This is a genomic window from Stenotrophomonas sp. CC22-02, from assembly GCF_004365115.1.
Taxonomy (GTDB): Bacteria; Pseudomonadota; Gammaproteobacteria; order Xanthomonadales; family Xanthomonadaceae; genus Stenotrophomonas; species Stenotrophomonas forensis.
In genome coordinates, this window is the sequence record NZ_SOCO01000002.1 from 56484 (window position 1) to 111613 (window position 55130).

General features: G+C 67.4%; 54 protein-coding genes, 1 tRNA gene and 1 riboswitch (2 of these 56 cut by a window edge). Of the genes, 22 read left to right on the top strand and 33 right to left on the bottom strand.

The features are described from left to right. Window positions 1-169, bottom strand: the beginning of a protein-coding gene (gene yedA / locus N440_RS18155) for a drug/metabolite exporter YedA (RefSeq protein ID WP_133936093.1). Its footprint begins 737 nt before the window's first position; 169 of the gene's 906 nt are visible here — the first part of the coding sequence; it begins with the start codon at window positions 167-169; its stop codon lies beyond the left edge, outside the window. Window positions 170-392: 223 nt separating this feature from the next. On the opposite strand from yedA, the gene N440_RS18160 reads away from it, so the two are divergent. Both N440_RS18160 and N440_RS18165 read left to right on the top strand, forming a co-directional pair. Further along, entirely contained in the window at window positions 393-1727 is a 1335-nt protein-coding gene (locus N440_RS18160; protein WP_008265793.1) for an MFS transporter, read from the top strand. A 31-nt stretch (window positions 1728-1758) separates the two neighbouring features. Next, window positions 1759-2094 (top strand): hypothetical protein, encoded by a 336-nt coding sequence (locus N440_RS18165; protein WP_243831387.1) that lies wholly within the window; start codon window positions 1759-1761, stop codon window positions 2092-2094. A gap of 74 nt (window positions 2095-2168) precedes the next feature. Here N440_RS18165 and N440_RS18170 read toward each other — a convergent pair whose 3' ends face one another. From N440_RS18170 to N440_RS18185, 4 genes are all read right to left on the bottom strand, one after another. Continuing rightward, entirely contained in the window at window positions 2169-3821 is a 1653-nt protein-coding gene (locus N440_RS18170; RefSeq protein WP_133936365.1) for a M28 family metallopeptidase, read from the bottom strand. Between the two features lie 105 nt (window positions 3822-3926). Next, entirely contained in the window at window positions 3927-4859 is a 933-nt protein-coding gene (locus tag N440_RS18175) for an MBL fold metallo-hydrolase (RefSeq protein WP_133936094.1), read from the bottom strand. 159 nt (window positions 4860-5018) lie between these two features. Next, a complete protein-coding gene (locus N440_RS18180; protein ID WP_133936095.1) occupies window positions 5019-5315 on the bottom strand; it encodes a hypothetical protein in 297 nt (98 codons plus the stop codon). Between the two features lie 126 nt (window positions 5316-5441). Beyond that, complete coding sequence (locus tag N440_RS18185) at window positions 5442-6734, bottom strand: tryptophan--tRNA ligase (RefSeq protein WP_133936096.1); 1293 nt, start codon at window positions 6732-6734, stop codon at window positions 5442-5444. Between the two features lie 108 nt (window positions 6735-6842). On the opposite strand from N440_RS18185, the gene N440_RS18190 reads away from it, so the two are divergent. Continuing rightward, window positions 6843-7637, top strand: a complete 795-nt coding sequence (locus N440_RS18190; RefSeq protein WP_133936097.1) for a hypothetical protein — start codon at window positions 6843-6845, stop codon at window positions 7635-7637. Window positions 7638-7723: 86 nt separating this feature from the next. On the opposite strand, the gene N440_RS18195 is transcribed toward N440_RS18190, so the two are convergent. The 4 genes from N440_RS18195 to N440_RS18210 all read right to left on the bottom strand — a co-directional run bounded on the left by N440_RS18195 (window position 7724) and on the right by N440_RS18210 (window position 10422). Next, window positions 7724-7945 carry a CsbD family protein gene (locus N440_RS18195; protein ID WP_004153772.1) on the bottom strand — a complete coding sequence of 74 codons (222 nt, stop codon included), beginning with the start codon at window positions 7943-7945 and terminating at the stop codon, window positions 7724-7726. 207 nt (window positions 7946-8152) lie between these two features. Continuing rightward, complete coding sequence (locus tag N440_RS18200) at window positions 8153-8290, bottom strand: entericidin A/B family lipoprotein (protein WP_008266021.1); 138 nt, start codon at window positions 8288-8290, stop codon at window positions 8153-8155. Window positions 8291-8452: 162 nt separating this feature from the next. After that, window positions 8453-9373, bottom strand: coding sequence for an arginase (gene rocF, locus N440_RS18205; RefSeq protein WP_004153767.1), 921 nt, complete (start codon window positions 9371-9373; stop codon window positions 8453-8455). Between the two features lie 104 nt (window positions 9374-9477). Further along, a complete protein-coding gene (locus tag N440_RS18210) occupies window positions 9478-10422 on the bottom strand; it encodes an ankyrin repeat domain-containing protein (RefSeq protein ID WP_133936098.1) in 945 nt (314 codons plus the stop codon). A 563-nt stretch (window positions 10423-10985) separates the two neighbouring features. Here N440_RS18210 and N440_RS18215 point away from each other — a divergent pair. The 3 genes from N440_RS18215 to N440_RS18225 all read left to right on the top strand — a co-directional run bounded on the left by N440_RS18215 (window position 10986) and on the right by N440_RS18225 (window position 13374). Continuing rightward, window positions 10986-11387 (top strand): hypothetical protein, encoded by a 402-nt coding sequence (locus N440_RS18215; RefSeq protein WP_049456591.1) that lies wholly within the window; start codon window positions 10986-10988, stop codon window positions 11385-11387. Window positions 11388-11622: 235 nt separating this feature from the next. Then, a complete protein-coding gene (locus N440_RS18220) occupies window positions 11623-12222 on the top strand; it encodes a hypothetical protein (protein ID WP_133936099.1) in 600 nt (199 codons plus the stop codon). 27 nt (window positions 12223-12249) lie between these two features. Further along, the gene (locus N440_RS18225; protein ID WP_133936100.1) at window positions 12250-13374 is read left to right on the top strand and encodes an XVIPCD domain-containing protein; all 1125 of its coding nucleotides are present in this window, start codon (window positions 12250-12252) and stop codon (window positions 13372-13374) included. 84 nt (window positions 13375-13458) lie between these two features. On the opposite strand, the gene N440_RS18230 is transcribed toward N440_RS18225, so the two are convergent. From N440_RS18230 to birA, 4 genes are all read right to left on the bottom strand, one after another. Further along, a tRNA-Thr gene (locus tag N440_RS18230) sits at window positions 13459-13534 on the bottom strand. 40 nt (window positions 13535-13574) lie between these two features. Further along, window positions 13575-14429, bottom strand: a complete 855-nt coding sequence (locus N440_RS18235) for an SPOR domain-containing protein (protein ID WP_133936101.1) — start codon at window positions 14427-14429, stop codon at window positions 13575-13577. Window positions 14430-14438: 9 nt separating this feature from the next. Then, complete coding sequence (locus N440_RS18240; RefSeq protein ID WP_004153755.1) at window positions 14439-15170, bottom strand: type III pantothenate kinase; 732 nt, start codon at window positions 15168-15170, stop codon at window positions 14439-14441. After that, window positions 15167-16135: a bifunctional biotin--[acetyl-CoA-carboxylase] ligase/biotin operon repressor BirA gene (birA, locus tag N440_RS18245; protein ID WP_133936102.1), complete on the bottom strand. Its 969-nt coding sequence runs from the start codon at window positions 16133-16135 to the stop codon at window positions 15167-15169. Before birA ends, N440_RS18240 begins: the two co-directional genes overlap by 4 nt. A 144-nt stretch (window positions 16136-16279) precedes the next feature. On the opposite strand from birA, the gene N440_RS18250 reads away from it, so the two are divergent. Both N440_RS18250 and N440_RS18255 read left to right on the top strand, forming a co-directional pair. Continuing rightward, window positions 16280-16558 (top strand): hypothetical protein, encoded by a 279-nt coding sequence (locus N440_RS18250; RefSeq protein ID WP_133936103.1) that lies wholly within the window; start codon window positions 16280-16282, stop codon window positions 16556-16558. After that, window positions 16525-17316: a M90 family metallopeptidase gene (locus N440_RS18255; protein ID WP_166671582.1), complete on the top strand. Its 792-nt coding sequence runs from the start codon at window positions 16525-16527 to the stop codon at window positions 17314-17316. The genes N440_RS18250 and N440_RS18255 overlap by 34 nt, the downstream gene beginning before the upstream one ends. A gap of 127 nt (window positions 17317-17443) precedes the next feature. Here the strand turns inward: N440_RS18255 and N440_RS18260 are convergent, their stop codons facing one another. The 4 genes from N440_RS18260 to dusA form a co-directional block, all read right to left on the bottom strand. After that, window positions 17444-18871, bottom strand: a complete 1428-nt coding sequence (locus tag N440_RS18260; RefSeq protein WP_133936104.1) for a sensor histidine kinase — start codon at window positions 18869-18871, stop codon at window positions 17444-17446. Between the two features lie 25 nt (window positions 18872-18896). Then, entirely contained in the window at window positions 18897-19580 is a 684-nt protein-coding gene (locus N440_RS18265; RefSeq protein WP_004136763.1) for a response regulator transcription factor, read from the bottom strand. 73 nt (window positions 19581-19653) lie between these two features. Then, complete coding sequence (locus tag N440_RS18270) at window positions 19654-20028, bottom strand: hypothetical protein (RefSeq protein WP_008265425.1); 375 nt, start codon at window positions 20026-20028, stop codon at window positions 19654-19656. Between the two features lie 213 nt (window positions 20029-20241). Further along, the gene (gene dusA / locus N440_RS18275) at window positions 20242-21273 is read right to left on the bottom strand and encodes a tRNA dihydrouridine(20/20a) synthase DusA (protein WP_166671583.1); all 1032 of its coding nucleotides are present in this window, start codon (window positions 21271-21273) and stop codon (window positions 20242-20244) included. Window positions 21274-21488: 215 nt separating this feature from the next. Between dusA and N440_RS18280 the strand changes: the two genes are divergently transcribed. Then, window positions 21489-21908 carry a lysozyme inhibitor LprI family protein gene (locus N440_RS18280; RefSeq protein ID WP_243831384.1) on the top strand — a complete coding sequence of 140 codons (420 nt, stop codon included), beginning with the start codon at window positions 21489-21491 and terminating at the stop codon, window positions 21906-21908. Window positions 21909-21951: 43 nt separating this feature from the next. Then, complete coding sequence (locus N440_RS18285) at window positions 21952-23733, top strand: peptidoglycan-binding protein (RefSeq protein WP_133936107.1); 1782 nt, start codon at window positions 21952-21954, stop codon at window positions 23731-23733. A gap of 92 nt (window positions 23734-23825) precedes the next feature. On the opposite strand, the gene N440_RS18290 is transcribed toward N440_RS18285, so the two are convergent. Beyond that, the gene (locus N440_RS18290) at window positions 23826-25280 is read right to left on the bottom strand and encodes a SulP family inorganic anion transporter (protein ID WP_133936108.1); all 1455 of its coding nucleotides are present in this window, start codon (window positions 25278-25280) and stop codon (window positions 23826-23828) included. Between the two features lie 207 nt (window positions 25281-25487). Here N440_RS18290 and N440_RS18295 point away from each other — a divergent pair, with 207 nt between their 5' ends. Both N440_RS18295 and N440_RS18300 read left to right on the top strand, forming a co-directional pair. Then, window positions 25488-26468 carry a cation transporter gene (locus tag N440_RS18295; RefSeq protein ID WP_053509285.1) on the top strand — a complete coding sequence of 327 codons (981 nt, stop codon included), beginning with the start codon at window positions 25488-25490 and terminating at the stop codon, window positions 26466-26468. A gap of 111 nt (window positions 26469-26579) precedes the next feature. Beyond that, entirely contained in the window at window positions 26580-27005 is a 426-nt protein-coding gene (locus N440_RS18300; protein ID WP_005411948.1) for an organic hydroperoxide resistance protein, read from the top strand. Window positions 27006-27235: 230 nt separating this feature from the next. Here the strand turns inward: N440_RS18300 and mmsB are convergent, their stop codons facing one another. The 5 genes from mmsB to N440_RS18325 are packed head-to-tail and all read right to left on the bottom strand — an operon-like array spanning window position 27236 to window position 32775. After that, window positions 27236-28126: a 3-hydroxyisobutyrate dehydrogenase gene (gene mmsB / locus N440_RS18305; protein WP_133936109.1), complete on the bottom strand. Its 891-nt coding sequence runs from the start codon at window positions 28124-28126 to the stop codon at window positions 27236-27238. Then, window positions 28123-29298, bottom strand: coding sequence for an enoyl-CoA hydratase/isomerase family protein (locus tag N440_RS18310; RefSeq protein WP_133936110.1), 1176 nt, complete (start codon window positions 29296-29298; stop codon window positions 28123-28125). Before N440_RS18310 ends, mmsB begins: the two co-directional genes overlap by 4 nt. Next, the gene (locus N440_RS18315) at window positions 29295-30092 is read right to left on the bottom strand and encodes an enoyl-CoA hydratase (RefSeq protein ID WP_008266557.1); all 798 of its coding nucleotides are present in this window, start codon (window positions 30090-30092) and stop codon (window positions 29295-29297) included. The genes N440_RS18310 and N440_RS18315 overlap by 4 nt, the downstream gene beginning before the upstream one ends. Continuing rightward, entirely contained in the window at window positions 30089-31255 is a 1167-nt protein-coding gene (locus tag N440_RS18320) for an acyl-CoA dehydrogenase family protein (RefSeq protein WP_008267675.1), read from the bottom strand. The genes N440_RS18315 and N440_RS18320 overlap by 4 nt, the downstream gene beginning before the upstream one ends. A gap of 14 nt (window positions 31256-31269) precedes the next feature. Further along, on the bottom strand, window positions 31270-32775 hold the full coding sequence (locus N440_RS18325; protein WP_133936111.1) for a CoA-acylating methylmalonate-semialdehyde dehydrogenase: 1506 nt from the start codon (window positions 32773-32775) through the stop codon (window positions 31270-31272). Window positions 32776-32890: 115 nt separating this feature from the next. Here N440_RS18325 and N440_RS18330 point away from each other — a divergent pair, with 115 nt between their 5' ends. Together N440_RS18330 and N440_RS18340 are read left to right on the top strand one after the other, a co-directional pair. Further along, entirely contained in the window at window positions 32891-34258 is a 1368-nt protein-coding gene (locus tag N440_RS18330) for a short-chain fatty acyl-CoA regulator family protein (protein ID WP_133936112.1), read from the top strand. Between the two features lie 340 nt (window positions 34259-34598). Continuing rightward, complete coding sequence (locus N440_RS18340; RefSeq protein ID WP_133936113.1) at window positions 34599-35552, top strand: DUF1028 domain-containing protein; 954 nt, start codon at window positions 34599-34601, stop codon at window positions 35550-35552. 73 nt (window positions 35553-35625) lie between these two features. Here N440_RS18340 and N440_RS18345 read toward each other — a convergent pair whose 3' ends face one another. Then, a complete protein-coding gene (locus N440_RS18345) occupies window positions 35626-37500 on the bottom strand; it encodes a patatin-like phospholipase family protein (protein WP_133936114.1) in 1875 nt (624 codons plus the stop codon). 128 nt (window positions 37501-37628) lie between these two features. Continuing rightward, a riboswitch (cobalamin riboswitch) is annotated at window positions 37629-37844 on the top strand. A 174-nt stretch (window positions 37845-38018) separates the two neighbouring features. On the opposite strand from N440_RS18345, the gene N440_RS18350 reads away from it, so the two are divergent. From N440_RS18350 to N440_RS18360, 3 genes are all read left to right on the top strand, one after another. Continuing rightward, on the top strand, window positions 38019-38690 hold the full coding sequence (locus N440_RS18350; protein ID WP_008264648.1) for an epoxyqueuosine reductase QueH: 672 nt from the start codon (window positions 38019-38021) through the stop codon (window positions 38688-38690). A 55-nt stretch (window positions 38691-38745) separates the two neighbouring features. Next, complete coding sequence (pncA, locus tag N440_RS18355) at window positions 38746-39372, top strand: bifunctional nicotinamidase/pyrazinamidase (protein ID WP_133936115.1); 627 nt, start codon at window positions 38746-38748, stop codon at window positions 39370-39372. 218 nt (window positions 39373-39590) lie between these two features. Further along, window positions 39591-40304 (top strand): NYN domain-containing protein, encoded by a 714-nt coding sequence (locus N440_RS18360; RefSeq protein ID WP_133936116.1) that lies wholly within the window; start codon window positions 39591-39593, stop codon window positions 40302-40304. Here the strand turns inward: N440_RS18360 and purU are convergent. Further along, entirely contained in the window at window positions 40301-41152 is an 852-nt protein-coding gene (gene purU, locus N440_RS18365; RefSeq protein ID WP_133936117.1) for a formyltetrahydrofolate deformylase, read from the bottom strand. The genes N440_RS18360 and purU overlap by 4 nt on opposite strands. A 114-nt stretch (window positions 41153-41266) precedes the next feature. On the opposite strand from purU, the gene N440_RS18370 reads away from it, so the two are divergent. Continuing rightward, complete coding sequence (locus N440_RS18370) at window positions 41267-42178, top strand: LysR family transcriptional regulator (protein ID WP_133936118.1); 912 nt, start codon at window positions 41267-41269, stop codon at window positions 42176-42178. A gap of 3 nt (window positions 42179-42181) precedes the next feature. Here the strand turns inward: N440_RS18370 and N440_RS18375 are convergent, their stop codons facing one another. The 3 genes from N440_RS18375 to N440_RS18385 all read right to left on the bottom strand — a co-directional run bounded on the left by N440_RS18375 (window position 42182) and on the right by N440_RS18385 (window position 44664). Continuing rightward, the gene (locus N440_RS18375) at window positions 42182-43282 is read right to left on the bottom strand and encodes an NADH:flavin oxidoreductase/NADH oxidase (RefSeq protein WP_133936119.1); all 1101 of its coding nucleotides are present in this window, start codon (window positions 43280-43282) and stop codon (window positions 42182-42184) included. Between the two features lie 118 nt (window positions 43283-43400). Then, window positions 43401-44207 carry an NAD-dependent protein deacetylase gene (locus N440_RS18380; protein WP_133936120.1) on the bottom strand — a complete coding sequence of 269 codons (807 nt, stop codon included), beginning with the start codon at window positions 44205-44207 and terminating at the stop codon, window positions 43401-43403. 55 nt (window positions 44208-44262) lie between these two features. Next, window positions 44263-44664 (bottom strand): acyl-CoA thioesterase, encoded by a 402-nt coding sequence (locus N440_RS18385; protein WP_004153688.1) that lies wholly within the window; start codon window positions 44662-44664, stop codon window positions 44263-44265. A 91-nt stretch (window positions 44665-44755) separates the two neighbouring features. Here N440_RS18385 and N440_RS18390 point away from each other — a divergent pair, with 91 nt between their 5' ends. Further along, window positions 44756-45391: a LysE family translocator gene (locus tag N440_RS18390; RefSeq protein ID WP_053448509.1), complete on the top strand. Its 636-nt coding sequence runs from the start codon at window positions 44756-44758 to the stop codon at window positions 45389-45391. A gap of 160 nt (window positions 45392-45551) precedes the next feature. Here N440_RS18390 and N440_RS18395 read toward each other — a convergent pair whose 3' ends face one another. Then, a complete protein-coding gene (locus N440_RS18395; protein ID WP_004153683.1) occupies window positions 45552-46571 on the bottom strand; it encodes a ribonucleotide-diphosphate reductase subunit beta in 1020 nt (339 codons plus the stop codon). A 141-nt stretch (window positions 46572-46712) separates the two neighbouring features. Then, window positions 46713-49115 (bottom strand): ribonucleoside-diphosphate reductase subunit alpha, encoded by a 2403-nt coding sequence (locus N440_RS18400; protein ID WP_004153680.1) that lies wholly within the window; start codon window positions 49113-49115, stop codon window positions 46713-46715. A 529-nt stretch (window positions 49116-49644) separates the two neighbouring features. On the opposite strand from N440_RS18400, the gene N440_RS18405 reads away from it, so the two are divergent. Next, window positions 49645-50481 carry a DUF2884 family protein gene (locus N440_RS18405; RefSeq protein WP_133936121.1) on the top strand — a complete coding sequence of 279 codons (837 nt, stop codon included), beginning with the start codon at window positions 49645-49647 and terminating at the stop codon, window positions 50479-50481. Window positions 50482-50539: 58 nt separating this feature from the next. Here the strand turns inward: N440_RS18405 and zapE are convergent, their stop codons facing one another. Further along, a complete protein-coding gene (zapE, locus tag N440_RS18410; RefSeq protein ID WP_133936122.1) occupies window positions 50540-51640 on the bottom strand; it encodes a cell division protein ZapE in 1101 nt (366 codons plus the stop codon). Then, the gene (locus N440_RS18415) at window positions 51637-52308 is read right to left on the bottom strand and encodes a CocE/NonD family hydrolase (protein ID WP_133936123.1); all 672 of its coding nucleotides are present in this window, start codon (window positions 52306-52308) and stop codon (window positions 51637-51639) included. Before N440_RS18415 ends, zapE begins: the two co-directional genes overlap by 4 nt. A gap of 43 nt (window positions 52309-52351) precedes the next feature. Between N440_RS18415 and N440_RS18420 the strand changes: the two genes are divergently transcribed. Next, a complete protein-coding gene (locus N440_RS18420; protein ID WP_133936124.1) occupies window positions 52352-53209 on the top strand; it encodes an EamA family transporter in 858 nt (285 codons plus the stop codon). 411 nt (window positions 53210-53620) lie between these two features. Beyond that, complete coding sequence (locus N440_RS20525; protein ID WP_243831385.1) at window positions 53621-53824, top strand: hypothetical protein; 204 nt, start codon at window positions 53621-53623, stop codon at window positions 53822-53824. Window positions 53825-54012: 188 nt separating this feature from the next. On the opposite strand, the gene N440_RS18430 is transcribed toward N440_RS20525, so the two are convergent. Next, window positions 54013-55130, bottom strand: the 3' portion of a protein-coding gene (locus N440_RS18430) for an ExeM/NucH family extracellular endonuclease (RefSeq protein WP_133936126.1). The gene runs 328 nt beyond the window's last position; only the last 1118 of its 1446 coding nucleotides appear in the window; its start codon lies beyond the right edge, outside the window; its stop codon occupies window positions 54013-54015.

Sequence of the window (55130 nt, forward strand, 5' to 3'; positions counted from 1 at the left end):
CAATGATGAAGCGGCTGCCGGAAACCATCGTCAGCGGCAGCGCGCCGCCGTGCAGGGCCTTGGCGATGCCCAGGTAGGTCGAGCCCCAGACCACGTAGACCAGCAGCAGTGCCAGCGCGACAAGGCCACCCCGGGGGGCAGCCGCAGACGGAGAGGGGGGAGCCGACATGACGCACCAGGAATCCGGGAGAAGGCGGATTCTAGGACGTTTTGAGTATGGTCCGTGCGCCCGTACGGTGGCACGCTGTCATCCATCCATGCACCCTGCTCTGGTCTGCTACCCCGTGTTGACGGTCGATGCAGTACCAAGAGGGCTGCCCGGCCGCGCCGCCCCAAGGCCGGGCGCCGTTTTCCCTGCGCACGGACGCGCCGCATCGAGGATTCCCACCCAGATGAGCACCACGTCCCAACCTGCTGTCCCCGCAAACGACCGCGCCGCCCTGCGGCGGTCGATCTCCAACACCCTCAAAGGCTCTGCCGGCAACCTGGTGGAGTGGTACGACGTCTACGTGTACTCGGTGTTCGCCGTGTACTTCGAATCGCAGTTCTTCTCGCCGGACGACAAGAACTCCACCATGTACGTCTGGGCGATCTTCGCCGCCACGTTCCTGATGCGCCCGATCGGCGCCTGGTTCTTCGGCCGCTTCGCCGACCGCCACGGCCGCCGCCTGGCGTTGACCGTATCGGTCACCCTGATGGCCGTCTGTTCCTTCCTCATCGCGATCACGCCCACCGCGGCCAGCATCGGCATCTGGGCGGCGGTCATCCTGCTGTTCGCGCGCCTGCTGCAGGGCTTCGCTACCGGCGGTGAGTACGGCGCCAGTGCCACCTACATGTCCGAGGCCGCCATTCCCGGCCGCCGCGGTTTCCTGTCCTCGTTCCACTACGTCACCCTGGTCGGTGGCCATGTGCTGGCCCAGCTGACCCTGCTGCTGATGCTGACCTTCTGGGGCAAGCCGGAAATCTCCGAATGGGGCTGGCGCATCGCCTTCGGCATCGGCGGTATCGCCGCGGTGGTGGTGTTCTGGCTGCGCCGGGGCATGGACGAGTCGCTGTCGGAGTCGTCCATCGAGGCCGCGCGCGAAGGCAAGGCACAGAAGTCCGGCTCGATGTACGAACTGTTCGTGCACCAGTGGCGGCCGCTGCTGCTGTGCTTCCTGATCACCGCCGGTGGCACCGTGGCCTTCTACACCTACTCGGTGAACGGCCCGAAGATGATCCAGAGCGCCTTCGCCGGCAACGACCCGATGACCGGCACCCTGATCAACCTGGGCGTGCTGACGTTCCTGATGGTGCTGCAGCCGGTCGGTGGCTGGCTGTCGGACATCATCGGCCGCAAGACCCTGCTGGTGTTCTTCGGCGTCGGCGGCGTGCTGTACAGCTGGTACCTGATCACCCAGCTGCCGCACCAGCATGACGCCACCCTGGCCTTCCTGACCCTGGCCATGGCCTTCGTCATCCTCACCGGCTACACCTCGATCAACGCGGTGGTGAAGGCCGAACTGTTCCCCACCCACGTGCGTGCACTGGGCGTGGGCCTGGGCTATGCACTGGCCAACTCGCTGTTCGGCGGCACCGCCCCGCTGCTGTACCAGGGTGCGCTGAAGACCGGCCACGTCGACTGGTTCGCCATCTATGTCACCGCGACGATCGCGGTATCGTTGGTGGTCTATGTGTTCTTCCTCACCAACAAGGGCCCGAACTGGCTCGACGGCACCCGCAAGTAAGGGCGCTGTAGTGATCGCGGCCACCGGTGCAATGCCGGTGGCCGCTGCGTCTGCCGCCTCGCCACTGATGTGGATCGCGGCGGCGCTGGCGGCCGCCACGGCACTGGCCTGGCTGCTGCGCCGTCCCGGCGCGCAGGCATCGTGGCCGCGCATCGGCTTCGGGATCGCCCTGCTGGTGTTCTGCGCCGCGCTGGCGCTGCAGCTGGCGGTGGACCTGGGCAGCGGCCACAGCTCGCTGCAGCTGCGCCTGCATCGCGGCATCAACGCCGGGTCGCAGGTTGGCCTGCGCACGATGGTGGCGTGTTATCTGGCCGCGCTCGCCGTCAGTGGCTGGGGCGCATGGAAGCTGCTGCGCCAGCGACGGTAGTGCAGGCCGCTGGCTGGCAACCACGCCGTCTTTCCGAAGGTTCATGAGGTTGCCGGCCAGCGGCCGGCACGACCTCAGCGGCGAGCGGCTTCGCTCTTGTCGCGCGCGCCGCGGAACTCCGATTCCTTTTCCCAGGTCGGCCAACGGCGGCTGTTGGCCAGCTCCGCGCCCAGGTCGTAGACCAGCAGGGTATCGGCGGCGTGGCCGCCCGGGTCCCAGCTCGGGGTCCAGGCATCGCAGGCCTGGTGGTAGCAGTCGGCGAAGTACTTCTCGCGCAGCGCGCGGCCGGCTTCCACGCCACCATCCAGCTTGTCCAGGCCCGGGCCGATGGTGATCGCCGGCACGCCCAGGCGGGCGAAGGCGAAGTGGTCGGCGCGGTAGAAGAAGCCCGCCTCCAGGTTCGGGTCCGGGCTGTAGCTGCGGCCGCGGGCCTTGGCCACGCGTTCCAGGTCGCCTTCCAGCGACACCCGGCCCTTGCCCCACGACGCGATGTCGCGGGTCGGGCCGTCCGGGCTGAACATCTCGATGTTCAGCACCGCGGCGGTCTTATCCAGCGGCGCCAGCGGATGCGCGGCGTAGTAGCTGGCACCCAGCAGGCCCTTCTCTTCGGCGGTCAGCGCCACGAAGTACAGCGTGCGCTGCGGCTGCGGGCCGGCGGCAAACACGCGGCCCAGCTCCAGCACGGTGGCCACGCCGGTGGCGTTGTCGATCGCGCCGCGGCGGATGCGGTCACCCTTGGCGTCGGGCTGGCCGATGCCGAAGGCATCCCAGTGCGCAGAGAAGATCACCGCCTCGTCGCCATGCTCGCCGCCGGGCAGCTTGGCCACCACGTTGCGGGTCACCACCTGCTCGCGCTTGAGCGCGAAATCCACGCTCAGCTTGGCGTTGTCCAGCGCCACCGGACGGAAGTCGGCGCGCATCGCCTTGCGCTTCTCGGCATCGAAATCGAGACCGGCGTCGGCGAAGATCGCCTCGGCCAGTTCGCGCTGCATCCAGCCACGCAGCGGCGTGTGCTGGGCCATCGCCTCGGCCTGGCCGCGCTCGATGTCGAACAGCGGCGAGGTCCCCGAGCTCTTCACCGTGGCCCAGCCGTAGGCGGCCGGCGCGGTCTCGTGCACGATCAGCACGCCTTCGGCGCCACGGCGCGCGGCTTCCTCGAACTTGTAGGTCCAGCGGCCGTAGTAGGTCACCGCCTTGCCATCGAACGCGCCCGGCGCATCGGCCTCGAAATCGGCATCGTTGATCAGCACCACGGCGATCTTGCCGTGCAGGTCCACGTCCTTGTAGTCGTTCCAGTGGCGTTCCGGCGCGTCGATGCCGTAGCCGACGAACACCAGCGGCGCATCCTTGATCTGCACGCGCTTGCGCGGCTGCAGGCTCTGCAGGGTCACGTCCTCGCCGTTCACCAGTGCACGCTTGCCACCCTTCAGCGACAGGCTGGCCTTGGCAGCGCCGCCCAGCTGCGCACGCACCAGCGGCACCGGCTGTACCCAGCTGCCGTCCACGCCGCCCGGCTGCAGGCCGTAACTGCGGAACTGCTCGATCAGGTACTGCACCGTGCGCTCTTCGCCTTCGGTGGCCGGCGCGCGGCCCTCGAATTCATCCGATGCCAGCACGCGCACATGGCGCGACAGTGCCTGCGGATCGATGCCGCCGCCGGGCAGGTCATTGGCCGCCTGAGCCAGGCCACCCACGAACAGGCAGGACGACAGCAGCAACACGCGCATCGGATTCACGGCAATACCACGGCAGGCTTGGAAGTCACCAGAGTGTAACGTGGTCATGACGTCGCGGTGCAGCGTTGGCTCGCCTCATCCACGCATGGCGTGGATCTACCTGCGGACGCGGTCCAGCCAGCAGGCCAGGCCCTGTGCGTTGAGTTCGATGTCCATCGCCAGCACCGCAGTCACGGCAGCCTCATCCAGCGCGCAACCATGCTGCTGCGCGCGTTCCAGGTACAGCGCCTGCAGCGCGGCCAGCAGGCAGCGATGGCGGTCGGGCCGGCCATCGCACTGGCGGCCGATGGTGGCCATCGCATCGATCTGTTCGAACAGATCGTCGGCCAGCTTCTGCACCTGCTCGACGCGACCATAGTGGGTCAGGTACATCGCCTGCGGCGTGTAGCCCAGCATGCGCCGGATCGAGGCCTTCATCGCCTCCGGATCGAACTGCACCGGCGACGAGGTGGGGAAGATGAAAGCGCCCTGCGCGCTGTCCAGCTCGCGGTAGGAGATGCCGAACGTATCGCCGGTGAACCAGCTGCGGCTGCGCGCGTCCCACACGCAGTAGTGGTGCAGCGCATGCCCGGGCGTATGCAACAGCAGCAGCTCGCGGCCGGCCAGATCGATGCGGTGGCCGTCTTCGGCCACCACCACGCGCGTCTCCGGAATCGCCTCGATGCGGCCGTAGCTGCGCGCGATTTCCTCGGCACCGTACACCGCCGTGGCACCGGCAATCAGCCGGGTCGGGTCGATCATGTGCGGCGCACCACGCGGGTGCAGGACCGCCCTGGCATTCGGCAGCTGCTGCATCAGCAGGCCGGCGCCGCCGGCGTGGTCCAGGTGCACATGGGTGAGCAGCAGCCAGTCCACCGCCTCCACGCCCAGGCCGGCGTCCGCCAGCGCCTGCAGCATCGCCGGCACCGACAGGCCGGTGCCGCAGTCAACGAACGCGGCGCGGCCGTTTTCAACGATCAGATAGGCCGCATCGAAATCCGGACGCTGGAAGCCGGTATCGATGGTGTGGATGCTGGGGTCGGCGGTCATCGGCACGCACCTGGCAGGAACGGGAACAGACCCTCATGGTAGGCGCGCAGGCGGCCCGGGTTCGATGCGGCTTTGGTCGGAGGCGCACTTCGGTAGAGTCGAGCTTGCTCGACTGCGGTACACATCCAGTCGAGCAAGCTCGACTCTACAAAGGCGCGGTTATCGGACCAGCCAGCGCGGCCGCAGCAGCAGGGCCATTACCAGCACTGCCAGGAACGCACCGTAGGCGTACAGCACCGCCAGCACCTGCGGCCAGATCGGGCCGGCACCGGGCTGTGCCATGCCAATGCGATAGCCCCACAGCATCGACAGGATGCTCAGCGCGAAGGCCAGCAGCAGGGTGATGCCATCGAACAGACGCCGCCGCGGGGTGCGCGGCTGGCGCGGGAACAGCCAGTACAGGCCGCCCAGCAGCAGGAACCAGGGCAGGAACAGCAGCAGCGACAACCAGGCCATCGCAGACTCCATGTCATCGCGCCGGAGGCGCGTGGACATCATGCCACGCGCGATGTACCACGGTAGTGCCGGCCGCTGGCCGGCATCCGCCCTTCAACGGCGCCGACCAAGGTCGGCATCTACCGATCAGTCGGCTCGCAGCACGGCCAGCGCAGCCAGCACGGCGTCCACCTCGGCTTCCAGCTTGAACAGCTCGCTCTGCAGCTGGTCGCCCTGCTCGGCCTGCTTGATCACCGCGATCAGCTGGCCGGCATCGCGCGGCGAATCGAAGCCTTCGCTCTGGATCAGCAGCGTGCCGTCACCGGCGGTCAGCTTGAAGTAGAAGCGGCCGTCCTTCTCGCGGTACTGCTTGAACAGCGGCGGTGCCACGCGGGCCCCGCCGGCGTCCTCGCTGGCGATGTCGCCCGCAGTGGACAGGTCGCGCAGGCCCACCGCATGGCGCAGCTCTTCCAGCAGCGGTGCCGCCAGCTGCTCGCGCAGCTGCTGGCCACGGCGCTTGAGCAGCGCTTCAATCTTTTCCGGCTCGGCCATCAGCGCGTTGTAGCGCTCGCGCAGCGGCGAAAGCTCGATGTCGATGCGCTCGAACAGCTGCTGCTTGGCATCGCCCCAGCTGATGCCGGCGGCGAACGCCTTGGCGAATTCGGCGGTCTGTTCGGGGGTGGCGAACGCCTGGTACATCTGGAACAGCGCAGAGCCCTCGGTGTCCTTCGGCTCGCCCGGTGCGCGCGAGTCGGTCAGGATCGAGAACACCAGCTTCTTCAGCTCCTCGCGCGGCACGAACAGCGGAATGGTGTTGTGGTAGCTCTTGCTCATCTTGCGGCCGTCGAGGCCGGCCAGCGTTGCCACCTGCTCGTCGATCACCACGTCCGGCAGCGGGAAGTACTCCTTGCCGTACACGTGGTTGAAGCGCTGGGCGAAGTCGCGCGCCATTTCGATGTGCTGGATCTGGTCGCGGCCCACCGGCACCTTGTTGGCCTTGAAGATCAGGATGTCGGCGGCCATCAGCACCGGGTACATGAACAGGCCGGCGCTGACGCCTGCATCCTCGTCCACGCCTTCCTCGCGGTTCTTGTCCACCGCCGCCTTGTAGGCGTGTGCGCGGTTGAGGATGCCCTTGCTGGCGATGGCGGTCAGGAACCACATCAGCTCGGTGGTCTCGCGGATGTCGCTCTGGCGGTAGAACCACACGTGTTCCGGGTCCAGGCCGCAGGCCAGCCAGCTGGCCGCGATCTCCAGGGTCGCGCGCTGGGTGCGCTGCGGGTCCTGCGACTTGATCAGGCTGTGCAGGTCGGCCAGGAAGAAGAAGCTCTCGATCCCCGGGGCGCGGCTGGCGGCGATTGCCGGACGGATGGCGCCAACGTAGTTGCCCAGGTGGGGCGTGCCGGAGGGGGTGATGCCGGTAAGGACTCGGGTGGTCATGACTGCGTGGGGTAACCTTCGATGAACGGGGCCAGTTTACCTTGCACGCCACCAACCCCGTCAGGGCCCGCGGCGCGTTCATTCACGCAACCCCGCTGGAGACGCCCGATGAAACGCCTGCTGCCCCTGCTGCTGATCCTGCCCCTGGCCGGCTTCCGCCCGGCCCCGCCTCCGCCGTCGGCCTACCAGGGCGGCCCGGTGCGCATGGCCCTGGTTGACCGCGACCGCGGCACCGAACTGCGCAGCTACCCCGCCGAAGGCCAGCGCTGGGTGGCCGGCGAGCGTGGCCATCGCTACGCCGTGCGCCTGTACAACGACAGCCCGCGCCGGGTGCTGGTGGTGCTGTCGGTGGACGGCATCAACGCCATTTCCGGCGAGGACGCCGATCCCTCGCAGACCGGTTACGTGCTCAACCCCGGCCAGCGCGCCGATATCACCGGCTGGCGCAAGAGCCAGGACGAAGTGGCGCAGTTCGTGTTCAGCAGCCCCAGCGGCAGTTATGCCAGCCGCACCGGCCGCCCGGACAACATCGGCGTGGTCGGCGTGGCGGTGTTCGAGGAAGCGCGTCGCTGGCGCCCCGAGCCGATCCTGCGCCGCAGCCTGCCCGCTCCGGCCCCGGCGGCCGAAGCCGCGGCCGATGCCAGCGCCAGCCGCGTCGAGGGTTATGCCAGCAAGTCGCAGGCGCCGGCACTGGGCACCGGCCACGGCGCACGCGAACAGTCGTCGGTGCGCGACACCGACTTCGAACGCGCCAGCCGCAGCCCGGCGCAGGTGCTGCAGCTGCGCTACGACAGCGCGCGCAACCTGCGTGCACGCGGCATCCTGGTGGATTCGCCATCGCGCCTGCCGCGCGAACCGCAGGCCTTCCCCAACCGATACGTGCCGGACCCGCCGGCACGCTGATCGCCCCGTCCAGACAGCACAACGCCCGCAACCTCACGGTGCGGGCGTCGTGTTGTGGGGGAAACGTGTGGGGGAAACCGTGGTGCTTACTTGTAGTCCGGATAGTCCTTGCTCACCGCATCCTGGAACTCACGGACTTCCTTCTCAGCGCGGTCCTTGGCCCAGCCATAACGTTCCTGCAGGCGACCCGCCAGGTATTCGGCATTGCCCTCGGCCACATCGAAATCGTCGTTGGTCAGATCGCCCCACTTGGCCTGGGCCTTGCCCTTCAGCTGCGACCACTTGCCGGAAATGATGTCTTTGTTCATTGCTGGGAGTCCTTGGTTGCAACGGCGTTCTTACCGTGGCTCCAGCTTCGCGCAGTGGCTGTTGAATGCCGGTCAACCCGCCATGAAATGCACGCTCACCTGCTTGAATGGTTCACTCCGCTTGCACAGCCCTGCAGCGAAAAAGCACGCACAAAAAAAAGGCCGGGGAAACCCCGGCCTTTTTTCTCTTTCCGTTCCGTGCAGGGCTCAACGGCCCTTCGCGGTGTCCTCGACCTTCTCGCCCGCCTTCTGCACGTCCTTGCCGGCACCGGCAATGGTGTTGCAACCGGCCAGCAGGGCCACCGAGAACATCGACAACAGCATCAGGGCAACTACGCGCTTCATGGGCTTCTCCTTGGGTTTGCCGCTACACCGCTCAATTCGCGGATGGGATTCTTTCGCTCGGCGGAAGAAGGCCAATGCCCACCGCCGCCGCGTGAAGTGCAATCTGGCGGCAGACGCGTGGAGCGCGTGTGAACGGATCAAAGATCCGTTCAGGCCAAAGGCTCAGTCGCGCATCAGGGTGGACTTGCCGAACAGGCTTTCGACCAGGTCCACGGCCAGTTCGGCGGTGGCATTCTGCTTGTCCAACAAGGGGTTAAGCTCGACGATGTCCAGCGAGCCCATGCGCCCGGTGTCGGCGATCATCTCCATCACCAACTGCGCCTCGCGATAGTTCACCCCACCCGGCACGGTGGTGCCCACGCCCGGCGCGATGCTGGGGTCGAGGAAGTCCACATCGAAGCTGACATGCAGGTGGGTGTTCTCGTCGATGCCGGCCAGCGCCGCTTCCACCGCGCGCTTCATGCCGTTCTCGTCGATGTAGCGCATGTCGTAGACATCGACCTTGTGGGTCTTGATCAGGCGCTTTTCTTCCGGGTCCACCGAGCGGATGCCGATCTGGTGCATCTGCGCCGGGGTGATCGCGGGTGACGTGCCGCCCAGCCGGGTCAGCGCATCCGGGCCAAGGCCGCACAGGCAGGCCACCGGCATGCCGTGGATGTTGCCCGACGGGGTGACATCGCTGGTGTTGAAGTCCGAATGCGCATCCAGCCACAGCACGCGCAGGGTCTTGCCCTGCTCGCGGCACCAGCGCGCCACGGCGGTGATCGAACCGATGCCCAGGCAATGGTCGCCGCCGAGCATGATCGGCATGCGGCCGGCCTGCAGTTCGGCATAGCTGGCTTCCATCAAGGCGTGGTTCCACGCCACCACTTCATCCAGGTGGCGGTAGCCTTCCACCGGCGCGGTCCACGGGTTGCGCGGGCCGTCCAGGTTGCCCAGGTCGCGCACGTCCACGCCGCGCGCCTCCAGCGCCTCCGGCAGGCCCGCCACGCGCAGCGCTTCCGGCCCCAGCCGTGCACCGCGATGGCCCGCGCCCACATCGGTGGGAACGCCAATCAGCGATACGGAGATGGGATGGGCCATGGGTGCCTCCTGCGGGGGAAAAAGAAGCACAGTCTAGCCAGAGCTGTGTGACACCACTCGCGGCGGTGCAGCAGGCAGATTCCCTCCTGCAGCCGTTGCAGCGCTCAGAGAATCGCCGACGACCACGCCTCGGTGCGGAACAGGCGCTTCTTCAGCACGTCGATCCGCCACTGCCCCGCCACGCGCTTGAGCACGAACAGGCGCTCGTAACGCAGCGCACGGGATTTCTGCGCATGATCGCGCACCAGCACGTCAGCCTTCGACGCGGTCGGCTGGCTGGTGGCCGCCAGCAGATCCTCCGGCACGTGCACCGGCGGGTTGCCCACCGCCATGCCGGTGGAATACACCCGCTTCCGATCGGTGCACCAGGCCGCGAGGATATCCGCGCGCTCCTGTTGGAACGCCGCACTGCCCAGCAGGTTTCCACCGGCCTTGGCATCACGGTAGCCACGCGTTTCCCAGGCGTGGCAGGCCAGCATATAGCCGCGCACCACTGCAGCCGGTTCACCGTCTGCCGCCGGTTCGGGCCAGGCCAGCGGCGGCGTCTCTTCCAATGCCGGCGGCCTCTGCGCGCCCGCGGCCTGCAGACGTTGCACGACAGCCGCATGCCCGCGCGCTTCAGCCAGTGCCAGCGCAGTGCGTCCTTCGAAATCCACGCGTGCAACATCAGCGCCGCTGTCCAGCAGCAGCTCGACCAGCGGCAGATGACCGCCCTGCGCCGCCACCATCAGCGGCGTGCGCAGCAGTTCCGGCGAGGCGACGTCCAGCGAGGCGCCACGCGCAATCAGCAGACGCCCGATATCCACATCGTTGCGCTCGGCCGCCCACCCCAGTGCGGTGAAGCCCAACGCCGTGCAGGCGTGCTCGATGTTGGCACCGCGGTCCAGCAGCCGCGCCACCGACGCCGCCTTTCCAGCAATCACCGCCGACAGCAGCGGCGTGCGGCCGGTGCCCTTGTGCCGCCATGCAATGTCCGCGCCGGCATCCAGCAGCGCGTCGATGCGGTCGAGATCCTGTTGTTCGGCCGCCCTGGCCAGCAGGTGGGACATGGGGTCTTCCATGGAAATGCACAGGCCCCGCAGCTTAGTGCCATCGCCCGCACCGGGCCACTTTTTGCGCCCTGGCCGCTTATGATGATGGGGTAATCATTTCAGGCCGGAAGTTAAGCTGGCTTTACACGCCGTTTCGCCCTGCGCGCAGGCGCCAGCGTATCTGCGCGCCATTTCCAAGCGAATTCGCGCGGTGCGCGATCTGTCGTTTTTGACATGGAAATGCGCGAAACAGGCCAATCGCGATAATTCATTTTTCCTTTCAGATCACCCGATGCCATCGAAACAAACGACTGGCAGGCGGGGATTTCGCATGCGCATGATGAATCGCCCCCTGTAAAGGTGGCCGGGACTTCCAAGCCCGTTTAATCGAAGCTGTATACGCTTGCCAGCCGGCGCCGTCTTCCCAAGAGCGGCGTCGGCTGGCAATCCGTTAGCCGATCGACGGCGGGCGGTGCGTGGGGGCCCCGTGCCCACCGGCTCATCGATTACCGGTCTTGGAAGCCACGCATCGCCTGCCACCCTCTTCGGGTGGCACCTCTGTTCCTGACGAGGATGCCCGCATGTCCAAGACCCTCTACCCGTATCTGACCGCCACGCTGGGCGACGCCGCCCTGCATCTGCCGCTTGAACTGGCGCAGCCCCTGGAAGCCGCCTTCGCCGCTGCGAACGATGCGCCCACGCCCATCAACCTTCCCGTCTGCCTGCGGCAGATCCAGGCCGGCGATGCCGCCGACGGACAGCCGTGGCAGGGGCCGGCCAGCACGCCCGGGCAAGCGGTGGACGCCGCACGCAGGGATCGCGCCGCCGCCGGTCTGGTATCGGTGCTGGAGCTGTACCACGCCGCCGAGCGCGTGCGCGTGGATGGGGAAGAGAAAGACGATATCGGCGATGGCACGCGCGAAGGGTTGATGCTGGCCTGCCGCGGGCTGGCGGAGTATGTGGCGTTGCAGGTACGTAGCTGAGGCTGCGTTGGCAGCGTCAGCTGCGTTGATCGAAGGATCTTCCCACGCCATGCATTGAGCTGACTCACCGGGTTGGGACGAGAAAACCGCCGAAAGGCGGTTCTTTATCGCGGGCCTTCCTGGAACGTAAAACCGGGCGCGGTTTCAGCAGATCATTATTCACGCGGACCCGATCCGCACCCACAAAATGCTGTGCTAGATTCAAGAATGTGACATTGACGCGCGAGGATCTTTCATGAATGCATGGGTCAAGAAATGCGCATCTTCATCACACGATGGACTTCGGCAACGTCTCTGGGCAGCAGCGCATGGCCGCCTCGCAATCGCTGTTCCAGCGCTTGTACTGGCAGCATGTTCGAGTGCCGCGCCGCTGACCCCATCAGATCATCTGAATCAAAGACAGCCCGTCGAATCAGGGAGTGAAACTGGTATGGAGCGATTCAAGAACGACATCGAGCGTTTGACCAAGGTGCGTTTTGATGATGTCGACGCATTGAATGAACAGCTCCACACACACTTGGGAGAGCCGACTCGACAAGGCTTGAGGGACGAGCGGACCGCAGAACGCGGCATGCTGGGCGGACTTGAGATCCAGAACATCACGCTGAGAAGTCCTGCCGACGATCCTACGCACGCGACCTTGGTCTTTGAGGTCGCCCCACCGAGCATCGCGCTCGGGGAAATCATCTGGGAGGAATCCGCCATGTATCCACCCCATCCGGATGCGCCTGATTCCCGCCCTTACTGGTCTGCTCAGGTGAACAGTGCCAAGGTTGTACTCGGGCTCTCCCTTGACCACAAGACGCTGACCTACGTATCGATCAGTCAGCGCTGATCCCTGTCATTGCGAAGGAGCCGCACCATGGAGCGTGCTGAAGAATTTGCACTGTCACAGCCGCAGGAGAGTGGCCGACCAGGGGCCACACGTCGTCCGGCTTCGCCTTTGGTTGATCCTTCGCTGGTACCGCTTCTGACCAAATCCCCAACACTTCGAGCGGGTCTTGCACAGGCTGATCACGACAACCTGGGTGTCGAATGGGGGCCAGCCGGTGGCGGCACCTATCTTGTTCCCGGTGTGAAGATCGTCATTGACGAGAACGCCGTTGGGCAAGGCTCCAGAATCGCACGTTCTCTTTCTCATGAAGTTGGGCATCATCTCTTCACCGAACGTCCCGATCCGACGTCCAAACACTCCTATGTAAACACCTTGCTACGAGGAGAAGCGGCTGCGACGCTCAGTAATGTCCAGGTCCAGCGTGAACTCATCGCAGCGGGTGGACCGGACATTGGCGTGTCGGGTACGGGTAATCGGCCACAACAGTATGGAGCCATTGCCGTTGAACTCCAGGCCGGGCGGATCAATCGAAACCAGGCGCTTGGACAGATCGCTGAGGTGTTCAGAACGGAGGCTCCGTCTGTCGGCCCTCATGCGACATACGAGCTTTACTATGGCGCGCACTATGATCAGCACATAGCACCCTCGCAGCGTCGACGTAGGCCGGAGCCAGAGTTTGACGCCGAGCGCTCTGCGGTTGCGGAAAGAGTCGCCGCGGTCGCCGACGACTCACCCTCAATGCAGCGAACAGCTCCCTCAGTTGCCGCACTCAGCGATGCTGACCGTTCTCTCTATAGGCAGATAAGAGCGGGCGTGGAACGCCTGGACGCCGAGAGCGGGAAGCAATGGGATGAGTCGAGCCAGCGCATGTCTGCGAGTTTGTTGGTGCTCGCGAAGGAGCAAGGGCTTTCAAGAGTTGACCACGTTGTATTGAACAACCCGACAGAGTCCCTTGCACGTGGCGAGAGGGTTTTCATCGTCGAGGGAGCGATGGACGATCCTGCCCAACGCCGTGGAGCCATGAATACGATGGACGCGCTTCGCGTGCCTGAAGCAGAGTCCCTGCATCGCGCTGAAGCGTTGGCAGCAAATCTTGCACAGCAGCCAGCGCAGCAGGTTCATGCGCAGGATGGGCCATCATTCCCAAGGTAAGACTGCCGGGGCGTCGGATGTGCGCCCTTCGAACCACCGGGCAAGTGCCTGGAGCAACGCAAAGGGGCGCCGACGCATAGAGGATGGTGCCGCTTATCCGAATCGAACGGATGACCTACTGTTTACAAGACAGTTGCTCTACCAACTGAGCTAAAGCGGCATGGGTGGTGCACCGGCGGCAGCGCCGCGGTCCGGGGATTCTAGCGCAACCGCGTGCATTCCAGCGAACGGCTCTGCGCCGCGCCGCTGCGCTGCTGGGCCTGGGCCGGCTGCGTGCCCGCCGCCAGCTGGCCTTCCAGCCACCATTGGCCGGCGTCGCCACTGGCCACCAGGCGCGGCTGGAAGCCGGCGGCCTGCACCGCCGCCATGCGGCGCTCGGCGCCCTCGCGGTTGCGGTACTGGCCCAGCGCCACGGCGTTGATGTCCTCGCCCTGGCTGATGATGTAGTAGTCGCTCAGGCCGGCGGCGACGATGCGCTTGACCGTGGCCTGCGCTTCTTCCCGGTTGGCGGCGGCCGGCAGCAGCACACGATAGCGGGCACTGCCACTGGCGGCGGGCTGTTCGCGCAGGCGCACCTGGCTGATGGCGTTGCCGGCCTTGCCCTGCGCGGCGGTCGCGGCGGCGCGGTCGGCAAATGGTCCCAATGCGACACAGCGCGGCGGCTCCGGCGCAGCTGGCGGCGGCGCGGGCTTTTCCGCAACCTGTGCGGGCGCGGGCTTGGCGGCTGCAGCAACGGCCACGGGTGCCGGTGCAGGTACGGCTTCGGCCACCTGCGGCTTGGCCAGCTCGGGCTTGGCCGGCACCGCAGGCGCGGGCGTCGCCGCCACGGCGGTCTTCTCGGCCGGTTCGCGCTCCATCAGCGGTGCGGTCGGGGTGGCAGCGGTGGCTTCAGCAGCGGCATTCGCATCAGCCCCACCCGGTACCCAGCGCAGCTCGGCCACGCCGGCCGGTTGCGGTGCGGGCGCGGGCGCTTGCGGCGCATCGCGCAGCAGCCACCAGCAGGCGACGCCAAGATTGAGGATGGCCAGTACGACGATCAGGGCACGGGTCAGCATGCGCGGATACTAGCCTGCGGGCTGGTGCACCGCCCAGCGGGCGAGGCCATCCAGCACCAGCGAGGGGTGGTAGTCGGCGCCGGGCAGCAGCGGCATCAGCGCCGGTGCGCCGCCACCGTGCACCAGCAGCGACGGTGCCACGCCCAGCAGTGCGTGCGCCTGCTGTGCGCTGCGTTCAATCAGCGCCACGGCCGCGCCATCGCAGCCGGAGGCCAGCGCGTCGGCGGTATCGTTGGCGAATTCGCTGTAGTCGCCGCCGGTGGCCGGCAGCTGCACCGCGCGCGCGTGCAGTGCTTCGCGCATGGTGGTGGGCGATGCGGAAATGCGGCCACCGTGGTGCTGGCCGTCGGCGTCGAGCAGATCAATGGTCAACGCGGTGCCCACCCCAACCACCAGCACCGGGCGCTGCGCCTTGGCGGCCGCCAGCAGGGCCAGGAAGCGATCAACACCGAACTTTTCCGGCTTGGCATAGGCAATGCGCACGCCCGCGCATTCGGCGCTGGTGCGCACCACGTGCACGTGCTCGAAGCGGCGCTGCAGCTGGTCCAGCATGGCGCTGGTCAGCGACGGTGCGGCCACGCTGGCGACGAACGCGGTGGTGCCGCTGGGCAGGCTGTGCGGCGGCTGCCCGGCCATGCCTTCGGCGCCATGCGCCCAAGCCTGTACGTCGCCGGCACGGTCACCCTGCAACGGCGCGAACTTGAAGCGCGAGTTGCCGAGGTCGAACAACCAATCGCTCATGCCGCCCTCACGCTGACTTCGCCGGCGTGCAGCAGGCGTTCCTGGCCATCGATGCGCACGCGCAGCGCGCCGTCATCGGCCAGGCCCAGTGCGGTGCCGTGCTGCCACTGCCCTTCCAGCTCCACGCGTACTTCGCGGCCGGCCAGCATGTCGAACGCGGCGTAGCGCGGCAGGAACGGGGCGAGACCTTCGCGATCGAATTCCTCCAGCGCCGGCAGCAGGCGTGTCAGCACGGCCGCAACCACCACGTTGCGGTCCACCGGCTTGCCGGCCAGCGTGTCCAGATCCACCCACGGCTGGGTGATCTGCTCGGCAAACGACGGCGGCATGTGCGTGTTGATGCCGATGCCGATCACTGCGCGCGCCGGGCCGGCGTATTCGCCACCGCCTTCGGCCAGCAGGCCGACCAGCTTGCGCTTGCCATCGACGATCAGGTCGTTCGGCCACTTCAGCTGCGCCTGGGTGAAACCGAGGTCATGCAGCGCTTCGGCCACGGCGATGCCCGCCACCAGGCTCAGCCCGGCCAGGCGGCCGAGGCCACCGGAGTACAGGCGCAGCACCGACAGGTAGACGTGCGCGGCCAGCGGCGAGGCCCAGGTACGGCCACGACGGCCGCGGCCACCGGTCTGGCGTTCGGCCAAAAGGACGCTCACCCCGCGCTGGGGCGCGCTGCAACGCAGCAATTCGGCGTTGGTGGAGTCCAACGTCCAGGCCACCTGCAGGTCGTGCAGCAGCGGCAGAACCGCGGCAGGCAGGCCGGCGCGGATCGCGTCCGGGTCCAGCAGGTCGACCGGGCGGGTCAGGCCATAGCCCTCGCCAGCACGGCCTTCCACGCCCACGCCGGCGGCCCTAAGTCCTTGAATACGCTTCCAAATGGCCGCCCGGGTCTGGCCCAGCTCACGGGCCAGGGCGTCGCCGGACAGGCGACCGGCAGCGAGTTTGGCCAGCAATTGGCGATCGTCCACGGCAGCTTCCACGAAGTCAGGACGGAATTATGCGGGAAAGCCGCCAGCGACGCCTGCCACGCTGGGTTCCGCAGGGGCTTCCAACGGGGCGCCGGGTTCGGGCTAGAATCGGGAACTCACCTTCCCTTAACGTGGATGTCGTCAATGCGCCGTTATGCCCATTGCCTGATCCTGCTGATGATGCCCTTCGCGGCGTCTGCAACGGCAGCGCTGGACGACAGCCGTGGGGCATGCGTGTCCTCCAACGGGGATGCCGCTTCGCAGCGCGCACCCACTGCCAGCGCATCGGCCGCCAGCACCAAGGCGGCACCGGTACGCCCGGCGGCCAACACCAGCACCGGTGGTGGTGGCAGTGATGACGACGTGCTGCAGCGCATCCGCGCACCGAAGTGGCACAGCTACCTGCCGGGAATGTTCCGCTGATCAAGTCGTTGCTGCAGTGGCTGCGGCCTGCGCCGCGGCCGATTGACGATGCGCTTTGGGATGACGCCTGCCGCCGCGCAGCCTGGTTGCACGGCCTGGACGACGCGCGTCGCGCGCGCCTGCGCGTGCTGGCCACGCGCTTCCTGCACGAGAAGACCATTACCCCGATAGGCGAGCTGCAGCTGCAGCCCGGCGATGGCGTGCTGCTGGCCGCGCTGTGCTGCCTGCCGCTGCTGGAGTTCGGCGAGGTGGGGCTGGAAGGCTGGTCGCAGCTGATCGTCTACCCCGATGCGTTCCGCGTGCACCGCAGCCACATGGATGCGGCCGGCGTGCTGCACGAATGGGATGACGAGCTGATTGGCGAATCATGGGACAGCGGTCCGTTGATCCTGTCCTGGGCCGATGTGCAGGCCGACCTGGCGGCGCCGCACGAGGGCTACTGCGTGGCGGTGCACGAGATGGTGCACAAGCTGGATGCGCTGGATGGTGCGATGGATGGCACGCCGCCGCTGCCGCGGCAATGGCAGCGCGAATGGGCGGGGATTTTCCAGCGTGCCTACGATGCGTTCTGTGCGCAGGTGGATGCGGGCGAGGAAACGCTGATCGATCCGTATGCGGCCGAGGCGCCGGAAGAGTTCTTCGCGGTGGCCAGCGAGTACCACTTCTCGGCACCGGATCTGCTGCAGCAGGCATTGCCGGAGGTGGCCGCGCAGCTGCGGCGGTTCTATGGCGAGCCGCCGGCGTTCGAACAACGGTAGTGCCGGCCGCTGGCCGGCAAGCTCATGCTCTTCGGTGGCATTGCCTGGTTACCGGCCAGCGGCCGGCACTACCGGAACACCACGCGTTGTTGCGCCAGGCGATGCCCGGCGGACGGGAACGCGCGGTTTACGGCCCCGGCGGCAGGCGCACTTCGAAGCGGGCGCCGCCAAGTTCACTGGAACGGCCGACGGCCAGTTCGCCGCGGTAATCCTTGATCAGGTCCTGCACGATCGACAGGCCGATGCCATGGCCCTGCACGCGCTCGTCGCCGCGCACACCACGCTGCAGCACCTTGCCGATGTCGTCCGGGGCGATGCCCGGGCCATCGTCGTCCACCGCCAGCAGCAGGCCGGCACGACGCGCGTTGTTCGGTGCCGGCAGCGGCTGCGCGGTCAGCAACACGCGGCGGTTGGCCCACTTGAAGGCGTTTTCCAGCAGGTTGCCGAGCAGTTCCTGCAGATCGCCCGGTTCGCCGTGGAAGCGCGCGGCCGGGTCGATGTCGAACTCGCACAGCACGCCCTTGGAGGCGTAGACCTTCTCCAGGCCACGCACGATTTCCTCGGCGTTGGATTCAATCGGCAGCGGGGCGGAGAACAGCTTGTGGCCCGACGACGCCGCGCGCGCCAGCTGGTACGAGACCAGGTTGTTCATGCGCTGCAGCTGCACATCCAGTTCCTCGCGCAGCGCGCCATCACCGGCGCCGCTGTCCATCTGCGTGCGCAGCACCGCGATCGGTGTCTTCAGGCTGTGCGCCAGGTCGGCCAGGGTGTTGCGCTGGCGCTCCAGGTTCTCGCGCTCACTCTCGATGAAGGCATTGATGCTGTCGGTCAGCGGCTCCAGCTCGCGCGGGTGGCGCTCGCTCATGCGCGCGGTCTCGCCGCGCTGCACCTTGGTCAGCTCGGTAATGACCCGCCGCAGCGGGCGCAGGCTCCACTGCAGGATGACGGTCTGCAGCAGCAGCAGGATCAGGCCGATGCCACCCAGGTAGAACCAGACCCGGCTGCGGAACACGCGCAGCTGCGCGCCCAGTGCGCGCGAGTCTTCCATCACGTAGATGGTGTACGGGAATTCGGTGGCGGGGTCGGCATCGGCGTCCCACACCAGGCCCAGGCCATAGCGGTACACCGAGCCCTGGCTGCCATCGATCTGGATCATCGGCAGCGGGCCTTCGAACACTTCCTGGCGCGGCGCCAGCAGTCCACCGCCCACGGTGGGCAGCATCGGGCCTTCGGCGGACATCGAATTGCCCTTGCCGTGCGGCATCACCACCTGCAGGTACAGGCCGCTGCCTGGAACGTCGAAGCGCGAATCCGGCGGCTGCTCGCGGATGTACAGCGAGCGGTCGCGGGTGAAGTCGATGCCGGCCGCGTAGGCGGTGGCGTAGTTCTTCAGGCGCTCGCGCAGGTTCGCCTTCGCCGTGTCGGCGAAGGCGGCGTCGAGCGCGTAACCGGCCAGCGCCAGGAACGCGACCAGGCCCACGGACGCGGCGAACATCTGGCGCGCCTGCAGTGAGCGCGGCCGCCAGCGTCGGAAGAACCACAGACGGCCGGACATCGTGTTATCGCCAGGGTGAGCCGGCTCAGCCCTCGTTGCGCGGGATCGCGAAACGGTAGCCGCGACCGCGCACGGTCTCGATCGGCTTCAGTTCGCCATCCGGGTCCAGCTTCTTGCGCAGGCGGCCGATGAACACTTCCAGCACGTTCGAGTCGCGGTCGAAGTCCTGCTGGTAGATGTGCTCGGTGAGGTCGGCCTTGGAGACCAGTTCACCGGCATGCATCATCAGGTACTCCAGCACCTTGTACTCGTAGCTGGTCAGGTCGACATTGCTGCCGGCGACGCTGACGGTCTGGGCGGCCAGATCCAGGGCGACCGGGCCGCATTCCAGGGTCGGCTTGCTCCAGCCGGCGGCGCGGCGCAGCAGCGCGTTGACGCGGGCCAGCAGCTCTTCGACGTGGAACGGCTTGACCAGGTAATCGTCGGCGCCCTGCTTCAGGCCCTCGACCTTGTCCTGCCAGCTCGAACGCGCGGTCAGGATCAGCACCGGGAACTTCTTGCCTTCGTCACGCAGGGCCTTGATCAGCTCCATGCCCGACATCTTGGGCAGGCCGAGGTCGATGATGCCGACATCGAACGGGACTTCGCGCCCCATGTAGAGGCCTTCCTCGCCGTCCTGCGCAGCATCGACGGCAAAGCCTTCGCGCTTGAGCCGGGCTGCCAGGGTCTCACGCAGCGGGGCTTCGTCTTCGACCAGAAGGATACGCATGAACTCTCCCTAGTGTCCTGGGTGTGGCCCGGAGGCCTGTGGGGTACGGGTTGATAGCGACAACTATCCCTGTTCAGGGGTTATCGCCGCGTAGTGATGACATATCCGACCGCGGCGTGCGCGGCTGTGAACGCGACGGGGCGGGGTCGTCCATGTAGCGGACCCGGCCCCGGTCGTCCATGTACTTCACCCGGTTGATGTCACGACCATCGAACGGCACACGCTCGGCGCCGAGGATGTGGCCACCGGTGGTGCGCTGCACGCGGCGCACGGCATCGGACAGCGAACGCTCGTCGCCACGGTTGCCGCGCTCGCCCCGATCCATCATCTCCGCCCGCCCCTGGTCGCCGCGCGGCGGCTGTTGCGCCAGCGCCGAAGACAACGGCGCAGCCGCCAGCAGCACGCAGGTGGCCAGGGCAATGCGGCGGTGGAAGGGAGCGGAAGACATCGATGCGATCCTAGCCGAGCTCGGCGATTCGTTCAAAAGTCGTAAATCCGGGTGCCGGGTTCGGGACCCGGCGCTTTACAAATCCTTTGCAAATTCTTGGTTTGGGGCAGTGAATCCGGTCTGAACTTTTCCGGCGCCACCGTCGCGTTGTTCAGCTAAGTGAACATTCGGGACGAATCTCCGTCCCTTGTCAAGCCAGGAATGTGACCAAGGTCACGCTGCAGCGCGATCCGCATCGCGTTCGGTGACCGCCAGCGCCTGCTCGACCAGGGTCCAGTCGGCGCCCGGGCGGTGTGCGCCCTCGCTCAACACCTGGCGGAATGCGCGGCCACCGGGCTGGCCATGGAACAGGCCGAGCAGGTGGCGGGTGATGTGCTTCAGCGCCAGGCCTTCGCCCAGGCGCGCTTCCACATAGGGGCGCAGCGCGCGCAGCAGGTCGCCACGGGCCTGCAGCGGTGCGCCGGTGTGCAGCGCCTCCAGCTGATGCAGCAGATAGGGGTCGTGGTAGGCCGCGCGGCCCAGCATCACGCCATCGACGTGCGCGGCCTGCGCCTGCACCGCCTCGAGGCTGGCCAGGCCACCATTGAGCACCACCGGCAGCGCCGGGCGCTCCTGCTTCAAGCGGTAGGCCCAGTCGTACTTCAGCGGCGGAACCTCGCGGTTCTCCTTCGGCGACAGGCCCTTCAGCCATGCGTTGCGGGCGTGCACCACCACCATCGCCGCACCGGCGGCGACCTGGCGGTCGACGAAGGCGGCGAACACGTCGTAATCGTTGTCTTCGTCCACGCCCAGACGGCATTTCACCGTTACCGGGATATCCACCGCATCGACCATCGCCGCCACGCACTCGGCCACCAGTACCGGCTCGCGCATCAGGCAGGCGCCGAAGCGCCCGGCCTGCACGCGGTCGGACGGGCAGCCGCAGTTGAGGTTGACCTCGTCGTAGCCCCACTCGGCGGCAATGCGCGCGGCCTGCGCCAGCAGCGCCGGATCACTGCCGCCCAGCTGCAGCGCGAGCGGCTGTTCGCTGCGGTCGAAGCCGAGCAGGCGCTCGCGATCACCGTGGATGACCGCGTTGGCGTGCACCATCTCCGTGTACAGGCGTGCGCCCGGCGCCAGCACGCGATGGAATACGCGGCAATGGCGATCAGTCCAGTCCATCATCGGGGCAACGGACAGGCGCAGGGAATCGGCGTAACGGGCGGTGGCGGACGTCATCGGGGCGTTGATCGTGGAGACTGGCATTGCCAGTGAGATCAATAGTTTACACCGGGTGGCTGAATGGCGGCGGCAGACCCCAGAACACCGGTCTGTCCAGCGTCGCTGACGCCGGGCCGGAGTGCCCCCCGATCCACCGGAGCGGGCAACCGGTCACATTTGTCGCCAATCGTTGACGACGACGAAATATTGACGCCGCTATAGTCCGGCGCTCGCAATGGATTGGACGAGTGGAGCAGATGATGCAGCACAAGCGTATGAACCGGACCCTGGCCAGCCTGCTGGCCGTCGCCTCCCTGGCCGTGGGTACGGCCTACGCGGCACCGGCCGCGACCGGCCTGAGCCCGACCTTCACCACCTGCCGGGACAAGGCACAGGGTGCGGTCGAGCAGGCCGCCTGCCTGACCTCGGAAAGCGCCCGCCAGGACCAGCGCCTGAACCAGGCCTACAAGCAGCTGCAGGCAAAGCTGAGCGGCGCGAAGAAGAACAGGCTGGTGAACGCGCAGCGTGCATGGCTGCAATCGCGCAGCCGCGATGGCGAACTGGAAACCGCGCTGTACGACGATTCGCAGCCGGGCAACCTGCAGGGCGAGTTGAACGATGTGATGCGCCTGAGCGCGCGCGCCGACCAGTTGCAGAAGTACCTCCAGCTGCTGGATTGACCCCTGCGAGGGCGTGCCCTCCGACTGCACAAGGAAGTAAGACATGCCAACCAACATCGATACCCACAATCTCGATGCCACCTCCGGCGCGGTGTATTTCGCCGTCGGTCGTGGCACTGAAGGCGGCCCCGCCTCCTACCATCTGGCCATCGCCGGCATCACCCAGGGCGTGACCGAACCGCACTGGGGCACGGTCAGCCGGGTCGCGCAGAACAGTGGCTACAGCCTGGGCGCGATCCAGGTCGACTTCGGCCAGCGTGGCGAATGGGCGCTGGGCGCCATCGACGGACACGCGTTGAAAGCGGGCGAGACGACCTACGTCGACGCCGTGATCGAGCAGGCCAGCGCCTACGCCAAGGCGCACAACCTGCCCTTCACCCAGGACCACGCCGACCTGCGCCGCGACCTGCTCAGCCATGGCAATGGCCTCAGCGGGCGCAGCTCGATCCAGTTCATCGACACCAGCACGCGCGACAGCATCAATGCCTGGGCCGGTTCGGCCGAAGGCAAGCAGTGGATCCACGCCAACATCGACTACCCGCAGGTGCGCAATGCCACCCGCATCGGCATGACGATGGTGGATACGCACGGCAGCAACATCGCCGAGGAAAACCGCTTCGAGGCCATCAGCCTGATCGCCAAGACCGCCAACCAGCTGCCCAGCCAGCTGCCCAAGCTGCAGAAGGTGCTGGAAGAAGGCGGTGACTACCAGGCGCTGCGCGAGAAGGCCGGCCAGATCCGCGAAACCTACCAGTACTTCGACGCGCCCAAGGCCGGTGACATCGCCGTTCGCTACGAGGACGCCTACGCCAACAACAAGGAGGCGATGGACCGCGCCCACGCCAAGGTCAGCAGTCGCGACTACTCGCCCGCCGGCGAACACAACGATGCCGACATCAAGGTGGCGCTGGACCAGATCGGTGCGCCGCGCCAGCAGGCCGGATCGCACACGCTGAAGGAAGGCTCCAGTGGCCGCGAGGTGCTGAAGCTGGAAAGCAACCTGGTGGCACTGGGATACGCCAGCGCCGACGGCCAGCAGACGCTGAACCCGGACCGCCGCTTCGATGCCACCACCCGCAAGGCGGTGGAAGACTTCCAGCGTGCGCACAACCTGGAGCCGGTGGATGGCAAGGCGGGGCCGGCCACGCTGGCCGCCATCGACCGCGATGCGCGCGAACTGCAGGGCAACCTGGCCGCGCTGGGGCTGACCGATGCCAAGGGCCAGGCAATCGGCAGCGATGGCTATCTGGGTGGCGGCAGCCGCCATGCGATCAACACGTTCCAGCAGCAGCATGGCCTGCCCGCCACCGGCATCGCCGATACGGAAACCCGCCAGGCACTGGCCAGCGAAGTGCAGCAGCGCGCGCAGGGGCAGACGCCCACGCCGGAGCAGCAGACGGCAGCCGATCCCGCGCGCGAGACGGTGTACCCGATGTCCGATCCACGCAGCCCGCAGAACTGGCTGTACACCGAAACCCTGGTGCAGGTGAAGTTTGCCGAGGAAGCCCGCGGCCTGCCCTCGGGCGAGCACAGCGAGAAACTGGCTGCCGCGCTCACCGTGGAAGCCGCGCGTGCCGGTCTGTATCGGGTGGATCGCGTTGAGCTGAACCAGGACGGTTCGATGGCGCGCGCGGTGCAGGCCAATGCGCTGCACGACGAAAGCGCGTTGAACCGCAACAGTGCACCGGTATCGACCACTGACGCGATGCGCCAGAGCGTGCAGGAAAGCAGCGAGCGGGCCTTGCAGGTGAGCGATCAGCAGCGCGAGCAGCAGAAGATCGACCAGCAGACCCAGCAGCACGGCCCGCGGGCCATGATGGCGTAAGCAGCGGGCCCACGGGCCCGCGATTGCCATTGCCGTAGGTGCCCCTCGTCGGCTTGAGGCCGACGGGGGCGTTGGTCGAGGGGCGCCGAGGATCAGTGCCCGCCGCCGCGTCCACCCACCTGCTCGAGCAACGTCTGGCTGGCGCCATTGAGCCCCACCACCACCACCTGCGCCCCGTGCGCGGCCAGCTTTTCCTGTGCGCGCTCCAGCGCGGCCACGGCGGTCAGGTCCCACAGATGGGCGTCGCGCAGGTCGATCTGCACCCTCGGCGCTACGTGCTGATAGTCGAACGCCGCACCCAACTGTCCCGCCGACGCAAAGAACACCTGCCCACGTACGCGGTAGACCTGCGTGTCCCCGGCGTCTTCGCGTTGCACGTCCAGCATGCGACCGACCTTGCGGGCGAAGAACAGCGCCGACAGCAGCACGCCGCTGAGCACGCCCTTGGCCAGGTCGTGGGTGGCCACGGTGACCACCACGGTCAGCAGCATCACCGCTGACGAACTCCGCGGATGCGTGCGCAGGTCGCGCAGCGATCGCCAGCTGAAGGTGCCGATGCTGACCATGATCATCACCGCCACCAGCGCCGCCATTGGAATCTGCCGCACCAGCCCGCTGCCGTACACCACCAGCACCAGCAACACCACGCCGGCCACCAGGCAGGACAGGCGCCCGCGGCCACCGGAGGTCACGTTGATGACCGACTGGCCGATCATCGCGCAGCCAGCCATGCCGCCGAGAAAGCCGGTGACCGTGTTGGCCACGCCCTGGCCGACGCATTCGCGGTTGCGCTCGCTGGGCGTCTCGGTGATGTCCTCGACGATCTGCAGGGTCATCATCGATTCGAGCAGGCCGACCACCGCCAGCGTGACCGACACCGGCAGCAGGATGCGCAGCGTTTCCCAGCTGAGCGGCACGTCGGGAATGAGGAAGTGCGGCAGGCTGTCAGGCAGCTGGCCCATGTCGCCCACGCTGCGCACGTCCACGCCGAAACCGATCACCACGGCGGTGAGCACGACGATGGCCACCAGCGGCGACGGCACCGCGCGGGTGATGCGCGGCAGCAGGTAGATGATCACCAGCGCGGCGGCGCACAGCACGTACACGGTGGGACCGCGGCCGATCAGCTCGGGCATCTGTGCCAGGAAAATCAGGATCGCCAGCGCGTTGACGAAGCCGGTGATGACCGAGCGCGAGACGAAGCGCATCAGCGAGCCGAGCTTGAACACGCCGGCCAGCACCTGCAGCAGGCCGGCCAGGATGCTGGCGGCGAACAGATACTGCAGGCCGTGGTCCTTGACCAGGTCGACCATCACCAGCGCCATCGCACCGGTGGCAGCGGAGATCATGCCCGGGCGGCCACCGGCGATGGCGGTGATCACCGCGATCGAGAACGCGGCGTACAGGCCGACCTTGGGGTCGACGCCAGCGATGAGCGAGAAGGCGATGGCCTCGGGAATCAGGGCCAGGGCGACGACGATGCCGGACAGCAGGTCGCCACGGATGTTGCCGAGCCATTGCTGGCGCAGGGGGTAGGACGTTTGCATGGGAAAACTCCGCGCACACGCGGGCATGGCCACGTGGCGCTGCAGTGGAAAGACACGGGTTCCTGAGCCGGGCGGGCCGGCTGCCGATGTGCGGCAAGGGTCAGGGTGGCGTGATCACTGCAGGGCGGGGTCGATGCGTGGGAGGGGCGCAGTCTACGCCACCGGGACCGCCGGGGACAGCATCGTCGCCTTCGACGGCAGCGAAGCATGGCTCCGCTCTACAATCCAGGCATGGCCGCCGACCGACCGCATTTCTTCGACCCCGCCACCGAACAGGGCGTGCTGCGCCTGTCGATTGCCGGCGCATTGCTGCTGGCATTGGCCGCGGTGGTGTTCGGCCTGTTGGCCAATTCCTCGCTGATCATCTTCGACGGCATCTATGGCCTGATCGACGTGGTCATGACCTGGCTGTCGCTGCTGGTCGCGCGGCTGATCGCACTATCCACCAATACCGATGCGCTGCAGTCGCGGCTCAACCAGCGCTTCACCATGGGCTTCTGGCACCTGGAGCCGATCGTGCTGGGCGTCAGCGGCACGCTGATGATCGGCGCGGCGCTGTATGCGCTGGTCAATGCAGTGGATGCGCTGATGTCCGGTGGCCGCCATATCGCGCTGGGCCCGGCGATCATCTTTGCCGGCCTGTCACTGGTGGCCGAGAGTGCGCTGGCCTGGTTCGTGCTGCGCGCCAACCGCCGCATCGGGTCGGAGTTCATCGCGCTGGATGCGAAGAACTGGGTGGTGGCGGCGAGCATGTCCGCCTGCTACATGGTGGCCTTCCTCGGTGGCGTGCTGGTGCAGGGCACGACGTGGGCCTGGGTCGGACCGTACATCGACCCGGCCATCCTGGCCTTCGTCTGCGTGCTGGTGATGATCGCGCCGCTGGGTACCGTGCGCCGGGCGCTGGCCGGCATCCTGCTGGTCACCCCGCCGGAACTGCAGGCGCACGTGGATGCGGTGGCCCGCGCGATCGTGGCCAAGCACGGTTTCGTCGAGCACCGCAGCTACGTGGCACAGGTGGGCCGCGGCGAGCAGATCGAGCTGTTCTTCGTGGTGCCGGAAAACGACCCGCCACGGCCGCTGGTGGAATGGGACCAGCTGCGCGACGAGATCGGCGACGCGCTGGGCGAGGCTTCGCCGGACCGCTGGCTGACCATCATGTTCACCACCGACCGCGAGTGGACGCTCTAGGCCGGCAGGACGATCGATCAAATTATTCGTACGAACTGCAACCCAACGTACGCGGAAACCGGGCAAAGTAGGCTCCAACGCACCACCTACCCACCGACCAGGAGCATCCCGATGTCCATCGAAAAGGTTCTGTACACCGCCCAGGCCACCTCCACCGGCGGCCGCGAAGGCCGTTCCGTCTCGTCCGACAACGTGCTGGACATCCAGCTGTCGACCCCGCGCGAGCTGGGCGGCGCCGGCGGCCCGGGCACCAACCCGGAGCAGCTGTTCGCGGCCGGCTATTCGGCCTGCTTCCTGGGCGCACTGAAGTTCGTGGCCGGCCAGGCCAAGGTCGCGCTGCCGGCCGACACCACCGTGACCGGCAAGGTGGGCATCGGCCAGATTCCGACCGGTTTCGGCATTGAAGCCGAGCTGACCATCAACGTGCCGGGCGTACCGCGCGAGCAGGTGGAAGAACTGGTGCAGAAGGCGCACATCGTCTGCCCGTACTCCAATGCCACCCGCGGCAACATCGACGTGACGCTGGTCGTTGCCTGATGCGGTGATGCCGGCCAGCGGCCGGCACTACCCGCGCCAAGGCAAAAAAATGGGCGGATGCCGGTCGAAACCGGGCATCCGCCCATCCCACCTCGGGTGGGCCCCGGCGCGTGACCGGGGACGCATTCACTGCGGCGCGCATCCATCCTTTTGGAGAAAAGCCCCCTTGTTGTTCAAGGGGGCGCGCCAACGGCGCGGGGATAAGGTGGAATGCGCGGACCAGCGACCTGTTACTGGTCGCTGGTAATGAGCTGCACGACGCTGGAGAAATCCAGCTTGCCGCGGCCGGCCTGGTGGTTCATCGAGTACAGGTTGCGGGCCACTTCGCCCAGCGGGATCGAGGCGCCGACACTCATCGCCGCTTCCACGGCCAGGCCCATGTCCTTCAGCATCAGATCGCTGCCGAAGCCGCCGCTGTAGCCACGCGAGGCCGGCGCATTTTCCAGCACGCCCGGCCACGGGTTGCACACTTCGGTGGCCCAGCTGCGGCCGGTGCTGACCGCCATCATCTGCGACAGCACCTTCGGGTCCAGCCCATGCGCCACGCCGAGGGCGATGGCTTCGCCGGTGACCGCCATGATCACGCCCAGCGCCATGTTGTTGCACAGCTTGGCGACCTGGCCGGCACCGCTGGCGCCAACGTGGAAGATGTTCTTGCCCATCGCCTGCAGCACCGGGCGCGCGCGTTCCAGCGCGTCCTCTTCGCCACCGACGATGAAGGTCAGGGTGCCGGCCTGGGCACCGGCGGTACCGCCGGACACCGGCGCGTCGATCATCTGCAGGCCACGTGCGGCAGCGGCTTCAGACACCTTGCGGGCGCTGGCCGGCGCAATGGTGCTGCAGTCGATGACCAGTGCACCGGCCGGGATGGCGGCGAGGATGCCGTCGTCGCCCAGGTACACGCCTTCGACGTGACGGCTGGCGGGCAGCATCGAGATCACCACCTCGGCATCGGCCAGGGTGTCACGCGCGGTGGATGCGGCGCTGGCGCCGGCATCGACAGCGGCCTGCACCGCAGCCGGAACCAGATCGAACACGCGCACGCTGTGGCCGTTCTTGACCAGATTGGCGGCCATCGGGCCACCCATGTTGCCCAACCCGATGAATGCAATGCGGCTCATGCAAGGCTCCTTTCAGCAAGGGGAGTGCCCAGGTCGGCCAGTGGATGCGCGGCATCGGCCCAGGGGGAAGCGAAGAAGGTATCGGCCCATGCGGTGGTGGCTTCGGCCAGCGTGGCCGGATTCCACTGCGGGTTGCGGTCCTTGTCGATCAGCAGTGCGCGGATGCCTTCGACAAAATCGCCATGGGCGGCGCAATGCAGCGCGGTGATGTATTCCAGCCGGTAGACGCTGGCCAGGTCCTGGCCGGCGCTGCGGCGCTGCAGTTCGAACGCCAACCGCGCCGAACCCGGTGCACCCGCGGCGAGGGTCTTCTGTGCCGCCTGCAACCACGCATCGTCGGCCTGCAGGCCGCTGATGCGGTTGATGATTGCGGACAGGTCATCGCCTTCGCACAGCGCGTCGACCTGCGCCGCGTTGGCCAGTAACGGGCCGGTAACGGCGTCGCTGGCATGCGATTGCAGCAGCTGGCTTAGGCTCTCGTGGTTGTGCGCGGCATCGCCCGACCAGGCCACCTGCAGCAGCGCATCGAACACCGCGCTGCGGCGTTCTTCGGCCACGTGCACGTCGGCCAGGCCGGCGTAGATGGCATCGCCCGGATTGAGCAGCGCGCCGGTCAGGGCCAGGAACAGGCCGCCCTTGCCCGGTACGCGCGGCAGCAACCAGCTGCCACCGACATCGGGGAACAGGCCGACGGTGATTTCCGGGAACGCCAGCTTGGAGCGCTCGCTGACCACACGGTGGCTGGCGCCGGACATCAGGCCGATGCCGCCGCCCATCACGATGCCGTGGCCCCAGCACAGGATCGGCTTGGCGTAGGTGTGGATGAGGTAGTCGACGCGGTATTCGACGTCGAAGAACTCGGCGGCGTAGTCGTTCTCGCGGATGTCGCGGCGGCCGGCCTCGCGGAAGGCGACCATGCTCTTGTACAGGCTGTGCAGGTCACCGCCGGCACAGAACGCCTTTTCGCCGGCGCCCTGCAGCACCACCATGGCGATGCCGTCATCGTCGGCCCAGGCATTGAGCTGCTTCAGCAGCAGGTGCGCCATCGGCAGCGAGAAACCGTTGAGCGTACGCGGCGCATTGAGCGTGGCGATGCCGATGCGCGTGCCGTTGCCGGCCACGCGCTCTTCGAACAGCACCGGTGCTTCATCGGCAGCGGTGTCGGTACTCATGCGTTCTTCCACTGCGCGGCGCGCTTTTCCAGGAAGGCGGTCACGCCCTCGACCTGGTCGGCGGTGTCGAACAGGTCGACGAAGGCTTCGCGCTCGGCCACCAGTGCCGAGGCATGGGTGCCGCTGCGGGTGGACTGCACCAGGGTCTTGCAGGCGGCGATGCTGGTCGGGCTCTGCTTGCCGGCCTTGTTCGCCCACTCCAGCGCCAGCGCCTTGGCCTCGCCCTTGCCGACCTTTTCTTCGGCCAGGCCGATCCGCAGTGCGGTGTCGGCGTTGATGCGCTCGCCCAGCAGGATCATGCGCTTGGCCCAGCCCTCGCCGACCAGGCGCGGCAGGTTCTGGGTGCCACCGGCGCACGGCAGCAGGCCGACGGTGGCCTCCGGCAGCGCAACCTGGGCGTGCTCTTCGATGATGCGCAGGTCGCAGGCCAGCGCGCATTCCAGGCCGCCACCCATGGCGTAGCCGTTGATCGCGGCGATCGACACGCCACGGAACCCGGACAGCGCTTCGAAGGCTTCACCGAAACGGCGTGCGGCTTCGCGTGCGGCGGCCTTGTCGCCCGAGGCGAACTGGTTGAGGTCGGCGCCGGCGGAGAAGAACTTCTCGCCGTCACCGGTGATCACCAGCGCGTAGATCTCGCGGTCTGCGTTGAGCGCGCCCACCAGGTCGCGCAGCGCCGACAGGCTGTGCACGGTCCAGGTATGCGCGGGCGGGTTGTGCAGGGTGACCACGGCGGTGTGGCCATCCACCTCGACCTTCAGGCCCACATGCTCCTGGGTACGCCAATCCTTCATCGCAGTTCCTCTTCGGTGTTGAGCAGGTGACGGGCAACGATCACCCGCATGATCTCGTTGGTGCCTTCCAGGATCTGGTGCACGCGGCAATCACGCAGCAGGCGCTCGATCGGGTATTCGCGGATGTAGCCGTAGCCACCGTGGATCTGCAGCGCCTCGTTGCAGACGTTGAAACCGGCATCGGTGGCGAAACGCTTGGCCATCGCGCACCACACGTTGGCATCGCCGGCACCGGCATCGAGCTTGCGCGCGGCGGTGTGCACCATCTGCCGTGCGGCGACCAGTTCGATGGCCATGTCGGCCAGCTTGAACTGCAGCGCCTGGAACTCGGCCAGCGCCTTGCCGAACTGGCGGCGCTCGCCCATGTAGCGGCGTGCGGCATCCAGCGCGCCCTGCGCAGCGCCCAGCGAGCAGGCGGCGATGTTGATGCGGCCGCCGTCCAGCCCCTTCATCGCCAGCTTGAAGCCGCCGCCTTCCTCTCCCAGAAGGTGGCTGACCGGCACGCGGACGTTTTCAAAGGTGATGCCACGGGTGGGCTGGCTGTTCCAGCCCATCTTCTCTTCCTTGCGGCCGAAACTAACGCCCGGCAGGTCGGCCGGCACCGCGATCGCACTGACACCACCGGCACCGGCACCGCCGGTACGCGCCATCACCACCAGCAGCTCGGTGGCACCGGCGCCGGAGATGAAGGCCTTGGAGCCGTTCAGCACGAAGTGGTCGCCATCGCGCACGGCGGTGGTCTTCAGCGAGGCCGCATCGGAACCGGCACCCGGTTCGGTCAGGCAGTAGGAAGCCAGCTTGAGGCCGGCGGCCAGATCCTGGCCCCACGCATCGCGCAGTGCCGGCTGGCCCCACTTGGACACCATCCACGAGGCCATGTTGTGGATGCTGATGTAGGCCGCGGTCGACGGATCGACGTTGGCGAGCTCCTCGATGACGACGGCGGCATCCAGTCGGCTCAGGCCGCTGCCGCCCACTTCCGGGTCCATGTACAGGCCGCAGAAGCCCAGTTCACCTGCCTTGGCGATCGCCTCGCGCGGAAAGATGCCCTCCGCATCCCATCGCGCGGCGTGCGGCGCCAGTTCGGCCTGTGCGAAGTCGCGCGCCGCCTCGCGGTACGCCTGCTGCGCTTCTTCCAGTTCCGTCGTCATCGAGTGGCTCATGGCTGCTCCTGCCGTTACTTCAGGCTGATCGTGGTGTTGACGCCATGGCTCAGCGTTTCGTCATCGAACCAGCGCGCGGTGACCGTCTTGGTCTGGGTGTAGAACAGCACCACCTGCTTGCCGTACGGGCCCAAGTCGCCCAGCTTGGACGCACGCGAACCGGTGAACGAGAACAGCGGCACCGGCACCGGGATCGGCACGTTGATGCCGACCTGGCCGACGTCGATGTCTTCCTGGAACCTGCGTGCGGCGGCGCCGGACTGGGTGAACAGCGCGGTGCCGTTGCCGTTCGGGTTGCTGTTGACCATCGCGATGGCCTCGTCCAGCGTTTCCGCTTCGAGGATGACCAGCACTGGCCCGAAGATCTCTTCCTGGTAGATGCGCATGTCGGTGGTGACACCGGCAAAGATGGTCGGGCCGACGAAGTTGCCCTTCTCGAAGCCATCGACCTGCGGGTTGCGGCCGTCTAGCACCAGCTCGGCGCCCTGCTCCACGCCCGAGGCGATCAGGCCTTCCACGCGCTCGCGGGCGCTGCAGGAAATGACCGGGCCGACATCGGTGCCGGACACGGTGCCGCCGCTGACCTTCAGGGTCTTGGCCTTGGTCACCAGGTCCTGCACCCAGCCGCGGGCCTCACCGACCAGCACCAGGGTGGAGGCGGCCATGCAACGCTGGCCGGCGGCACCGAAGGCAGCACCGACCATCGCATTGAGGGTCTGTTCCTTGTTGGCGTCCGGCAGCACCACGGCGTGGTTCTTGGCGCCCATCATGCACTGCACGCGCTTGCCGGCCAGCGAGGCGCGGTTGTAGACGTGGGTGCCGACGCGGGTGGAACCGACGAACGACACGGCCTTGATGTCCGGATGGTCGCAGATCGCGTTGACCACTTCCTCGCCGCCGTGGACGACGTTCAGCACGCCCTTCGGAATGCCCGCTTCCAGGGCAAGCTCGACCAGGCGCATGGTCACCATCGGGTCCTGCTCGGACGGCTTGAGGATGAAGGTGTTGCCGGTGGCGATCGCCATCGGGAACATCCACAGCGGGATCATCGCCGGGAAGTTGAACGGGGTGATGCCGGCGCACACGCCCAGCGGCTGCATGATCGTGTAGGTGTCCACGCCATTGGCCACGTTGTTGGCCAGCTCGCCCAGCTGCAGATTGCCGATGGCAGCCGCATGCTCGACCACTTCCAGGCCACGGAACACATCGCCTTCGGCGTCGGGCAGGGTCTTGCCCTGTTCGGCGGTGAGGATGTGGGCCAGCTCGCTCATGTTCTCGCGGATCAGCTGCTGGTACTTCAGGAAGATGCGCGCGCGGGTGCCGATCGGGGTCTTGCGCCAGGTCTTGAAGGCTTCCTTGGCGGCGGCGACGGCGGCGTCCACTTCGCCGGTGGTGGCGAACGGCACCTGGGCCAGCACGTCCTGGGTGGCCGGATTGATCACGTCCTGCCAGTGGGAGGTGGCCGATTCAACGAACTGGCCATCGATCAGCATGCGGATACGGGGCGCTGCAACAGTCATGACGACAATCCCACGGGGTGCGAAAGATGCTTGGCATTATTCACAGCACCCACCTCGATTTCCGGGCTGAATCCGCTTAATCTGGCCAACACGCCAGACGATTCATGTTAATTCTGTGAATTATTCAGCCCCCCAGCGACAACTCGGCCTGCGCCTGCTGCGCCTTCGCGAACAGCGCGGCTACAGCCAGGCCGACCTGGCACGGGCGCTGGGGCTGTCGGCCAGCTACCTGAACCAGATCGAGCGCAACAAGCGCCCGCTGACCCCGGCCGTACAGAAGAAGCTGGGCGAAGTTCTGGGCGACGTTTCCGCGCTGTTCGACGACGATGAGCCCGCCGCGCTGCAGGAAGCGCTGGGCGAAACCCTGCGCGACCTGGGCCTGGCCGAGGTGAGCGCGACCGAGCTGCGTGCATTGGCCGGCAACCTGCCGCAGGTCAGCCGCGCCCTGCTCGACCTGCACCGCCGCCACCTGGCCCTGCGCGAGCATGCCGCCGCGCTGGAGTTCCAGCTGGGCGAGCCCGGGGCCGGCAGCACCCTGCCGGCCGGCGACCAGGTGCGAGAGTTCTTCAACCGCATGCACAACCACATTCCCGAACTGGACGAACTGGCCGAGCGCCTGTTCGCCGAATGGGGGCTGTCACCCGGGCACGTGGCACCGCGCCTGCGCCAGCTGCTGGCCGACCGCCATGGCGTGCTGGTGGAAGTGGCGGCGCTGCAGGCCGGGCGCGAGAAGCGCCAGTTCGATGCCGGTGCGCGGCGGCTGTGGTTGCCCGATTACCTGGAGCCGGGCCAGCAGGCGTTCCAGATGGCCGCCGAGCTGGCGCTGCACGGTTACCTGCCGCAGATCGATGCGGTGATCGCGCGCGCGGGCTTCCACGACGAAGCGCGCATCGCGCAGGCGCGGATCGGGCTTTCCAACTATTTCGCCGGTGCGCTGGTGATGCCATACATGCGCTTCCTGCGTGCGGCCGAGGCCAGCAGCTACGACATCGAACTGCTGGCGCATCAGTTCGGCGTCGGCTTCGAGGCGGTGTGCCATCGCTTGAGCACGCTGGCGCGGCGCAGTGCGCCCGGGCTGCCGTTCTTCTTCATCCGGGTGGACCGCGCGGGCAATGTGTCCAAGCGGCATTCGGCCACCGACTTTCACTTCTCGCAGGTGGGTGGCTCGTGCCCGCTGTGGATCGTCTACGAGGCGTTCAACCAGCCGGGGCGCATCCTCACCCAGACCGCGCGCATGCCCGACGGCCGGCGCCATTTCTGGCTGGCACGGCAGGTCAGCAGCGGGCCGGTGGGCCATGGGCAACCGCGCAAGACGTTCGCGGTGGCGCTGGGCTGCGACCTGCAGCATGCCGAGCGGTTGGTGTATTCGCTGGGGCTGGATGTGCAGAGCCCGGGCAATTCGGTGTCGATCGGCCCGGGGTGCCGGGTGTGCCCGCGCGAGGACTGCATGCAGCGCGCGTTCGCGCAGTTGCCGGGAAGGTAGGGGTTATTCGGCAGGGCTGCGCCCTGCACCTGCCGAGGCCGAGGCCGAAGCAACGGCAACGGCAAAAGCTTGCATTCCATGGGATGGCGGGGTGGGTCCGGTGGCGGGGGACGCCATAAACCCGTCCTTGGGGGCTTGGCCGCGGCATCCATGCCGCGGACACCCCCGCCACCGGACCCACCCCGCCTTCGACAGATCTCCGCAATCTGTCGGGCTGGCATTGCCTGCTCCTGGTGGGTGTCGACCTTGGTCGACACGGTAGATCCACGCATGGCGTGGATCTACTAAACCTTTCGTGCGTAGGCTGCATCCCATTGCAATGCCTGCCCTGGAGACAGCCATGTTCCTGTTGCGTTCCTGTGTGGCTCTGCTGCTCGCTGCCTTTGCTGCGCCGGCGTGGGCGACCTTTTCCATCGTGGCCTGCAACGAGGCCGGTGACTGCGGCGTGGCGGTGGCTACGCACAATCTCGGCGTGGGTGGCGTGGGCGTGCCGTGGGCGCAGGCGAAAGTGGGCGCGGTCGCCAGCCAGTTCGAGACCAATCCAACCTATGGCTCGAAGGGCTTGACGCTGCTGGGCGAGGGCCGCACGCCTGCGCAGGTGCTCAAGCAGCTGCTGGACGAAGACGGTGATTTCGATGGCACCACGCTGGCCGAGCGCCAGGTGGGCCTGGTCAGCGCGCGCGGCGGCAATGCGCAGTACACCGGTGCTACCGCGCAGCAGGCGGATTGGGCCGGTGCGCAGGGCGAGGGCATGCTGAGCGTGCAGGGCAACGGCCTTGCCGGGCCGGAGGTGCTGGCCGCGATGCAACGCAGCTTCGCCGCCTCGCGCGGTGCACTGGCGGCCCGCCTGCTGGCGGCGCTGGAAGCCGGCCAGGCCGCCGGCGGCCAGCGCAGCGGGCAGTGGTCGGCGGCGTTGCTGGTGCGCACGCCCGGCGGTGACTGGCACGACACCGATCTGCGCGTGGATGCCGACCCGCGCGCCGTCGCAAGGCTCCGCGAGCTGTACGACATGCGCCTGTCCAACGACGCGATCATCCGTGCCGAGCAACGCTGGGAAAAGGGCGATGTGGCCGGTGCGCGTGCAGCGCTGGCCACCGCGTTGTCACTGGCGCACGGCTGGGACCGCACCTGGGCACGCGCCGCACGGCTGGCCATGCGCCAGGGCGATGCAGCGCTCGCCCGCGAATACCTGGCTGGCCTGCGTACGCTCAATCCGGGCTGGGTGAAGCAGGAACTGGCGCTGCCGCTGTATGCGCCGTTGCAGGGTGATGCGGTGGTGGAGGCGTGGCGTTGAGGCACCGCAGGGGGCAGATCGTGCCGACCAGGGTCGGCACCCACCAGAACCGTTCAATCGACTGCGGCGGAGATCAATAGATCGGCGTCACCTTCATCTGTGGCAGCGGGCGCGGTGCGCCGTCGGTAAGGTCGGGGCCGAGGTCGTCCCAGCTGCGACCCTGTTCCACCATCAAGCCCCACAGCTGCTGCGAGGCCTGCCGCTTGTCTTCCGAACCCAACTTGTACGACGGCGGTGCCGGCTGGCCACTGGCGACCATCGAATAGGCCGCGCGGTAGGCCAGCACCTGCTGTGCCGGGTCATCGGTGCGCGCCACTTCCAGCGTGTAGCGCTGGTAGGCCGAGGCCAGGTTGCGCCAGCGGATCCAGTAGTGGTTGTCGAACGAGAACGAACAGAAGCGTGCACCGGCCAGGCTGCCCTTGTCGGCGATGCGGGTGAGCACCTCCTGCGGCATGTCCAGGTTCATGCCACCCTCGTCGCCCTGCAGGCTGACGTGCACGATGCGATCGCGGTAGCCCGGTGCGCGCGCCTGCAGCAGGTCGCGCCAGTTCTGCATGGTTGCCACCACCGCGAACAGGAAGCGCCCCAGTTCGGCCGCCGCCAGCGGCGTGGCGATCGACTGGTAGGTGCGCTGCCAGCCGTGGCGGTTCTCGGTGGGCAGGAACACCGCGTGCTCCAGCGCCTGGCGGCCGCTGCTGCCATGGCTCACATCCTCGGCATGCTGCGGGTAGACCAGGTTGATGGCGAAGGTCGGCCAGCGTGGCAACGCCGCATCGAACAGGTGGATCGGGAAGTTGCTGCTGATGCCGCCATCGGAGAACCAGCAGATGCGGAAGGCGGTGATGACCGGACCGCAGGTCTGCCCGGCACTGGTCAGCCCTTCCATGCTGTCGGCCACGTTGTGCTCCGCATCGGCCGCCGGTGCGGTCGGTTCGCAGCGGCGTTCGCGGCGCGAGGGCTCATGCAGCGGTACCGCGCTGATCAGCAGCGGGAAACTCAGGCTCATCCGCGTGGCCACCAGCACCGGCAGCTGCGGGCCCTGCGGCAGGTGGTAGTACTGGCGCCCCTCCACCTCCAGCGGCGGGCCGGCCTGCTGTACCAGCCACTGCACCACGCTGGCCGGGAACAGCTGCTCGAACTCCTCGCGCAGGAACCAGAACTGCGCGCCGCCCAGCGGCAGGGTGCGTGGCTCGTTGTGCGACACGCAGGTGGTGATCATCTGCAGGCTGATCGCATGCGGGCTGTCCGGTTCGCCGGGGTAGCGCGGCGCGTCGTGCAGGTCGGCGAAGGTCAACGGGGCATCCAGCGGCTTGCCCGACAGCTGCTGCAGGCACGCGTGCAGCCATTCGGTGAGGGCGGGCCTGCGCGCATCGCGGCCGAGCCCGCTGCACAGGCCCAGCAGGTTGCGCCGTGCTACCCGCGCCACCCGCAGCGCGGCACCGGCCACGCCGGCCCCGTAGGCACACAGCAGCGACGGCAGCAGGGTGGCCGCCACCCCGCTCCAGCCGCCGCCCCACCAGCCCAGGCCGAGCAGCAGCGCCAGCGACACCAGCACCTCCAGCGGCGCGATCTCGAATACGGCCACCGCCAGGCACAGCAGCTTGTGCGGCAGGCCGGCATTGCCGGTCAGCACCACCAGCAGCCGGTAGGCCGCGCGTGCCCCCCGCGCCGGCTGGAACAGGCTGTAGATGAAGCCGCGCCGCGAGAGCTGGGCAGACACTGCCGACAGTCCGCCGTAACCGGCGTCGCCGGGCAGGTGTTCGCCCGCCTGCTGGCGGCGGTCGCCACACGCCGCCGCGGCCGCCACCGCGGCGGCGATGGCGCCGGCCGAGGTGCCGCCAATGCTCTTGAACCGATACTCGCGGGCCAGCGCCAGTACCGCATTGGGGTACACGATGCCGCTGGTGATGCCGCCCTTCATGACCAGATCGCAGTACTTGTCCGCCACGAACCACCTCCCGTCTGCCGGTGTCCAGTATGGCAAGAGGCGCTCTCACAGCCTGAGAAGTGGGCCACAGCACTGCACGGCCCTGGGGCCCTTGACCATCGCGGCCAACGGGTCCACCGTGCACACGCCGAAGGTATCCCTGCCGTGGCCTGTATGGCGGCAGGGGTTTAAACGGGAATCCGGTGAAGGCGCCTGGCGCGCCCATTCCGGAGCTGCCCCGCAGCGGTGAATGGAAACGAATCCTGCCAACAGCACTGGGCTCACGCCTGGGAAGCGGCGGGTAGTAGGTGGGCTGCGGCCCGTGTCCATCAGCCCGAAGACCGGCCCCGGCCGGGGGACACGACCGTCCCCTGACTCGACCTGGACTCTCCGCGGGGAGGGTGCCGGGGCCGTTGCTGTCCTGCGCGCGCAGGCGGCGCGGCCGCGCGCGCCTTTTCCGCGGTAGCTGCCCAGATCTGCTTCCCACGCGCTGATGCATGGGCCACCGCCGTTGCCGGCGGTCCATGCGGTACCTGACGATGACCGAGCTCCAACGCCCCACCCTGACCCTGCCGGCCGACGGCAAGCGGCTGCTGCTGCATTCCTGCTGCGCGCCCTGTTCCGGCGAAGTGATGGAGGCGATCACCGCCTCCGGGATCGACTACGCGATCTTCTTTTACAACCCCAACATCCATCCGGTGAAGGAATACGAGCTGCGCAAGCAGGAGAACATCCGCTTCGCCGAGCAGCACGACATCCCCTTCATCGACTGCGACTACGACACCGACAACTGGTTCAGCCGCGCGCGCGGCATGGAGAACGAGCCCGAGCGCGGCATCCGCTGCACGATGTGCTTCGACATGCGTTTCGAGCGCACCGCGCTGTACGCGCATGAACATGGCTACGACACCATCAGTTCGTCGCTGGGCATCTCGCGCTGGAAGAACATGGCGCAGATCAACGACTGCGGCATCCGCGCCGCCTCGCGCTATGAAGGCCTGCAGTACTGGGACTACAACTGGCGCAAGGGCGGCGGTGCCAGCCGCATGATCGAGATCAGCAAGCGCGAGCAGTTCTACCAGCAGGAATACTGCGGCTGCGTGTACTCGCTGCGCGATGCCAACCGCCACCGCCGCGAGAACGGCCGCGAGCGGATCAAGATCGGCCTGCTGTACTACGGGCAGGACGCTGAGACGCCGCAGGGCGATTGACGTGTGGGCATGGGGCGGCCACGCTGGTCGCCCCTTCCGTTGTGCCGGACCTGCCATGACCGCCCTGCCCGCCGATGTCGCCCTGCTGGTGATCGACCTGCAGCCGGACTTCATGCCCGGTGGCGCGCTGGCCTGCGCGCAGGGCGATGCGCTGGTGGCACCGATTGCCGCGCTGCTGGCGCAGCGCCACTACCGCACGGTGGTGGCCACCCAGGACTGGCACCCGGCCGACCACGCCTCGTTCGCCAGCCAGCACCCCGGCAAGCGCCCGTTCGAGACCATCCTGCTGCACGCGCAGCCGCAGACGCTGTGGCCGGACCACTGCGTGCAGGGCAGCGCCGGCGCCGCCCTGCACCCGGGCGTGGACTGGACGGTGGCCGATCTGGTCCTGCGCAAGGGCACCCGCCAACAGGTGGATTCGTACAGCGCCTTCCGCGAGAACCACGGCCCTGACGGCGAACGACCGCCAACCGGCCTGGCCGGCTGGCTGCACGAGCGCCGCATCCGCGAAGTACACGTGTGCGGCCTGGCCCGCGACTACTGCGTGCTGTGGAGCGCGCAGGATGCGGTTAAGTCCGGCTTCAAGGTGAAGTTCCTGTGGGACCTGACCCGGCCGGTGACCGAGGCCAACGATGCGATGGTGCGCGAGGCGCTGGGCAAGGCCGGGATCGCGGTCGCCTGACCGAAAACCGGCGGGCTGCCCAACGCTGCCCGCCGGTCGGTGGATGCTGCGTCGCTGAGCGTGGGACACCCATGCTGAAAATGTCGCCTCTGCCGCTTGCAGGCCCTTGCAGACGGCAACACAATGAGCCCATCCAGCCCTCCAAGTACGCCCCCCTACAGATCGCGGGACGGCCGAACCGAGGGCTTTTTACTGGGTGGAATCGAAAGGGCAAAGGCATGCCAACAGCGATCCTCATCGATGGCGGTTACTTCGTTAAGCGATTCCGCCGGATTGAACCTCACAACGCCAGCAACGCTGAACGTGCCGCAGAAGTAGCGCATCGATGGGCCCTCGCGCACCTGACCTCGTCGGGTTGTGAGCGACGGGATCTCTACCGGATCTTCTTCTACGACTGCCCGCCGCTGCGAAAGCGGATGCACAACCCGATCTCGGGTGCCTGCATCGACTATGCACGCTCACCCGAGGCACGCTTCAGAACCAGCCTGCACGAGGCCCTGAAGCAGAAACGAAAAGTGGCACTTCGCCTTGGTCATCTCGCGGACTCGAGTTCGTGGACAATCGATTCCCGAACGCTCGATGCACTTCTGAAAGGCAAGCGCGTGTTCTCCACGCTTCTGCCTGATGAGCTTCATCCAGAGGTCAGGCAGAAGGGCGTCGATATGCGCATCGGCCTGGATATCTCTTCACTTTCTCTCAAACGACAAGTCCGTCAGATCGTTCTGGTAGCCGGCGATGCCGACTTCATTCCCGCTGCCAAACTCGCTCGACGCGAAGGCGTTGACTTCATCCTGGATCCGATGTGGTCGCCGATCCCCCCGGGCCTCCTGGAGCATATCGACGGTGTCCGTTCCACCTGCCCCAGGCCTGCGAACAGGATCGGGGAAAAGACGGTGATCGGGCACGCGACGGTAGATGCAACCCGGTCCTAGCGGAACACCACCGTGCGATGCCCGTTGAGCAGGATGCGGTGCTCGACATGCCGGCGCACGGCACGCGCCAATACCAGCGATTCGGTATCACTGCCCAGCCGCACCAGCTCGCGCGGCGCCATGGCATGGTCCACGCGCGCGACGTCCTGTTCGATGATCGGGCCTTCGTCCAGATCCTCGGTGACGTAGTGCGCGGTGGCGCCGATGATCTTGACCCCACGCGCGTGCGCCTGGTGATACGGCTGCGCACCCTTGAAGCTGGGCAGGAAGCTGTGGTGGATGTTGATCGCGCGGCCAGCCAGGGCGCGGCACAGCGTGGGCGAGAGAATCTGCATGTAGCGCGCCAGTACCACCAGGTCGATGCGTTCGCGCTCGACCAGATCGATGATCTGCTGTTCCTGCACTGCACGCGTGTCCGCGTTCACCGGCAGATGGTGGAACGGCACTTCGTAGGACGCGGCAAGCGAAGCGAAGTCGGCATGGTTGGAGGCCACCGCCGCGATGTCGACCTTCAGCTGGCCGCTGTGGGCGCGGAACAGCAGGTCATTCAGGCAATGCCCCTGCTTGCTGACCAGCACCAGCAGGCGCGCGCGGCGACGGCCATCGTGCAGCTGCCAGTCCATGCCGTAGTCGGCGGCCAGCGCGGCCATCGCGGCATGCACGGTGTCCAGCGGCAGGCTGGCGTCGCGGTCGAAATGCACGCGCAGGAAGAAGCGGCCGCTTTCCTCATCGCCGAACTGCTGGGCGTCGAGGATGTTGCAGCCGTGGTCGAACAGCAGGCCGGACACGCGGTAGACGATGCCGGTACGGTCGGGGCAGGACAGGGTGAGGATGGAATCAGGGCGCATCGCCCGAGTGTAGGGCAGCGCCCGGCCGCGCGGATCGATGGTCACCGTTGCAACCGTACGGCTTGGTTCAGTCCCAAGCGATACTTGGGCTTCCGCATGGCAAGCTGGTCGGTCATGAACCTGTTGCAACTGATCCGCAGCTTCACCCGCACCGCAGAGACCGGCAGCATTGCCGCTGCGGCCCGCACGCTTGGCATCAGCGCCACCGCCGTCGGCCAGAACATCAACCGGCTGGAGGCGCACCTGGGCGTACGGCTGCTGAACCGAAGCACGCGCCAGCTGGCACTCAGCGAGGCCGGCGCGCTGTACCTGGCGCAGGTACGCCATATCGAAGCCGACCTGGCGCGTGCGCAGGCGATGGTCACTGCCGGTGACATCGAACCGGCTGGGCCGCTGCGCATCGCCAGCAGCAGCGCGTTCGGCCGCCACGTGCTTGCGCCGTTGCTGCCCTCGCTGCAGCAACGCTACCCGCAACTGCAGCTGGAGCTGCGCCTGAGCGATCGCGCCGTGCAGCATGGGCCGGAAGCGGTGGATGCCAGCATCCGCATCGGGGCGCAGCTGGAAGATGGCGTGGTCGCGCGGCAGCTGGCACGCATCCCGTTCGTGTTCTGCGCCGCGCCGGCCTACCTGAAGGCACACGGCACGCCGCAGCAACCCTCGGAGCTGGGCAGTCATCGCGGGCTGCTGCACCGCTTTCCCACCGACGGCCGCCCGCTGCGCTGGGGCCTGCTGCACGACGGCCAGCGCGTGGACGCGGCGCTGCCGCCAAGCATGGTCTGCGATGACATCGATGCGCTGGCCGAGCTGGCAGCCGCAGGCGCAGGCATCACCCGGCTGGCGGCGTTCGTGGCCGAGCCGTACCTGCGCGACGGCCGCCTGCAGGCGGTGTTCGGCGCCGACAGCGCGTGGCGGCCGGAACCGATGGAGGTCTATTTCTGCGTCAGCGACCGCCGCGACTTCACCGCCAAGATCCGCGCGCTGTTCGAGCACCTGCAGGCCGGCATGGCGCCGGCCTGGCGGGTGTGAGCCTCAGCGCGCCTTGAACACGCCGCGCGCATCACGCGGTTCGCAGCGCAGGTACTGCGGCGCCGGTTCCACGCTGTCGCGCAGCGCGGCGGCGGCATGCCACGGCCAACGCGGGTCGTAGAGGATGCCGCGCGCCAGTGCCACCGCGTCGGCGTGGCGATGGCGCAGGATCGACTCGGCCTGCTCGGGCTCGGTGATCATGCCCACCGCGATGACCGGCATGCGCACCTTGGCCTTGATTGCGGCTGCGAACGGCACCTGGTAACCCGGGCCGACGGTGATCTTCTGGCGTTCGTCGAGGCCGCCGCTGGAGACGTGCAGGAAGTTGCAGCCACGCGCGTCCAGCACCTGCGCCAGCGCCTCGCTCTGCATCAGGTCCCAGCCGCCGTCGACCCAGTCGCTGGCGGAAATGCGCACGCCCACGGCGACCTTGTCCGATACCGCCGCACGCACCGCGTCGAATACTTCCACCAGCAGGCGCAGGCGGTTCGGCAGCGAGCCGCCGTAGCCATCGGTGCGGCGGTTGCTCAGCGGCGACAGGAACTGGTGCAGCAGGTAGCCGTGTGCGGCGTGCAGTTCGATCAGCTCGAAACCGAGACGCTCGGCGCGCACCGCGCTGGCAGCAAAGGCGGCGATGACCTCGGCGATGCCGGCCTCATCCAGTTCCTGCGGCGCCGGATCGGCGGCATGGAACGGCAGCGGCGACGGCGCCACCGTGGCCCAGCCACGCGCATCGTCGGCCGGCAGCTGGCCACCACCATCCCACGGACGGTTCACCGAGGCCTTGCGGCCGGCATGACCGAGCTGGATGCCCAGCGGCATCGGCGACCAGCGGCGGACGCTGGTCAGCACCTGCGCCAGCGCCGCCTCGGTGCCGTCATCCCACAGGCCCAGGTCGGCCCAGCTGATGCGCCCGCGCGGCTCGACCGCGGTGGCTTCCAGGATCAACAGTCCGGCGCCGGACTGCGCCAGGTTGCCCAAGTGCATGGCGTGCCAGTCGCTGGCGCGGCCATCTTCGGCGGAGTACTGGCACATCGGCGCGATCACGATGCGGTTGGACAGGGTCAGGGGGCCGAACGAGATCGGCGAAAACAGCTGGGTCACGGGGTGCGGGGGGACAGGCGGATGGGGGGGACGTATTGCACCGCCGCACGGCCTGCGAATCAACCGTCTGGATGGATCGCTGTTTCGCGGTGGGCGCGCAGCCGAGCGTGTGCTCGGCTCAGGGTGACGCCCACGCGGCCAGCGCCTCGGCGCAATCGCGCTCGTCCTTGAACTGCAGCAGGTCGTCGGCGCGGGTGCGGCCACGATTCAGCGCCGCCACTGGCAACCCCGCCCTGGCCGCAGCCTGCACGAAGCGGAAGCCGGAATAGACCATCAGCGACGAGCCGACCACCAGCACCGCATCGGCCTGCTGCAGGTGCTCGTGCACGGCGGCCACGCGCTCGCGCGGCACGTTTTCGCCGAAGAACACCACGTCCGGCTTCAGCAGGCCGCCGCAGTACGGGCAGTCCGGCACCACGAAGTCCGAGAAATCCGTTTCCAGATCGGCGTCGCCATCGGGCGCGATGCCGGCCTCGAGTGCATCCCAGCCGGGGTTGGCCTCGCGCAGGCGCTGCTGGAACTCCCCGCGCCCGCTGCGGCGCTCGCAGCCCATGCAGCGCACCAGATCCAGCCGGCCGTGCAGGTCGATCACATTCTGGCTGCCGGCGCGCTGGTGCAGGCCATCCACGTTCTGGGTCAGCAGCACCTGCAGCTTGCCACGGCTTTCCAGCGCGGCCAGTGCCTGGTGGGTGCCGTTGGGCCGTGCCAGGCCGAAGCGCGGCCAGCCCAGCAGGCTGCGTGCCCAGTAGCGCTGGCGGGTGGCCGCCTCGCCCATGAAGGCCTGGTAGGTCACCGGCGGCGTGCGCTTCCACTGGCCGTCGCTATCGCGGTAATCGGGAATGCCCGAGGCGGTGCTGCAACCGGCGCCGGTCAGCACGAACAGGCGCTGGGCGCGGTCGATGAAGTCGGTCAGCGGCGGGGTCATGGCTGCCAGATGGGGGCGCACCCGCGCCCCCGCAAGCGCCGGTTCAGCCGGCGGGTCAGGCTGCCGGCAGCGGCGGCACCGCGATCGGGTGGCCTTCCTCGTCCAGCGCGATCATCACGAAGTGGCCGCGCGTGCACAGCTTGCGCTCGCCGCTGTGCAGGTCTTCGGCCACCAGTTCGACCTCGACCTTCATCGAGCTGCGGCCGACTTCGACGATGCGTCCGATGGTCTCCACCATCTGGCCGATGCGGATCGGCAGCTTGAAGTCGACCTGGTCGCTGCGCGCGGTCACCACGGTGCGGCGCGAGTAGCGGGCGGCGGCGAGGAAGGCGGCCTTGTCCATCCACGCCAGCGCCTGGCCACCGAACAGGGTGCCCAGATGGTTGGTGTGGTTGGGGAAGACGATTTCGGCCATGCGCACTTCGGTGGGCGGCACGGTCTCGGGGATCGGGGTCATGGGGGGTGCTTCGCTGTGGGGTGCCGCGATTTTAAGCCAGGCCCCGTGCAGGCGGCGCTACACTGCGCCACGCCCCCTGCCAGGACCGCCCATGCCCGCGACCTCCGATCTGCTGGCCTTCGCCCTCATCTCGCTGGGCATGGTGCTCACGCCCGGGCCGAACATGATCTACCTGGTCTCGCGCTCGATCTGCCAGGGTCGCCGCGCCGGCCTGATCTCGCTGGGCGGGGTGGCGCTGGGCTTCGTGTTCTACATGCTGTGCGCGGCGCTGGGCATCACCGCCCTGCTGATGACCGTGCCGCTGGCCTATGACGCGCTGCGCATTGGTGGCGCGCTGTACCTGCTGTACCTGGCCTGGCAGGCGCTCAAGCCCGGCGGCCGCTCGCCGTTCGCGGTGCGCGACCTGCCGCCGGACGGCCCACGCAGGCTGTTCGCGATGGGCTTTCTGACCAACCTGCTGAACCCGAAGATCGCGGTGATGTACCTGTCCCTGCTGCCGCAGTTCCTGCACCCGGAAGGCCACGGCAGCGTGCTGGTGCAGTCGCTGGTGCTGGGCTTCACCCAGATCGCGGTGAGCGTCAGCGTCAACGCGGTGATTGCGGTGATGGCCGGCAGCATCGCCGGCTTCCTGGCCGCGCGCCCGACCTGGCAGGCGGTGCAGCGCTGGCTGATGGGCACGGTGCTGGCCGGGCTGGCGGTGCGGATGGCGGTGGAAGGGCGGCGCTGATTGCAGGGTCGAGCGCGGTGCTCCACTGATCTTCGCGAACAGCAGTCGAGCATGGCTCGACTCTACAAGAGCACGGCAGTCGAGCAAGCTCGACGCTACAGAAACAAAAAACCCCGGCATTGGCCGGGGTTTTTGGTTGCGACAGGCCTAACCGGTTCGATCAGAAGTTCATGTCGAAGGCGACTTCGCCCTGCACGCCGACCTGGTAGGCCGAGACGCGGCGTTCGAAGAAGTTGGTCAGTTCCTGCACGTCCTGCAGTTCCATGAACGGCAGCGGGTTGCGCACGTTGTACTTCTTTTCCATGCCCAGCTTGGCGAAGTGCTGGTCGGCGCAGTGCTGCAGGTACTGGCGCATGTCGCGGGTCGAAATGCCGGCCACGCCGCCGGACAGCACGTCCTCAGCGAACTGCACTTCGCACTCGATGGCTTCGGCCAGCATGTCATAGACCTGCTGCTTCATTTCCTCGTCGAACAGGTCCGGCTCTTCCTCGCGCACCACGCGCACCGACTCGAACGCGAATTCCATGTGCGCGCTCTCGTCGCGGAACACCCAGTTGGTACCCGAGGCCAGGCCCGGCAGCAGGCCGCGCGAACGGAAGTAGTACACGTAGGCGAACGCGGCAAAGAAGAACAGGCCTTCGATGCACGCAGCGAAGCAGATCTGGTTGAGCAGGAACTGGCGACGCTCGGCACGGGTCTCGATGCGCTTCAGGTCCTGGATCGAGTCGATCCACTTGAAGCAGAAATCGGCCTTCTTCTTGATCGAGTCGATGTTCTCCACCGCGGCGAAGGCTTTGACGCGCTCCTCCGGATCCGGCAGGTAGTTGTCGAGCAGGGTCAGGTAGAACTGCACGTGCAGCGCTTCTTCATACAGCTGGCGCGACAGGTACATGCGCGCTTCCGGCGCATTGAGGTGCTGGTACAGGTTCAGCACCAGGTTGTTGGACACGATCGAATCGCCGGTGGCGAAGAACGCGACCAGGCGGTGGATCAGGTGACGCTCACCCGGCGACATCTTGCTGTGCAGGTCGGTGATGTCGATCTGGAAGTTGATCTCTTCCACCGTCCAGGTGTTCTTGATCGCGTTCCGGTACATGTCATAGAACTGCGGGTAGCGCATCGGGCGCAGGGTCAGTTCAAAACCGGGATCGAGCAGCATCTGCTTGGGCTTGTCGGCCATGGGTGTTTCCTTGAATTCCTGGGTGAGACGCCGGGCATGGCCCGGCGCTACCGTGGGTGTTTTTCCGCAGCCGAGCATGGCTCGGCTCTACAGGGGCGAGGTGTCGAGTGCCGACCAACGGTCGGCACCCACCGCGCGGTCTTACTGGCAGGCTTCGCAGGCTTCCGGGTTTTCCAGCGAGCAGGCGATGGCTTCGTCCGGGCTGAACACCTTGGCCGGGGCCGCGCTGCTCACCGTGGTCTTGGCGATCTTGGTGGCCGGGCGCGAACGCAGGTAGTAGGTGGTCTTGATGCCCTGCTTCCAGGCGTACATGTACATGGAGGACATCGCGCCGATGTTCGGGCTTTCCATGAACAGGTTGAGCGAGGCCGACTGGTCGATGAAGGCGCCACGCTCGGCGGCCATGTCGATCAGCGAACGCATCGGCAGTTCCCACGCGGTGCGGTAGACCTCGCGCAGCGTTTCCGGAATCTGTGCCACGCCGGCGATGGAGCCTTCGGCCAGCTTGATCGCATCGCGCATGTCCGCGGTCCACAGGCCCAGCTTCTTCAGCTCGTTCACCAGGTAGCGGTTGACCTGCAGGAAGTCACCGGACAGGGTCTCGCGCTTGAACAGGTTGGACACCTGCGGCTCGACGCACTCGTAGCAGCCGGCGATCGAGGCGATGGTCGCGGTCGGGGCAATCGCGATCATCAGCGAGTTGCGCAGGCCGTGTTCCTTGATGCGCTCACGCAGGGCATCCCAGCGTGCGGTGTCTTCCGGCACCACGTTCCAGGCGTCGAACTGCAGTTCGCCGCTGGCGGCACGGGTGTCGTTGAACGACGGGTGCTTGCCGCGTTCCTGGGCCAGCTCGCAGGACGTTTCCAGCGCGTGGAAGTAGATCGCTTCGGCGATCTTCTTCGACAGGGCGCGGGCTTCGGCGCTGTCGAACGGCAGGCGCTTGCGGAAGAACACGTCCTGCAGGCCCATGCAGCCCAGGCCGACCGGACGCCAGCGCAGGTTGGCGCGGCGGGCGGTTTCGATCGGGTAGAAGTTCAGGTCGATGACGCGGTCGAGCTGGCGCACGGCCAGGCGCACGGTCTCGGCCAGCTTCTCGAAGTCGAACTCGTTGTGCTCGTCGAAGTGGTTGCCCAGGTTGATCGAACCCAGGTTGCACACGGCGGTCTCATCGTTGGAAGTGACTTCCAGGATTTCGGTGCACAGGTTGGACAGGTGGATCACGTTGCCCGGACGCAGGGTCTGGTTGCTGGCGCGGTTGCACTTGTCCTTGAAGGTCATCCAGCCGTTGCCGGTCTCGGCCAGCGTACGCATCATGCGGGCGTACAGCTTGCGCGCGGAGATGGTGCGGTTGGCCTTGCCCTGGGCTTCGGCCTGCAGGTAGGCCGCTTCGAAGGCTTCGCCGAACAGGTCGGTGAACTCCGGCACCACGCGCGGATCGAACAGCGACCATTCCTGGTCGGCCTCGACGCGCTTCATGAACAGGTCCGGCACCCAGTTGGCCAGGTTCAGGTTGTGCGCACGGCGGGCTTCGTCACCGGTGTTGTCACGCAGCTCGAGGAAGTCCTCGACGTCGGCGTGCCAGGTTTCCAGGTACACGCAGGCCGCGCCCTTGCGCTTGCCGCCCTGGTTCACCGCGGCCACCGACGAATCCATGGTCTTCAGCCACGGCACGATGCCGTTGGAGTGGCCGTTGGTCGACTTGATCAGCGAACCACGCGAACGCACGCGGGTGTAGCTGACGCCGATGCCGCCGGAGAACTTCGACAGCTGGGCGATGTCGCCGTACTTGGAATAGATCGACTCCAGCGAGTCCTGCGGCGAGTCCAGCAGGAAGCACGAGGACAGCTGCTCGTGGGTGGTGCCGGAGTTGAACAGGGTCGGGCTGGACGGCAGGTAGTCCAGGTTGCCCATGCGCTTGTACAGCGCCAGGGTCTCGGACACGTCCTCGCTCAGCGCGCTGGCGATGCGCAGGAAGAACTGCTGCGGGGTCTCGATCACCTTGCGGGTGTGCGGGTGGCGCAGCAGGTAGCGGTCGTACAGGGTACGCAGGCCGAAGTAATCGAAGTTCAGGTCCAGCGCGCCGTCGATGGCGTCGTTGAGCTTGCGTGCATTGGTCTGCACGAAGTTCAGCAGGCGGTCGTTGATCAGGCCGACTTCATGGCCACGGCTGACCGACTGCGAGAAGGCGTAGATTTCCTGGCCCGAGACTTCCTTGGCGATGTAGTTGGCCAGCAGGCGCGCGGCCAGGCGGCCGTACTCGGGCTCTTCACCGATCAGCAGGGCGGCGGTGCGGATGGACAGTTCGTCCAGCTCGCGGGTGGTGGCGCCGTTGTACAGGCCGGAAATGGTGCGGGTGGCCACGCGCATCGGATCGACGGCGTGCAGCCCTTCGGAGGAACGCTGCACCGCGCGCACGATCTTGTTCAGATCCACCAGTTCGGTGGTCCCATTGCGCTTGGTCACACTCATCGCGTTGGCCGTCGGCGGCGACGTCAACAGGAATTCGCTTTCCTTCTCGATGGTGGCGCTGGATTCGGTGCTCACGGCGTGTGTCCTCTTGGCGTGATTGGGGGTGCTCGATGCATCGGGTGACGCAGCCCGGGACATGACAGCCCAGGATGGCAGGACGGCGTCGCAGGGGATGAGACCCTGCGCCTGCCACTGCCGTTGACGATCGCGGATGGGTGCTGCTGCCACCCCCTGGAATTGGGGTTGCTGCGACCGACGGCCACAAGATAGTGGGGGTAGTGGGGGCCGTCAACGCCAAATGTAGTGAAATTCGGCAATCCCTTGCGCCGCAAGGATCGTGCCATCAGCGCCTCATCGGGACGCTTCAGACCTGCCGGATCGGGCTGCGCAGTCAAGCCCGAAACGCGTCATCGCGGTGGTACAACGCCGCGCGGAAACGGAACAATGACAGCTTCACATGACAGTGATGAAGCTGGCTAGGGACAACCCTGTGGATAGGTGGTGGGCAGCCGGTGGGAATGCGGTGGACGGGTGACTTCCGGCCGGTGACGCCCGCGCGCTGGCAGCGGATGCTGGCCGCTCGCTTCCGGAAAAGGACGGTCCGATGCACCTGCGCCTGAACGCCCTGGCCCTGCTGGCCGCGCTGTTCACCCCCCCGGCACTGGCCACCGAAGGGCCGGACCTGCGTTCGGACCAGTGCGGCATCCATACCGACTACGACGTGCTGGTGGACAGCGGCGGCATCTGGCTGCGGCATGGCCCGCAGGCCCCGCATGAGGTGGTGTTCCACGACGGCGAACTGAGCCTGGACGGCACGATGGTGACGGTCAGCGCCGCCGACGCGGCCCGGCTGCGGCAGATGGAGGCTGGCGCCCGCCAGCTGATGCCGGCGGCCACCGCACTGGCCCATGAGGTCTCCGGGGTCACCTTCGATGCGCTGGACGCCGCCTTCGAGGCCATCACCGGCAAGTCCCGCAATCGCCAGATGCGCGGCATGCGCGACGAGACGCAGCGCTGGATCGACGCCAGCCTGGGCCGTGGCTACTGGGAACAGGAAACCTTCGGCGACGGCTTCGACGCACACATCGACCAGATGGCCGAAACCATGGCCGCGTCGATGACCCGCAGCGTGCTGTGGCAGGTGTTCACCGGCCGCGCCGGCGCCATGGAGCGCCGTGCCGACCGCCTGGATGCCGAAGTCGACCGCCGCATGGAAGCGCGCAGCCAGCAGCTGGAGGCCAAGGCGATGGCGCTGTGCCCGCTGGTGCAGTCGCTGGCAGCGGCCCACGACGCACTGGAGGTGCGCTTCCAGGGGCAGCCACTGCGGCTGCTGGAGCGTGGCGAAAGCCTACGGGTGGAACACGGCAACGGCTCTGGCCTGCATGTATCGGCCGGGCCGGATGAGCGGCCGCGTGACAACGCCGTGGCGCCGACCCGATAGACCCCTGGCGTGGTAGTGCCGGCCGCTGGCCGGCAACGCATTCACCCGCAAACCACCCTCACGCCCGGTGCGGGGTACCCAGGTATTCGGCGCTCTGCATTTCGATCAGGCGCGAGGCGGTGCGCTCGAACGCGCCCTGCAGGCGCTGGCCGGTATACAGCTCGATCGGCGAAGTGCTGGCGGTGCAGACCAGGTTGACGTGGCGGTCGTACAGCTCGTCGATCAGGTTGACGAAGCGCCGCGCCGCATCTTCGTTCAGGCGATCAAAGGCGGGGATGCCGCCCAGCAGCACGGTGTTGAACTCGTGCGCGATCTCGATGTAGTCCGACGGTCCGCGCGGGCCTTCGCAAAGGGCGGCGAAATCGAACCAGGCGATGCTCTTGCCGCGGCCTCGCACCGGGATCTTGCGGCCCTCGATCTCGATGTTGCCGGGCTTGGCCGGCTGACCACCGCTCAGCTCGTTCCAGCGCGTGGCCAGCCAGTCGTCACTGTCGGCCGCCAGCGGCGCGCGGTACACCGGCGAACGGGTCAGCGCGCGCATCCGGTAATCCTCGGTGCCCTCGGCGTACAGCTCCACGCAGAAGCGCTGCAGAAGACCGATGGCCGGCAGGAAACTCTCGCGCTGCAGGCCGTTGAGGTACAGGTTCTCCACCGCGGTGTTGGAGGTGGTGACCAGGGTCACGCCCTCGGCAAACAGGCGTTCCAGCAACCGCGCCAGCAGCATGGCATCGCCGATGTCGGTGACAAAGAATTCATCCAGCACCAGCACGCGCAGGTTGCTGCGCCATTCCTGGGCGATCTTCGCCAATGGGTCGCTCTGGCCCTGGTGCTCGCGCAGGCGCTCGTGGACGCTGCGCATGAAGCGGTGGAAGTGGGTGCGGTACTTCTGCCTGATCGGCAGCCCGTCGTAGAACAGGTCGACCAGGAAGGTCTTGCCACGGCCGACGCCGCCCCAGAAGTACAGGCCCTTGACCGGCTCGGGCTTCTTCCAGAACGAGGACAGCCGGTCCAGCCAGCCGTCTTCGGCGCTGTCGACCAGGCCCAGGTGGATGCGGTCCAGCTCGGCCAGCGCGGCGTGCTGGGCCGGGTCGTTCTGCCAGTCACCACGGGCGACCCCTTCGGCGTACCGCTGCGACGGGGTCAACTCGGTTGCACTCATGCCGCCGCGCCCAGCCAGTGCTTGACGCCGTGGGTCAGCGCGCCGCGCAGGTCGATCAGCTTGCGGTGGAAGAAGTGGCTGGTCTCGGGCATGCGCACCAGCTCATGCGGGAAGTCCAGCGTGTCCAGCCACTGGTAGACGGCTTGCGGATCAACGATCTCATCCTGCTCGCCCTGGATCACCAGCCAGCGCGCCGGCGGTGCGATGCCACCGAAGTCCCAGCGACCGGCCGGCGGCGCGATCGAGATCAGCGCTTCGGGCTGCAGCTCGGCAGCGGCCTTCAACGAAACGAATGCGCCGAAGCTGAAACCGGCCAGCCACAGGCGGTCATCGGGGCGCTGGCTGCGCACCCAGGCGGCGACCGCCTTCAGGTCGTCCTGCTCGCCCACGCCGTGGTCGAACTCGCCAGCCGACGCGCCGACGCTGCGGAAGTTGAAGCGCACCGTGGTGATGCCCAGCTCGCGCAGGGTGTTGGCGGTCATGGTGACCACCTTGTTGTGCAGCGTGCCGCCCTCGGTGGACAGCGGATGGCAGACGATGGCGACGATCGGCTGCACCGGCACGTCGGCCTTGGGCAGGTCGACGACCACTTCCAGCGGGCCGGCCGGGCCGTCCAGTTCGAGGCAGGCGGTTTCGCCGGGGGCGACGGGGAACGAGGGCTTGTGCATGGCAACATGATACCGTCCCTCGCCCCTGCCCTGTGCCCGCCCCATGCTCTACCTGTCCTTGGCCGTGATCTGCAGCGTGCTGGTTTCGGTGTTGTTGAAGGTGGCCGGACGCCGCCAGCTGGATGTTGCGCAGATGGTCACCTGGAACTACCTGGTGGCAGCAACGCTCACCGCCGTGGTCCTGCAGCCGCCGCTGGATGCACTGCGCGCGCCGCATGCGCCGTGGCTCTCGCTGCTGGCGCTGGCGGTGGTGCTGCCATCGATCTTCCTGGTGCTGGGCCGCGCGGTGGCGGTGGCCGGCATCGTCCGCAGCGACGTGGCGCAACGGCTGTCGCTGCTGCTGTCATTGGCTGCCGCGTTCCTGTTCTTCGGCCAGACAGCGACGCCATGGAAGCTGGCCGGCCTCGGCCTGGGCCTGCTGGCGATGGTGGCGATCAGCCTGCGCCCGCGCGGCCCGGCAGTGGCCGCCTCACCCGGCGGCTGGGGCTGGCTGCTGGGGGTGTGGGCCGGATTCGCGGTCGTGGACGTGCTGCTCAAGCAGGTCGCGTTGTCGGGTACGCCGTCGATGGCGGCAGTGCTGGCCAGCTTCAGCGTGGCGTTCGTGCTGATGCTGGCGCTGCAGCTGTGGCGGCATGCCAGTGGCCGCAGCCGGCTGGCCTGGCGCAACCTCGGTGCGGGCGCGCTGCTGGGGCTGCTCAACGGCGGCAACATTCTTTTCTATGTACATGCGCACCAAGCCCTGCCTGAAAGCCCGGCCACCGTGTTCGCCGGCATGAACATCGGCGTGGTGGTGCTGGGTGCACTGGTGGGCGTGTTCGCCTTCGGCGAGGCCACCACGAAGTGGAACCGCGCCGGGCTGGCGCTGGCGGTGCTGGCGATCGGGTTGATCGCCTGGGGGTGAAGTATTTTCCCCCTGCGCTGTCATTTACGGCCCCTTCCCAGCGCACCGGTCATGGCTGACCTGAATCAACCGTGCATGCCCGGTGCGGGAAGGCATCTTGCACGGGAAGTGAACCGCCGCTCAAGCTGTTGAATCACGCCTTGTCCTGTCAGTAATGACTGCATAAGCCGGTCAATCACGACCACGGATGCGAATGCCCTGCAAGGGTCATGAATTCCATAACCGGGCGCGCCGCGACGATCGCGGCCCCCTCCTCGTCTGTTGCTAGCGTGGCCACTCCACTTCGCAGGTTCAGGAGTCCAGCCATGCCAGTCGTTCCCTCCCGCCCCTTCCCCCAGCTGGCCATCGCGGTGTTGTTGCTGGTTGCCGCATCTGCCGGAAAGGCAGCGACCACAGCGCATGACCCCCACCATGATCGCCGCCCTGAGCATCATCATGGGCATGGTCATCATCATGGGCATGGTCACCACCAGCCGCGTCATCCCCACCGCAGCGACAACCGGCCGCTGCGATCGCTCGCCGATCATGCCTACGGCCCCTCGACGCAGGTCACGTGCAGCAGCACCGGGCATGGATACGCCCAGTGCCCCATTGCTCACGGTTCGGTGCGATTGATCCGGCGCCATTCCAGCGCACCATGTCACCCAGGCAGTGACTGGGGTGTCGCCCACGGGATGGTGTGGGTCGACAATGGCTGCCGCGCCACTTTTGCTGTCCACTGAGCAGGCCGCCCTGCTTCAGTGGCCGGCTCCTGCACCGGCCGCCGCAGCTGCTGGCAGGTTACGGACGGCTCACGGTGCCATTCAGCGATCGAAGCCCAGCAGCAGCGGGTCGTGGTCGGAGCTGCGCCACGGGCCCTGCACGTTGCGGCCCTGGTAGCCGCTGGCGTCCTGCTCGTCGGCGTTGCTGTGCCATTCGGCGGCGCCACGCAGGCGCTTGGCCATGCCCGGGTTCAGCAGCGCGTGGTCGAGGCGGCCGGTGTAGCCGTTGTAGACGTAGCTGTAGGGATGCTCGACCTTGGCGACCTTGAACGCGTCCTGCCAGCCCAGGTCATGCAGGGTGCGGATCGGATCTTCCATGGCGTAGGCATTGAAATCGCCCAGCAGCACCGCGTCCCTGGCACCGGTGCCGGTCGGGTCGGTCTGCAGCCAGGCGTGCAGCTGCTGCGCCGAGGTCACGCGGGTGGCGTTCCAGCATCCCTGGTTGTCATTGCGGTCGGCGTCGGCGCCGGCAGCATCGCGGCAGCCCTTCGACTTGAAGTGGTTGGCGACCACCACGAACGGCGCGCCGTGCTTGCCCTGGAACGCCTGCGCCAGCGGTACGCGGCTGTGCTCGACGAACGGGCCGCCGGTCAGCGTGGCCGGCTTTCCGACCGGCTGCAGGCGCGTGCTGCGGTAGATGATGCCGACCCGGATCGGGTTGTCGCCGGGGCCGTTGCCGGCATCGACGAAACGCCAGTCGCCCTGCGCCCCGCGGTCGCGGTTGAGCGCATCGACCAGTTCGGCGATGGCCGACTGCGGTCCATAGCCGTCGTTCTCCAGCTCCATCAACGCGGCAACATCGGCACCGAGCGCGTTGACCGTGGTCACCAGCTTGGCCACCTGTGCCTTGTGCTCATCCAGCGTGCGCGCACCGCGCAGGGTCGGGAAGCCGCCGCCCTGGCCGTCACCGTTGAAGAAATTCTCCAGGTTGAAGGCGGCCACGTGCAGGCTGCCCGGCACCGTCGGCACCGCCGGGCGCTTCAGTTCCGGCAGCTTCAGCACGCCTTCGACCTGCAGGCTGGGCCGACCCTGCGCATCGACCCGCACGATGCCTTCGACGTTGCGCAGCTGCATGCCGGTGCGCAGCACCGGGTTACCCGGCAGGTAGGCCACACTGGCCGGGTCGCGGGCGTCGCTGCCATCGTCCAGCAGCAGGCGGC

What these genes read in the sequence shown, in the direction of transcription:
- N440_RS18405 (WP_133936121.1), top strand. Translation starts at nt 49,645, where the DNA reads ATGCACCTGCGCCTGAACGCCCTGGCCCTGCTGGCCGCGCTGTTCACC.
- zapE (WP_133936122.1), bottom strand. Translation starts at nt 51,640, where the DNA reads ATGAGTGCAACCGAGTTGACCCCGTCGCAGCGGTACGCCGAAGGGGTC.
- N440_RS18310 (WP_133936110.1), bottom strand. Translation starts at nt 29,298, where the DNA reads ATGAGTACCGACACCGCTGCCGATGAAGCACCGGTGCTGTTCGAAGAG.
- N440_RS18235 (WP_133936101.1), bottom strand. Translation starts at nt 14,429, where the DNA reads ATGCTGACCCGTGCCCTGATCGTCGTACTGGCCATCCTCAATCTTGGC.
- purU (WP_133936117.1), bottom strand. Translation starts at nt 41,152, where the DNA reads ATGCGCCCTGATTCCATCCTCACCCTGTCCTGCCCCGACCGTACCGGC.
- N440_RS18300 (WP_005411948.1), top strand. Translation starts at nt 26,580, where the DNA reads ATGTCCATCGAAAAGGTTCTGTACACCGCCCAGGCCACCTCCACCGGC.
- N440_RS18380 (WP_133936120.1), bottom strand. Translation starts at nt 44,207, where the DNA reads ATGACCCCGCCGCTGACCGACTTCATCGACCGCGCCCAGCGCCTGTTC.
- N440_RS18260 (WP_133936104.1), bottom strand. Translation starts at nt 18,871, where the DNA reads ATGTCCGGCCGTCTGTGGTTCTTCCGACGCTGGCGGCCGCGCTCACTG.
- N440_RS18315 (WP_008266557.1), bottom strand. Translation starts at nt 30,092, where the DNA reads ATGAAGGATTGGCGTACCCAGGAGCATGTGGGCCTGAAGGTCGAGGTG.
- N440_RS18360 (WP_133936116.1), top strand. Translation starts at nt 39,591, where the DNA reads ATGCCAACAGCGATCCTCATCGATGGCGGTTACTTCGTTAAGCGATTC.
- N440_RS18240 (WP_004153755.1), bottom strand. Translation starts at nt 15,170, where the DNA reads ATGAGCGATTGGTTGTTCGACCTCGGCAACTCGCGCTTCAAGTTCGCG.
- N440_RS18340 (WP_133936113.1), top strand. Translation starts at nt 34,599, where the DNA reads ATGTTCCTGTTGCGTTCCTGTGTGGCTCTGCTGCTCGCTGCCTTTGCT.
- N440_RS18395 (WP_004153683.1), bottom strand. Translation starts at nt 46,571, where the DNA reads ATGGCCGACAAGCCCAAGCAGATGCTGCTCGATCCCGGTTTTGAACTG.
- N440_RS18220 (WP_133936099.1), top strand. Translation starts at nt 11,623, where the DNA reads ATGAATGCATGGGTCAAGAAATGCGCATCTTCATCACACGATGGACTT.
- dusA (WP_166671583.1), bottom strand. Translation starts at nt 21,273, where the DNA reads ATGCCAGTCTCCACGATCAACGCCCCGATGACGTCCGCCACCGCCCGT.
- N440_RS18390 (WP_053448509.1), top strand. Translation starts at nt 44,756, where the DNA reads ATGCCCGCGACCTCCGATCTGCTGGCCTTCGCCCTCATCTCGCTGGGC.
- N440_RS18215 (WP_049456591.1), top strand. Translation starts at nt 10,986, where the DNA reads ATGTCCAAGACCCTCTACCCGTATCTGACCGCCACGCTGGGCGACGCC.
- N440_RS18195 (WP_004153772.1), bottom strand. Translation starts at nt 7,945, where the DNA reads ATGAACAAAGACATCATTTCCGGCAAGTGGTCGCAGCTGAAGGGCAAG.
- N440_RS18350 (WP_008264648.1), top strand. Translation starts at nt 38,019, where the DNA reads ATGACCGAGCTCCAACGCCCCACCCTGACCCTGCCGGCCGACGGCAAG.
- N440_RS18285 (WP_133936107.1), top strand. Translation starts at nt 21,952, where the DNA reads ATGCCAACCAACATCGATACCCACAATCTCGATGCCACCTCCGGCGCG.
- rocF (WP_004153767.1), bottom strand. Translation starts at nt 9,373, where the DNA reads ATGGCCCATCCCATCTCCGTATCGCTGATTGGCGTTCCCACCGATGTG.
- N440_RS18370 (WP_133936118.1), top strand. Translation starts at nt 41,267, where the DNA reads ATGAACCTGTTGCAACTGATCCGCAGCTTCACCCGCACCGCAGAGACC.
- N440_RS18290 (WP_133936108.1), bottom strand. Translation starts at nt 25,280, where the DNA reads ATGCAAACGTCCTACCCCCTGCGCCAGCAATGGCTCGGCAACATCCGT.
- N440_RS18295 (WP_053509285.1), top strand. Translation starts at nt 25,488, where the DNA reads ATGGCTCCGCTCTACAATCCAGGCATGGCCGCCGACCGACCGCATTTC.
- N440_RS18190 (WP_133936097.1), top strand. Translation starts at nt 6,843, where the DNA reads ATGAAACGCCTGCTGCCCCTGCTGCTGATCCTGCCCCTGGCCGGCTTC.
- N440_RS18320 (WP_008267675.1), bottom strand. Translation starts at nt 31,255, where the DNA reads ATGAGCCACTCGATGACGACGGAACTGGAAGAAGCGCAGCAGGCGTAC.
- N440_RS18250 (WP_133936103.1), top strand. Translation starts at nt 16,280, where the DNA reads ATGCGCCGTTATGCCCATTGCCTGATCCTGCTGATGATGCCCTTCGCG.
- N440_RS18180 (WP_133936095.1), bottom strand. Translation starts at nt 5,315, where the DNA reads ATGGCCTGGTTGTCGCTGCTGCTGTTCCTGCCCTGGTTCCTGCTGCTG.
- N440_RS18420 (WP_133936124.1), top strand. Translation starts at nt 52,352, where the DNA reads ATGCTCTACCTGTCCTTGGCCGTGATCTGCAGCGTGCTGGTTTCGGTG.
- N440_RS18325 (WP_133936111.1), bottom strand. Translation starts at nt 32,775, where the DNA reads ATGACTGTTGCAGCGCCCCGTATCCGCATGCTGATCGATGGCCAGTTC.
- N440_RS18265 (WP_004136763.1), bottom strand. Translation starts at nt 19,580, where the DNA reads ATGCGTATCCTTCTGGTCGAAGACGAAGCCCCGCTGCGTGAGACCCTG.
- mmsB (WP_133936109.1), bottom strand. Translation starts at nt 28,126, where the DNA reads ATGAGCCGCATTGCATTCATCGGGTTGGGCAACATGGGTGGCCCGATG.
- N440_RS18165 (WP_243831387.1), top strand. Translation starts at nt 1,759, where the DNA reads ATGCCGGTGGCCGCTGCGTCTGCCGCCTCGCCACTGATGTGGATCGCG.
- N440_RS18185 (WP_133936096.1), bottom strand. Translation starts at nt 6,734, where the DNA reads ATGACCACCCGAGTCCTTACCGGCATCACCCCCTCCGGCACGCCCCAC.
- N440_RS18160 (WP_008265793.1), top strand. Translation starts at nt 393, where the DNA reads ATGAGCACCACGTCCCAACCTGCTGTCCCCGCAAACGACCGCGCCGCC.
- N440_RS18385 (WP_004153688.1), bottom strand. Translation starts at nt 44,664, where the DNA reads ATGACCCCGATCCCCGAGACCGTGCCGCCCACCGAAGTGCGCATGGCC.
- N440_RS18415 (WP_133936123.1), bottom strand. Translation starts at nt 52,308, where the DNA reads ATGCACAAGCCCTCGTTCCCCGTCGCCCCCGGCGAAACCGCCTGCCTC.
- N440_RS18200 (WP_008266021.1), bottom strand. Translation starts at nt 8,290, where the DNA reads ATGAAGCGCGTAGTTGCCCTGATGCTGTTGTCGATGTTCTCGGTGGCC.
- N440_RS20525 (WP_243831385.1), top strand. Translation starts at nt 53,621, where the DNA reads ATGATCGCCGCCCTGAGCATCATCATGGGCATGGTCATCATCATGGGC.
- N440_RS18280 (WP_243831384.1), top strand. Translation starts at nt 21,489, where the DNA reads ATGCAGCACAAGCGTATGAACCGGACCCTGGCCAGCCTGCTGGCCGTC.
- N440_RS18175 (WP_133936094.1), bottom strand. Translation starts at nt 4,859, where the DNA reads ATGACCGCCGACCCCAGCATCCACACCATCGATACCGGCTTCCAGCGT.
- pncA (WP_133936115.1), top strand. Translation starts at nt 38,746, where the DNA reads ATGACCGCCCTGCCCGCCGATGTCGCCCTGCTGGTGATCGACCTGCAG.
- N440_RS18170 (WP_133936365.1), bottom strand. Translation starts at nt 3,821, where the DNA reads ATGCGCGTGTTGCTGCTGTCGTCCTGCCTGTTCGTGGGTGGCCTGGCT.
- N440_RS18270 (WP_008265425.1), bottom strand. Translation starts at nt 20,028, where the DNA reads ATGTCTTCCGCTCCCTTCCACCGCCGCATTGCCCTGGCCACCTGCGTG.
- N440_RS18210 (WP_133936098.1), bottom strand. Translation starts at nt 10,422, where the DNA reads ATGTCCCACCTGCTGGCCAGGGCGGCCGAACAACAGGATCTCGACCGC.
- N440_RS18225 (WP_133936100.1), top strand. Translation starts at nt 12,250, where the DNA reads ATGGAGCGTGCTGAAGAATTTGCACTGTCACAGCCGCAGGAGAGTGGC.